The 57,671-nt window shown below is 45.7% G+C and carries 55 protein-coding genes and 1 pseudogene (1 of these 56 running past the window's edge); 24 read left to right on the top strand and 32 right to left on the bottom strand.

The genetic code is table 11. The features are described 5' to 3' along the window. From atpF to mioC, 9 genes are all read right to left on the bottom strand, one after another. Positions 1 to 5, bottom strand: the start of a protein-coding gene (gene atpF, locus Q4Q49_RS16795) for a F0F1 ATP synthase subunit B (RefSeq protein ID WP_006083841.1). The gene continues 466 nt to the left of window position 1, outside the view; 5 of the gene's 471 nt are visible here — the first part of the coding sequence; the start codon lies at positions 3 to 5; the stop codon falls past the left edge of the window. A gap of 37 nt (positions 6 to 42) precedes the next feature. Beyond that, positions 43 to 294, bottom strand: a complete 252-nt coding sequence (gene atpE / locus Q4Q49_RS16790; RefSeq protein ID WP_006083840.1) for a F0F1 ATP synthase subunit C — start codon at positions 292 to 294, stop codon at positions 43 to 45. A gap of 64 nt (positions 295 to 358) precedes the next feature. Then, positions 359 to 1,153, bottom strand: a complete 795-nt coding sequence (atpB, locus tag Q4Q49_RS16785) for a F0F1 ATP synthase subunit A (RefSeq protein WP_106648792.1) — start codon at positions 1,151 to 1,153, stop codon at positions 359 to 361. Between the two features lie 12 nt (positions 1,154 to 1,165). After that, entirely contained in the window at positions 1,166 to 1,549 is a 384-nt protein-coding gene (locus Q4Q49_RS16780) for an ATP synthase subunit I (RefSeq protein WP_105250794.1), read from the bottom strand. A gap of 225 nt (positions 1,550 to 1,774) precedes the next feature. Continuing rightward, complete coding sequence (locus Q4Q49_RS16775; RefSeq protein ID WP_259523910.1) at positions 1,775 to 2,653, bottom strand: ParB/RepB/Spo0J family partition protein; 879 nt, start codon at positions 2,651 to 2,653, stop codon at positions 1,775 to 1,777. A 9-nt stretch (positions 2,654 to 2,662) separates the two neighbouring features. Beyond that, positions 2,663 to 3,451, bottom strand: a complete 789-nt coding sequence (locus Q4Q49_RS16770) for a ParA family protein (RefSeq protein ID WP_006083836.1) — start codon at positions 3,449 to 3,451, stop codon at positions 2,663 to 2,665. Positions 3,452 to 3,524: 73 nt separating this feature from the next. Continuing rightward, positions 3,525 to 4,145 carry a 16S rRNA (guanine(527)-N(7))-methyltransferase RsmG gene (rsmG, locus tag Q4Q49_RS16765; protein ID WP_006083835.1) on the bottom strand — a complete coding sequence of 207 codons (621 nt, stop codon included), beginning with the start codon at positions 4,143 to 4,145 and terminating at the stop codon, positions 3,525 to 3,527. A 117-nt stretch (positions 4,146 to 4,262) separates the two neighbouring features. Next, on the bottom strand, positions 4,263 to 6,152 hold the full coding sequence (gene mnmG, locus Q4Q49_RS16760; RefSeq protein WP_311999905.1) for a tRNA uridine-5-carboxymethylaminomethyl(34) synthesis enzyme MnmG: 1,890 nt from the start codon (positions 6,150 to 6,152) through the stop codon (positions 4,263 to 4,265). A 439-nt stretch (positions 6,153 to 6,591) separates the two neighbouring features. Beyond that, positions 6,592 to 7,032: an FMN-binding protein MioC gene (gene mioC, locus Q4Q49_RS16755; RefSeq protein ID WP_261273093.1), complete on the bottom strand. Its 441-nt coding sequence runs from the start codon at positions 7,030 to 7,032 to the stop codon at positions 6,592 to 6,594. A gap of 250 nt (positions 7,033 to 7,282) precedes the next feature. Here mioC and Q4Q49_RS16750 point away from each other — a divergent pair, with 250 nt between their 5' ends. Continuing rightward, positions 7,283 to 8,836, top strand: a complete 1,554-nt coding sequence (locus Q4Q49_RS16750) for a POT family MFS transporter (protein WP_311989229.1) — start codon at positions 7,283 to 7,285, stop codon at positions 8,834 to 8,836. A gap of 81 nt (positions 8,837 to 8,917) precedes the next feature. On the opposite strand, the gene mnmE is transcribed toward Q4Q49_RS16750, so the two are convergent. From mnmE to rpmH, 5 genes are all read right to left on the bottom strand, one after another. After that, complete coding sequence (gene mnmE / locus Q4Q49_RS16745; RefSeq protein WP_311989228.1) at positions 8,918 to 10,279, bottom strand: tRNA uridine-5-carboxymethylaminomethyl(34) synthesis GTPase MnmE; 1,362 nt, start codon at positions 10,277 to 10,279, stop codon at positions 8,918 to 8,920. Between the two features lie 127 nt (positions 10,280 to 10,406). Beyond that, entirely contained in the window at positions 10,407 to 12,032 is a 1,626-nt protein-coding gene (yidC, locus tag Q4Q49_RS16740) for a membrane protein insertase YidC (RefSeq protein ID WP_311989227.1), read from the bottom strand. Between the two features lie 3 nt (positions 12,033 to 12,035). After that, positions 12,036 to 12,290: a membrane protein insertion efficiency factor YidD gene (yidD, locus tag Q4Q49_RS16735; RefSeq protein ID WP_006083829.1), complete on the bottom strand. Its 255-nt coding sequence runs from the start codon at positions 12,288 to 12,290 to the stop codon at positions 12,036 to 12,038. Then, positions 12,257 to 12,613, bottom strand: a complete 357-nt coding sequence (rnpA, locus tag Q4Q49_RS16730; protein ID WP_006083828.1) for a ribonuclease P protein component — start codon at positions 12,611 to 12,613, stop codon at positions 12,257 to 12,259. The genes yidD and rnpA overlap by 34 nt, the downstream gene beginning before the upstream one ends. A gap of 15 nt (positions 12,614 to 12,628) precedes the next feature. Beyond that, positions 12,629 to 12,766: a 50S ribosomal protein L34 gene (rpmH, locus tag Q4Q49_RS16725; RefSeq protein WP_006083827.1), complete on the bottom strand. Its 138-nt coding sequence runs from the start codon at positions 12,764 to 12,766 to the stop codon at positions 12,629 to 12,631. A 446-nt stretch (positions 12,767 to 13,212) separates the two neighbouring features. Between rpmH and dnaA the strand changes: the two genes are divergently transcribed. The 4 genes from dnaA (at position 13,213) to gyrB (ending at position 19,439) form a co-directional block, all read left to right on the top strand. Next, a complete protein-coding gene (dnaA, locus tag Q4Q49_RS16720; RefSeq protein WP_006083826.1) occupies positions 13,213 to 14,601 on the top strand; it encodes a chromosomal replication initiator protein DnaA in 1,389 nt (462 codons plus the stop codon). A 19-nt stretch (positions 14,602 to 14,620) separates the two neighbouring features. After that, positions 14,621 to 15,721, top strand: coding sequence for a DNA polymerase III subunit beta (gene dnaN, locus Q4Q49_RS16715; protein ID WP_006083825.1), 1,101 nt, complete (start codon positions 14,621 to 14,623; stop codon positions 15,719 to 15,721). Between the two features lie 201 nt (positions 15,722 to 15,922). Continuing rightward, positions 15,923 to 17,005, top strand: a complete 1,083-nt coding sequence (recF, locus tag Q4Q49_RS16710; protein WP_006083824.1) for a DNA replication/repair protein RecF — start codon at positions 15,923 to 15,925, stop codon at positions 17,003 to 17,005. Positions 17,006 to 17,021: 16 nt separating this feature from the next. Beyond that, positions 17,022 to 19,439: a DNA topoisomerase (ATP-hydrolyzing) subunit B gene (gyrB, locus tag Q4Q49_RS16705; RefSeq protein ID WP_113941413.1), complete on the top strand. Its 2,418-nt coding sequence runs from the start codon at positions 17,022 to 17,024 to the stop codon at positions 19,437 to 19,439. A 110-nt stretch (positions 19,440 to 19,549) separates the two neighbouring features. Here the strand turns inward: gyrB and Q4Q49_RS16700 are convergent, their stop codons facing one another. After that, on the bottom strand, positions 19,550 to 20,212 hold the full coding sequence (locus Q4Q49_RS16700) for a glutathione S-transferase family protein (protein ID WP_311999904.1): 663 nt from the start codon (positions 20,210 to 20,212) through the stop codon (positions 19,550 to 19,552). Between the two features lie 238 nt (positions 20,213 to 20,450). Between Q4Q49_RS16700 and Q4Q49_RS16695 the strand changes: the two genes are divergently transcribed. From Q4Q49_RS16695 to Q4Q49_RS16680, 4 genes are read left to right on the top strand one after another with little or no spacing between them, the layout of a single operon-like run. After that, entirely contained in the window at positions 20,451 to 20,753 is a 303-nt protein-coding gene (locus tag Q4Q49_RS16695; RefSeq protein ID WP_006083821.1) for a hypothetical protein, read from the top strand. A 1-nt stretch (position 20,754) separates the two neighbouring features. Further along, positions 20,755 to 21,981, top strand: a complete 1,227-nt coding sequence (locus tag Q4Q49_RS16690) for a sulfite oxidase (RefSeq protein ID WP_311999903.1) — start codon at positions 20,755 to 20,757, stop codon at positions 21,979 to 21,981. Next, complete coding sequence (locus tag Q4Q49_RS16685; RefSeq protein ID WP_311999902.1) at positions 21,981 to 22,364, top strand: cytochrome C; 384 nt, start codon at positions 21,981 to 21,983, stop codon at positions 22,362 to 22,364. The genes Q4Q49_RS16690 and Q4Q49_RS16685 overlap by 1 nt, the downstream gene beginning before the upstream one ends. After that, positions 22,361 to 22,696, top strand: a complete 336-nt coding sequence (locus tag Q4Q49_RS16680) for a c-type cytochrome (RefSeq protein WP_311999901.1) — start codon at positions 22,361 to 22,363, stop codon at positions 22,694 to 22,696. Before Q4Q49_RS16685 ends, Q4Q49_RS16680 begins: the two co-directional genes overlap by 4 nt. A 90-nt stretch (positions 22,697 to 22,786) precedes the next feature. On the opposite strand, the gene Q4Q49_RS16675 is transcribed toward Q4Q49_RS16680, so the two are convergent. Then, positions 22,787 to 23,707 carry a biotin-dependent carboxyltransferase family protein gene (locus Q4Q49_RS16675; protein ID WP_168827616.1) on the bottom strand — a complete coding sequence of 307 codons (921 nt, stop codon included), beginning with the start codon at positions 23,705 to 23,707 and terminating at the stop codon, positions 22,787 to 22,789. Between the two features lie 333 nt (positions 23,708 to 24,040). On the opposite strand from Q4Q49_RS16675, the gene Q4Q49_RS16670 reads away from it, so the two are divergent. After that, positions 24,041 to 25,081 carry an HDOD domain-containing protein gene (locus Q4Q49_RS16670; protein WP_311999900.1) on the top strand — a complete coding sequence of 347 codons (1,041 nt, stop codon included), beginning with the start codon at positions 24,041 to 24,043 and terminating at the stop codon, positions 25,079 to 25,081. Between the two features lie 102 nt (positions 25,082 to 25,183). On the opposite strand, the gene glyS is transcribed toward Q4Q49_RS16670, so the two are convergent. Both glyS and glyQ read right to left on the bottom strand, forming a co-directional pair. Next, positions 25,184 to 27,253 (bottom strand): glycine--tRNA ligase subunit beta, encoded by a 2,070-nt coding sequence (gene glyS, locus Q4Q49_RS16665; RefSeq protein ID WP_311999899.1) that lies wholly within the window; start codon positions 27,251 to 27,253, stop codon positions 25,184 to 25,186. A gap of 10 nt (positions 27,254 to 27,263) precedes the next feature. Next, positions 27,264 to 28,169 carry a glycine--tRNA ligase subunit alpha gene (glyQ, locus tag Q4Q49_RS16660; RefSeq protein ID WP_219235734.1) on the bottom strand — a complete coding sequence of 302 codons (906 nt, stop codon included), beginning with the start codon at positions 28,167 to 28,169 and terminating at the stop codon, positions 27,264 to 27,266. Between the two features lie 117 nt (positions 28,170 to 28,286). Here glyQ and Q4Q49_RS16655 point away from each other — a divergent pair, with 117 nt between their 5' ends. After that, a complete protein-coding gene (locus tag Q4Q49_RS16655; RefSeq protein WP_011918265.1) occupies positions 28,287 to 28,883 on the top strand; it encodes a DNA-3-methyladenine glycosylase I in 597 nt (198 codons plus the stop codon). A gap of 190 nt (positions 28,884 to 29,073) precedes the next feature. Here the strand turns inward: Q4Q49_RS16655 and Q4Q49_RS16650 are convergent, their stop codons facing one another. The 6 genes and pseudogenes from Q4Q49_RS16650 to fadB form a co-directional block, all read right to left on the bottom strand. Then, complete coding sequence (locus Q4Q49_RS16650; protein WP_311999898.1) at positions 29,074 to 32,262, bottom strand: amidohydrolase family protein; 3,189 nt, start codon at positions 32,260 to 32,262, stop codon at positions 29,074 to 29,076. Positions 32,263 to 32,526: 264 nt separating this feature from the next. Continuing rightward, complete coding sequence (locus Q4Q49_RS16645) at positions 32,527 to 32,973, bottom strand: MOSC domain-containing protein (protein WP_311999897.1); 447 nt, start codon at positions 32,971 to 32,973, stop codon at positions 32,527 to 32,529. 47 nt (positions 32,974 to 33,020) lie between these two features. After that, a complete protein-coding gene (gene tusA, locus Q4Q49_RS16640) occupies positions 33,021 to 33,266 on the bottom strand; it encodes a sulfurtransferase TusA (protein ID WP_006083810.1) in 246 nt (81 codons plus the stop codon). 170 nt (positions 33,267 to 33,436) lie between these two features. Then, positions 33,437 to 34,598 (bottom strand): annotated as a pseudogene (locus Q4Q49_RS22200) (diguanylate cyclase domain-containing protein). A gap of 242 nt (positions 34,599 to 34,840) precedes the next feature. Next, the gene (gene fadA, locus Q4Q49_RS16625; RefSeq protein ID WP_006083808.1) at positions 34,841 to 36,004 is read right to left on the bottom strand and encodes an acetyl-CoA C-acyltransferase FadA; all 1,164 of its coding nucleotides are present in this window, start codon (positions 36,002 to 36,004) and stop codon (positions 34,841 to 34,843) included. A gap of 22 nt (positions 36,005 to 36,026) precedes the next feature. Continuing rightward, complete coding sequence (gene fadB / locus Q4Q49_RS16620; protein WP_063883865.1) at positions 36,027 to 38,177, bottom strand: fatty acid oxidation complex subunit alpha FadB; 2,151 nt, start codon at positions 38,175 to 38,177, stop codon at positions 36,027 to 36,029. 490 nt (positions 38,178 to 38,667) lie between these two features. On the opposite strand from fadB, the gene pepQ reads away from it, so the two are divergent. The 4 genes from pepQ (at position 38,668) to hemG (Q4Q49_RS16600) (ending at position 42,694) form a co-directional block, all read left to right on the top strand. After that, on the top strand, positions 38,668 to 39,990 hold the full coding sequence (pepQ, locus tag Q4Q49_RS16615) for a Xaa-Pro dipeptidase (RefSeq protein ID WP_311999896.1): 1,323 nt from the start codon (positions 38,668 to 38,670) through the stop codon (positions 39,988 to 39,990). Positions 39,991 to 40,017: 27 nt separating this feature from the next. Continuing rightward, positions 40,018 to 40,632: a YigZ family protein gene (locus Q4Q49_RS16610; RefSeq protein ID WP_006083805.1), complete on the top strand. Its 615-nt coding sequence runs from the start codon at positions 40,018 to 40,020 to the stop codon at positions 40,630 to 40,632. Positions 40,633 to 40,709: 77 nt separating this feature from the next. Next, positions 40,710 to 42,167, top strand: coding sequence for a TrkH family potassium uptake protein (locus Q4Q49_RS16605; RefSeq protein ID WP_107946146.1), 1,458 nt, complete (start codon positions 40,710 to 40,712; stop codon positions 42,165 to 42,167). A gap of 2 nt (positions 42,168 to 42,169) precedes the next feature. Continuing rightward, positions 42,170 to 42,694, top strand: a complete 525-nt coding sequence (gene hemG / locus Q4Q49_RS16600; RefSeq protein ID WP_311999895.1) for a menaquinone-dependent protoporphyrinogen IX dehydrogenase — start codon at positions 42,170 to 42,172, stop codon at positions 42,692 to 42,694. 63 nt (positions 42,695 to 42,757) lie between these two features. On the opposite strand, the gene Q4Q49_RS16595 is transcribed toward hemG (Q4Q49_RS16600), so the two are convergent. Continuing rightward, a complete protein-coding gene (locus tag Q4Q49_RS16595; RefSeq protein WP_006083802.1) occupies positions 42,758 to 43,066 on the bottom strand; it encodes an ArsR/SmtB family transcription factor in 309 nt (102 codons plus the stop codon). 200 nt (positions 43,067 to 43,266) lie between these two features. On the opposite strand from Q4Q49_RS16595, the gene hemG (Q4Q49_RS16590) reads away from it, so the two are divergent. Beyond that, positions 43,267 to 43,818 carry a menaquinone-dependent protoporphyrinogen IX dehydrogenase gene (gene hemG / locus Q4Q49_RS16590; RefSeq protein WP_311999894.1) on the top strand — a complete coding sequence of 184 codons (552 nt, stop codon included), beginning with the start codon at positions 43,267 to 43,269 and terminating at the stop codon, positions 43,816 to 43,818. A 70-nt stretch (positions 43,819 to 43,888) separates the two neighbouring features. Here the strand turns inward: hemG (Q4Q49_RS16590) and Q4Q49_RS16585 are convergent, their stop codons facing one another. From Q4Q49_RS16585 to def, 5 genes are read right to left on the bottom strand one after another with little or no spacing between them, the layout of a single operon-like run. Next, complete coding sequence (locus Q4Q49_RS16585) at positions 43,889 to 45,331, bottom strand: TrkH family potassium uptake protein (protein ID WP_311999893.1); 1,443 nt, start codon at positions 45,329 to 45,331, stop codon at positions 43,889 to 43,891. Positions 45,332 to 45,351: 20 nt separating this feature from the next. Beyond that, complete coding sequence (gene trkA / locus Q4Q49_RS16580; protein ID WP_006083799.1) at positions 45,352 to 46,761, bottom strand: Trk system potassium transporter TrkA; 1,410 nt, start codon at positions 46,759 to 46,761, stop codon at positions 45,352 to 45,354. 15 nt (positions 46,762 to 46,776) lie between these two features. Beyond that, positions 46,777 to 48,063, bottom strand: coding sequence for a 16S rRNA (cytosine(967)-C(5))-methyltransferase RsmB (gene rsmB, locus Q4Q49_RS16575; RefSeq protein WP_311999892.1), 1,287 nt, complete (start codon positions 48,061 to 48,063; stop codon positions 46,777 to 46,779). 1 nt (position 48,064) lies between these two features. Next, complete coding sequence (fmt, locus tag Q4Q49_RS16570) at positions 48,065 to 49,021, bottom strand: methionyl-tRNA formyltransferase (protein WP_107403103.1); 957 nt, start codon at positions 49,019 to 49,021, stop codon at positions 48,065 to 48,067. A gap of 8 nt (positions 49,022 to 49,029) precedes the next feature. Continuing rightward, complete coding sequence (def, locus tag Q4Q49_RS16565; protein WP_311999891.1) at positions 49,030 to 49,542, bottom strand: peptide deformylase; 513 nt, start codon at positions 49,540 to 49,542, stop codon at positions 49,030 to 49,032. Positions 49,543 to 49,667: 125 nt separating this feature from the next. Between def and Q4Q49_RS16560 the strand changes: the two genes are divergently transcribed. The 6 genes from Q4Q49_RS16560 to hemF all read left to right on the top strand — a co-directional run bounded on the left by Q4Q49_RS16560 (position 49,668) and on the right by hemF (position 54,684). Further along, positions 49,668 to 50,798, top strand: a complete 1,131-nt coding sequence (locus tag Q4Q49_RS16560; protein WP_006084796.1) for a LysM peptidoglycan-binding domain-containing protein — start codon at positions 49,668 to 49,670, stop codon at positions 50,796 to 50,798. A gap of 83 nt (positions 50,799 to 50,881) precedes the next feature. Next, positions 50,882 to 51,898: a DNA-processing protein DprA gene (gene dprA, locus Q4Q49_RS16555; protein WP_311999890.1), complete on the top strand. Its 1,017-nt coding sequence runs from the start codon at positions 50,882 to 50,884 to the stop codon at positions 51,896 to 51,898. 2 nt (positions 51,899 to 51,900) lie between these two features. Continuing rightward, positions 51,901 to 52,374 carry a DUF494 family protein gene (locus Q4Q49_RS16550; protein WP_006083793.1) on the top strand — a complete coding sequence of 158 codons (474 nt, stop codon included), beginning with the start codon at positions 51,901 to 51,903 and terminating at the stop codon, positions 52,372 to 52,374. Between the two features lie 119 nt (positions 52,375 to 52,493). Continuing rightward, positions 52,494 to 53,057, top strand: a complete 564-nt coding sequence (locus tag Q4Q49_RS16545) for a type I DNA topoisomerase (RefSeq protein WP_006083792.1) — start codon at positions 52,494 to 52,496, stop codon at positions 53,055 to 53,057. 126 nt (positions 53,058 to 53,183) lie between these two features. After that, the gene (locus Q4Q49_RS16540; protein WP_006083791.1) at positions 53,184 to 53,750 is read left to right on the top strand and encodes an L-threonylcarbamoyladenylate synthase; all 567 of its coding nucleotides are present in this window, start codon (positions 53,184 to 53,186) and stop codon (positions 53,748 to 53,750) included. A 25-nt stretch (positions 53,751 to 53,775) separates the two neighbouring features. Further along, positions 53,776 to 54,684, top strand: coding sequence for an oxygen-dependent coproporphyrinogen oxidase (hemF, locus tag Q4Q49_RS16535; protein WP_226060051.1), 909 nt, complete (start codon positions 53,776 to 53,778; stop codon positions 54,682 to 54,684). A 34-nt stretch (positions 54,685 to 54,718) separates the two neighbouring features. Here hemF and Q4Q49_RS16530 read toward each other — a convergent pair whose 3' ends face one another. After that, a complete protein-coding gene (locus Q4Q49_RS16530; protein WP_311999889.1) occupies positions 54,719 to 55,156 on the bottom strand; it encodes a group II truncated hemoglobin in 438 nt (145 codons plus the stop codon). Positions 55,157 to 55,309: 153 nt separating this feature from the next. Here Q4Q49_RS16530 and aroE point away from each other — a divergent pair, with 153 nt between their 5' ends. Beyond that, positions 55,310 to 56,158 carry a shikimate dehydrogenase gene (aroE, locus tag Q4Q49_RS16525; RefSeq protein ID WP_311999907.1) on the top strand — a complete coding sequence of 283 codons (849 nt, stop codon included), beginning with the start codon at positions 55,310 to 55,312 and terminating at the stop codon, positions 56,156 to 56,158. A 5-nt stretch (positions 56,159 to 56,163) separates the two neighbouring features. Next, a complete protein-coding gene (locus Q4Q49_RS16520; RefSeq protein ID WP_006083787.1) occupies positions 56,164 to 56,439 on the top strand; it encodes a DUF1488 domain-containing protein in 276 nt (91 codons plus the stop codon). 119 nt (positions 56,440 to 56,558) lie between these two features. Here Q4Q49_RS16520 and Q4Q49_RS16515 read toward each other — a convergent pair whose 3' ends face one another. Then, positions 56,559 to 57,107 (bottom strand): gamma carbonic anhydrase family protein, encoded by a 549-nt coding sequence (locus Q4Q49_RS16515; protein ID WP_006083786.1) that lies wholly within the window; start codon positions 57,105 to 57,107, stop codon positions 56,559 to 56,561. Between the last annotated feature and the right edge of the window lie 564 nt (positions 57,108 to 57,671).

Here is a 57,671-nt window from a genome sequence, read left to right as displayed (position 1 = left end):
TTCACAACAGCCTCCTATTTAGAGTTAAGACAGAAGCGTTTTTTACAGCATTGCACCCAGTGGGTTGGTAAACAGCATGAATAATGCGATACCAACACCGATCATAGTTACGGCGTCAAGAAGACCCGCTACGATGAACATTTTAACTTGTAGCATAGGAGCCATTTCTGGTTGACGCGCAGCGCCTTCCAAGAACTTGCCGCCTAATAAGCCGAAACCGATTGCAGTACCAAGAGCACCCATACCAATCAGCAGAGCAACAGCGATAGCTGTCATGCCTAAAATCGTTTCCATCTGTATCTCCAGTATCTAAATCTGTATTAGTTGATGATTTAGTTTAAAATTTCTTCAGCAATCCTTAATGATCTTCATGCGCCATGCTTAAATAAACAATGGTCAACATCATGAAGATAAACGCTTGCAGTGTGATAACCAAAATGTGGAATATTAACCAACCCAGTTGCAGAGTCACACCTAGGGAAGATAATAACAAGTTGGTACCATACATCAGCGCAATAAGGATGAAGATCAACTCACCTGCGTACAAGTTACCAAAGAGTCGCAATGCCAATGAAATTGGTTTTGCTATCAAAGTAACAGTCTCTAATAGGAGGTTGACGGGTATCATTGCCTTATGGTTAAAGGGCTGTAGTGTCAGTTCTTTAACAAACCCAGACACACCTTTGACCTTAATGCTGTAGAAAATAATCAGCACGAACACACCAATAGCTAAGCTAAAGGTAATGTTAACGTCAGTCGTCGGAACCGCTTTAAGATATGGAATCCCCATTAAACTTGCTGCGTGAGGCAGCCAATCTACCGGGATCATATCCATGAAGTTCATCATGAATACCCATACAAAAATGGTCAGAGCTAAAGGTGCGATCAGAGCATTGCGACCATGAAAACTTTCTTTCACGCTGTTATTTACGAACTCAACGATCATCTCAACAAAACATTGCAGTTTGCCAGGAACACCGGAAGTCGCTTTTTTACCAACGCTGCGGAAAATCCACAGGAACAGAACACCAAGACCAACCGAAAAGAACAACGAATCAATGTGCCATGTCCAAAAGCCTTCACCAACACTTAAGTTGGTAAGGTGATGTTGGATATAGCCCTGCGGTGTTAACGCTTCACCAGTTGCAGCCATGATTCATCCCACTTAACTTTGCTTGAAGTATAAAGGAGCTGTCCAATGCACGATTAGCGTCAGCACATAACAAACAAAAAGCGGCATAAAAGCGACCTTAAGATTGATAAATACAAACGAAAACATTGCGATGGTTAACAGCAACTTTACCGCTTCCCCCCAGTAAAAAGTCTTTATGACTTTTGCAGCTGAACTTGCTCCCGTGTGGGAGAAAGCGAGGGTTGCGAATACAAAATTAGGGAGCACAGCGATTGAACCACCTGCTAACGCAGAATAGCCAAACTGAACTCCCCACACGGCGAAAAAGAGAATTGAAGCACCCCCAGCGACCGCCGCCTGCATCATCACCAATTTATAGGCTGACCACCGGCCACGACGCGCTAAAACCTTACTCAATTCATCCTCTCCGCATTCATACTTTTTGTTTCGATGACCGGATGACAAATACCCGTATTTATGTCGATGCACAAAAAGCTTGCGAAAGTATACCTTTTCACGCCTTCATTGCAACTTTGAGATAAGGAAAAACAACACTTTTAACGTGATCTAGCGCCAAACGAGTTAAAATGTAAGATTAGCATCTGTCACAAATTTACATTAAAAACTGTTAATCTACAGACATTAATGAATTTTACTAAGAATTCCGTCTAATTCAGCCAGATTCTGATAGTTAATTACAATTTTACCTGTGCCCTTACTGCTATGAGCGATAGAAACCTTGGCACCTAATCTTTCAATTAACTGCTGCTCTAAACGACAAACATCTTGATCTTTAGTCGTAGTTTCGGCTTGTTTAGGCGGATTTAAGGTTTGATTAATTAATCGTTCAGTTTCGCGAACGGTTAATTCCTTAGCGGCCACTAATCTCGCAAGATTTGTTTGTTCTTCTCCCTCAATTGCTAACAAAGCGCGAGCATGACCCATATCGATGTCGCCATACTCGAGTAGACGTTTTACTGGCTCATTTAAGCCGTTTAAACGTAACAAGTTAGATACACTCACTCTGGATTTTCCCACAACATCGGCAACCTGTTGGTGAGTCAGTTCAAATTCTTGCATTAAACGTTGTAATGCTATGGCTTCTTCCATGGCATTTAAATCTTCACGCTGGATGTTTTCAATCAAAGCGATAGCAACGGCGGCCTCATCGGGTACTTGTTTGACTATGCAGGGAATTTTATTTAAGCCAGCAAGTTGAGAAGCACGCCAGCGACGTTCGCCCGCAATGATTTCATACATGTCGTTTGCCACTTGTCTCACAACGATGGGCTGAATAATGCCTTGATTGCGGATAGAGTGTGCCAGTTCTTCCAACGCTTCGGGAGACATATCTTTACGAGGTTGATACTTACCCGGTTGTAATAAGTCTAAATCGAGATGGATAAGCTCTTCTTTTTTATCGACAACATTAGCTTCGTCAGTGTGTTTTTTACTGGCTGCATGGCTGTTACTCAGTAGGGCATCTAACCCTTTGCCTAATCCTCTTTTCTTTAACGTCATGGTGATCCTTTACGCTTGCTTAGCCTGAGTTTGTTGTTCTGAACGACGGATCATTTCACCCGCAAGCGCGAGATACGCCTTAGCGCCGGCACTCGATTTATCGTAATACATAGCAGGCGCACCAAAACTTGGCGCCTCAGCCAGCCTCACATTACGTGGGATCACAGTACGATATACCTTGTCACCAAAATGCTGTTTTAGCTGATCGGACACATCATTAGATAAACGATTACGCGGATCGTACATAGTACGTAAAATGCCTTCAATGCCAAGCCCTGGGTTAACCATAGCGGCAAGTTTAGTGATGGTATCAATCAGCGCCGTTAAGCCTTCTAGGGCATAGTATTCGCACTGCATAGGCACGAGCACAGAGTCAGCCGCTGACATAGCGTTCACAGTCAACATGTTCAATGAAGGAGGGCAGTCGATAAAGATATAATCATATTGATCTTTTATCGGTGCGAGCGCGTTACGCAAACGGATCTCACGCGCAAAAAACTCCATCAGTTTGATCTCTGCCGCTGTCACATCACCGTTACTGGCGATCAGATCATACTTACCCGCAGTGTTTTTAATGACGATCTCGTCGAAGGTTTTTTCTTCGACCAATAATTCGTAGGCCGTATTTTCGACCTCGTATTTATCGACACCACTACCCATAGTGGCATTACCTTGGGGATCGAGATCGATCAATAATACTTTACGTTTTGTTGCTGCTAACGAAGCGGCGAGGTTAACGCAAGTAGTTGTTTTTCCTACGCCACCTTTCTGGTTAGCCACGGCAATCACTTTACCCACAATATCACCCTGTATGTAAATGCTGGTTTATTGCCCTTACTTAAAAATGATTTATTCATCACTTTTAAGCCTGTTATTCTTTGATTATTTTCAATAAATGTCTTTGTTCATCGAGTTTAGGTACCTTAAGTTCGATGACTTCTTTCACTGCAAATCCACTTGGAATATGTTGCATTTCTTCATCATTTAACTGGCCTTTAAGCGCATAAAACTGCCCATGTTCGGCGGGTAAATGATGGCACCAAGTGAGCATATCTTGGATTGAAGCAAATGCACGACTTAATACGCCGTCGAATTTTTGCTCAGGTTGATAAGCTTCTACGCGGCTTTCAACTGAGCTGATGTTATGAATGCCTAATTCAAAGGACACTTGTTTTTGAAAACGAATGCGTTTACCTAAGCTGTCCAATAACACAAATTGTTTATCGGGATTCATAATAGCTAACGGGATCCCAGGTAAACCGGGTCCTGTGCCTACATCGATAAAACGTTCACCTTGTAGATGTTTTGAAACTACTAAGCTGTCCATGATATGGCGGATCAACATGGCTTCGGGATCTCTCACCGATGTCAGGTTATAGGCTTTATTCCATTTGTTGAGCATGCCAACAAAATCAATTAGTTGTTTTTTTTGCTCGGCGGTTGCGGGCAAATTAATTTCGGCTAAATAAGCCTCTAACTGGGCAGATAACACTGAGCAACCTCAACAAAGATACGATTATGAACGCGAAGGCTATTATGAAGCCCGAAAACGATGAAGGGAAGCCTGAATGCTTCCCTTCTATGACCTAAGCAGCGATTAAGCTAGCTTTTACGCACTCTTACGTAATAAGCCACGCTTTTTAAGGTGAACCAACAAAATTGAAATAGCCGCAGGGGTAATACCAGAGATCCGTGACGCTTGGCCTATAGTTTCTGGTTTGTGGTTATTTAACTTAGCAATCACTTCGTTCGACAAGCCCGGTACTTCTTTGTAATCGAGCGTCAAAGGTAAACCTGTGTTCTCATTACGCACGGCTTTGTTGATCTCTTCCTGCTGGCGTTGAATATAACCAGAGTACTTCACTTGGATCTGAACTTGTTCAGCTGCTTGTGGATCTTCAAGCCCAGGACCAAAACCTTCAATCTGCATTAACTTGCTGTAATCCATTTCTGGACGACGCAGTAACTCTTCAAATGACGCTTCGCGCGAGATCGGCGTATTCAAATGTGGATTCAACGCATGGATCAAAGGTGAATTTGGATGCACCCATTGGCCACGCAGTCTTTGCAGTTCAAGTTCAATGGATTCTAACTTCTCACTAAATGCTGCCCAGCGAGCGTCGTCGACTAAACCGAGTTCGCGACCTTTTGCCGTTAAGCGAATGTCGGCGTTATCTTCACGGAGTAACAAACGGTATTCGGCACGGCTAGTAAACATGCGGTACGGTTCTTTGGTACCCAGAGTCGACAGATCGTCAACCAGTACTCCAAGATACGCTTCATCGCGACGTGGACACCAAGCTTCTTTGCCTTGCACTTGCAAAGACGCATTCATGCCCGCTAATAAACCTTGAGCACCGGCTTCTTCATAACCTGTAGTACCGTTTATTTGGCCAGCAAAGAATAACCCGTTGATCGTTTTGGTTTCTAGTGAGTTTTTCAGATCCCTTGGATCGAAATAATCATATTCGATCGCATAACCTGGACGCACTATTTCGGCGTTTTCCATACCTTGGATCGAACGCACTAAATTCAACTGTACATCGAAAGGTAAACTAGTTGAGATCCCGTTAGGGTAGATCTCATTGGTATTTAAGCCTTCAGGTTCGATGAAGATCTGATGCGAAGATTTGTCCGCAAAGCGGTGGATCTTGTCTTCAATCGATGGGCAGTAACGTGGGCCTATACCCTCGATTACGCCAGAATACATTGGACTTCTATCTAAACCACCCCGAATAATTTCATGGGTTTTCTCATTGGTATGAGTAATCCAGCAAGAAATTTGCTTTGGATGGTGACTGACATCGCCCATAAACGACATCACAGGCAATGGAGAATCGCCTTTCTGTTCAGCCATTTGAGAAAAATCAATCGTGTTTGCATCGATACGTGGTGGGGTACCCGTTTTTAAACGGCCTACACGGATCGGTAATTCACGTAAACGATTGGCTAAAGCAATGGCTGGTGGATCGCCTGCACGGCCACCGCTGTAGTTCTCTAATCCTATGTGGATTTTGCCGCTTAAGAATGTACCAGTTGTTAATACAACTGCTGGAGATTCAAAAGCTAATCCCATTTGAGTCACTACGCCAACAACTTGATTATTTTCAACAATTAAGTCATTAACGGCTTGTTGGAAAATACGTAAATTAGGTTGGTTTTGTAATATGTTTTGGATCTTTTGACGATACAAGGCACGGTCAGCTTGTGCACGTGTTGCTCGTACGGCTGGGCCTTTGCTTGAATTCAAGGTTCTAAATTGGATCCCTGCATAATCGGTTGCGATCGCCATTGCACCACCTAAGGCGTCAATTTCTTTCACTAGGTGGCCTTTGCCTATGCCACCGATCGCTGGATTACATGACATTTGTCCTAACGTATCGATATTGTGCGTTAGTAATAATGTTTTTGATCCCATTCTTGCTGCAGCCAACGCGGCTTCAGTTCCGGCATGACCACCACCAACAACAATAACATCAAACCGTTCATGAAAATGCATGCCACTACCTTCAATTGCTAAGAGACTCAGTACGAGCCGAGTATTTTAGCATTTGCTTTGCGCTAGGTGAATGATCATTTTACCTTGATCGATCGAGATGATCCGGACTAATAGATATTAAGATCTTTATATAGATCTTCTTATTATGTTTACTATTAGGATCGCGTTTTTCTGTGTATAACCCAAATTAAGTATATAAATCATTAATTAGCGCGATCTTGATCCTGTGATCTGATCGCGATCTAACGCCATTAAACATGGGGATAGATCGCCTACTTATCCACAAGGTGGATCATTAAGCAGATCGGACTGTGAATAGTACAGAGGTTGATCAGATCTAAATAATACCTTATCCACATGTTTATACTTTAAATAAGTAAATTGTGGATAAATAGGATCTAAACTGTACATAGATCTCGACCTTATCCAATAAGCGATCTTAAATATCCTGTTGCCATTGTGCTAACCATGCAAGCGCTGGGTCTTCTGGCACAGGATCAAGTTGTACATCGATCTGGATCTTATCCACAAAGGCTTTTGCATCGCAGTCTTGAATCGCTGAAATGAGTTTTTCAGGGCCTTGGCAAAAGGTGTCATAACTTGAGTCGCCAATTGCACATAAGGCAAAGTTCACTTGGCTGAGATCCGGTTTTTGTTCGGTAATTTCGTTGAAAAAGGGCTGGATATTATCTGGAAGATCACCCGCGCCGTGGGTAGATGACACGATAATCCATAGTGCATGGGTGTCGATTTCGCACAGTGTTGGAGTTAAATGCACTTGAACTTGGTGCCCTTGATCCGTTAATTGCGCCATCATTTCGTCAGCAACATACTCTGCACTGCCCAATGTTGTGCCAACTATTACTTCAATCTTTGCCATTATGATTTCTCAGTGTGTTGTTGTTTTTAAAACAAATTTCAATTAAATAGATAGCTCAATGGCTATTATTATGTTCATCATAAAGGAAATGTGGATCGGACCACAGAAGCAATACGTGATTTTTGCAGTTTTTGCATCCTTTATATAATGTTGGTTTGGCTTACATGTTACCTTTAGCTTCTTGATACAAAATTAATATATTTACCAATTTAATTTCATTTTAAATCAAATAATTATAATAGGATGTTCTATGACAACACCCGTAAATGCGCCCCAGTGGCCACGGCAAATTCCTTACATCATCGCCAGTGAAGCTTGTGAACGTTTTAGCTTTTACGGTATGCGGAATATTCTTACCCCATTCTTGATGACAGCACTTTTGTTGTCTATTCCAGAAGAACTACGTGGAACTATGGCTAAGGATGTGTTCCATTCCTTTGTCATTGGAGTGTACTTTTTCCCATTACTCGGTGGTTGGATTGCTGATCGTTTTTTCGGTAAATACAATACTATCTTATGGTTAAGCTTAATTTACTGTGTTGGTCATGCGTTTCTCGCTATTTTTGAACACAGCATTCAAGGGTTTTATACGGGATTATTTTTAATTGCGCTCGGATCGGGTGGGATTAAGCCCTTGGTTTCTTCCTTTATGGGAGATCAATTTGATCAAACCAATAAAACATTGGCGCAGAAAGCGTTTGATCTGTTTTATTTTACGATTAATTTTGGCTCCTTCTTTGCCTCGTTATCTATGCCATTACTATTGAAATATTATGGTGCTGCGGTCGCATTTGGGATCCCTGGTGTCTTGATGTTTATTGCAACTGTGTTCTTCTGGTTAGGCCGCAAACGTTATGTGCATATGCCACCCGAACCGAAAAATCCCCATGGTTTTTTACCCGTTATTCGTACCGCATTGCTCACTAAAATCGCTGGCCAAGCCAACATAGGTTTAGTGTTAGCTTTAGTTGGGATCATTTCTGCAGCGTATGCCTTAGTCAATATTCCAACCTTAGGTATCGTTGCTGGTTTGTGCTGTGCGTTAGTGCTTGTGATGGGATTTGTTGGCGCAGGGGCTTCATTGCAACTCGAACGGGCTAGGGGGATCCATCCGGATATCGCCGTTGATGGTGTGCGTTCAGTTCTACGGATCTTAATCTTATTTGCGTTAGTGACTCCCTTTTGGTCTTTGTTCGATCAGAAAGCGTCCACTTGGATATTGCAAGCCAATGACATGTCAAAACCGGCATGGTTTGAACCTGCCATGATGCAAGCGTTAAACCCATTATTAGTTATGTTACTGATCCCATTTAATAACTTTGTGTTATATCCGGCGATTGAGCGCATGGGGGTAAAGTTAACTGCTTTGCGTAAAATGGGGGCTGGGATTGCCATCACGGGAGTGAGTTGGATAGTCGTTGGTAGCATTCAATTGGTGATGGATGGCGGCTCGGCATTATCAATATTTTGGCAGATTGTGCCCTATGCTTTGCTCACCTTTGGTGAAGTATTAGTTTCAGCCACAGGGCTAGAGTTTGCCTACAGTCAAGCGCCTAAAGCTATGAAAGGCACTATCATGAGTTTTTGGACCTTATCTGTGACCGTCGGTAACTTATGGGTGTTATTGGCGAACGTCAGTGTGAAAAGCCCTGCTGTGACCGAACAGATTGCCCAAACTGGGATCAGTATTACCGCATTTCAGATGTTTTTCTTCGCAGGTTTTGCCATCTTGGCAGCATTGATATTTGCGCTTTATGCAAGGTCCTATCAAATGCAAGATCATTACCGCCACGTCGAATCATAAAGATGGATGGAAATATTCGGTTGTAGATAGAAAATCAGCCCATATTGTATGGGCTGATTTATATGGAACTAATAAGGTTAGTTATTTCCCGATACAGAAAGAGCTGAAAATCTTGCCGAGTAAATCGTCAGAAGTGAAGCGGCCAGTGATCTCAGATAGTGCTAATTGGCACATACGTAGCTCTTCCGCTAGCAGCTCTCCGGCAAGGTAAACCTCTAACTGCTCTTTACCTAATAGCAGGTGTCCTGCGGCTAATTCAAGGGCTTCTAAGTGACGACGACGGGCGATAAAGCCACCTTCGAGATTACTCTGATAACCCATAAGTGACTTCAAGTGTTGCTTTAATTCTTCAACACCTAAGCCTGTTTTAGCCGAGATCCGGTAGACGCTATAACCTTGTTCTTCGGTCATCATTAAGTCTTCGCCCGTGAGATCGGCTTTATTACGGATCACTGTCACGCCTAAATTGGAGGGCAGGCGATCGACAAAGTCAGGCCAAATAGCATGGGGATCGACAGCGGCGGTTGTCGTGCCGTCCACCATAAATAGCACGCGATCGGCGCTATTTATTTCATTCCATGCGCGTTCAATACCAATTTGTTCTACCGTATCAGTGGTATCACGCAGGCCTGCGGTATCAATAATGTGCAGCGGCATACCATCTAAATGGATATGTTCACGTAATACGTCGCGTGTTGTTCCGGCAATTTCAGTCACAATGGCCGACTCTTTACCCGCTAACGCATTCAGTAAGCTTGATTTTCCGGCATTGGGACGACCGGCAATCACCACTTTCATCCCTTCACGAATGATAGAACCTTGCTTGGCACTGGCTTGCACTAGGTCGAGTTTGTCGATGATTCTATAGAGAGCATTGGCAATCTTGCCATCACTTAAAAAGTCGACTTCTTCATCGGGGAAATCAATTGCGGCTTCAACGTATAAACGCAGGTTAGTGACTTGGTCCACCAGCTCGTGGACTTCCTTAGAAAATTCACCTTGTAGTGATTGCAGCGCGCTTTTAGCGGCTTGCTCACTGGTGGCGTCGATAAGGTCGGCAATGGCTTCGGCTTGGGTTAAGTCGAGCTTATCGTTCATAAAGGCTTGTTCGCTGAACTCGCCTGGTTTTGCGATACGAATGCCACCGACTTCCATTACCCGTTTGATCAACATATCGAGGACGATTTGGCCGCCGTGGCCTTGAAGTTCCAGTACATCTTCGCCAGTAAAGGAATTAGGTCCTTTAAAGAATAGCGCTATGCCTTGGTCTATCACTTGGCCCGATGCACTTTTAAAATCGCAATAATCGGCATATCGGGTTTTAGGAAGATGACCTAATACGGCCATAGCGACATCACTGGCTTTGTCGCCTGAAATTCGAATGATGCCTACGCCGCCACGTCCGGGCGCGGTGGCTTGAGCCACAATAGTGTCAGTTGTCATGGAAATACCCACCAAACTAATATCTACTAAATCATGTAAAGGAAAAGGCGGCCAATTAAGCCGCCTTTTAGTGTCATGCGTTCACATTAATCTGTAACGATGCGCTAGAGTCTTGGAAATCTTAGGCTTATTTTAAGCCTTTTTTCTCAAGACCTGCATAAATAATCTTCTGCTGCGTGATAGCAACTATGTTACCCACTAACCAGTACAGTACTAGACCCGCTGGGAACCAGAGGAAGAATACGGTAAAGATCACTGGCATCCATTGCATCATTTTCACTTGCATAGGGTCCATAGTCGGTGCAATAGGTTGCATCTTCTGCATCACAAACATAGATACGCCCATCAGCAACGGTAATATGTAGTAAGGATCTTGTACCGATAAATCGTGGATCCACAACATAAATGGTGCGTGACGTAATTCGAAGCTTTCTAACAATACCCAGTACAAGGCAATGAAGATTGGCATCTGTAAAATAATAGGTAAACAGCCACCCATAGGGTTAACTTTTTCTTTCTTATACAGTTCCATCATGGCCTGACCCATCTTTTGACGGTCATCACCAAAGCGTTCTTTCAAGTCAGTCAGTTTAGGTTGCAGGTTACGCATTTTCGCCATTGAGGTGTACTGCGCTTTTGTCAGCGGGAACAGTAAACCACGAACGGTTAAGGTGATCAGAATAATCGCCACACCCCAGTTACCGACGAATGATTGATAGAACATCAATAACCAGTGGATTGGTACGGCTAACCACCATAGGAAGCCGTAATCGACCACTAGGTTTAAGGTATCAGAGATGGCTGACAGTGCTTTTTGATCCTTAGGACCGACATAGAACTGTGAGCTAATTTCTTGGGTCGCACCAGGTGCAATATCATGTACCGCGCCGCGGAAACCAATATTGGCTAAACCGCCCGCACTGACACTAGAGAAAATAGTGTTGCTGTCGGTAGCCGGTGGGATCCACGCCGAAACGAAGTAATGTTGTAGCATGGCAGCCCAACCACCCAACGTTGCTTGGTTCAGGTTGCTTTTCGCCATGTCATCAAATTTGTATTTCTCATAACGCACATCTTGCGTAGAGAATGCGCCGCCACGATAGGTAGGCATCATCATGCTGCTTTCAGACGGTTTAATCGTTTGTTTAATTTGACCGTACATTTGAACTTGCAGCGGAGCAGCTGAAGTATTGTTGATTTTATAGTCAACATCTACGTTGAACTTACCGCGATGGAATACAAACACTTTAGTGTATGTCACGCCATTATCGCCGACATAAGTTAACGGTACTTCTAAAGTGTCTTGACCTTCGGCTAAGGTATATTCAGTCGCTGCAGTGCTAAATGTGGCACGGCCTTTGGCGCTGCTGTCGATACCATCGCGACCTATAAGGCCGCTCTGGGCGATATAAGTGAAATCTTTCGTTTGCTCAAGCAACACGAAGGGTTGATCTTTATCCTGTTCCATCTTGTGCGAAACTAACGCAGCAAAAACGATGTCACCACCGATTGGATTAATTTGAACGTCCAATTGGTCTGTTTTCACTGTAATCAGTTTGCTGGTTGCTGTCACTGCTGCAGGAACACCTGTATCAGCTTCTGGAACATCGGCACTGTGTGAGTTTGCCGCGTTCGCCACTAAGGACGATTCGGTTGCAACGGGTTTAGGAGCTTTGTCTGCTTGCCACTGTTGCCACAGCAAAAAGCTGACAAACAGTAGTCCTATGAGCAATATATTGCGTTGAGATTCCATAGCCTATTTATTACACCTGTCATTTTTAGGGGGGACGGGATCACTACCGCCGGGATGTAAAGGGTGACATTTTAATATGCGTTTCAATGCAAACCAACAACCTTTCGCGGTTCCATGCACTTTTATTGCTTCAATAGCGTAGTGAGAGCAGGTGGGATTGAAACGGCATCGAGGGCCCAGTATAGGGCTTATGAATACTTGATAGCCACGAATTAACGTGGTCGCTAGCCATTGTAGCGGCGACTGAGTTTGCGCCATAGCTTTTCTATCAATTTGTTGATTTCAGCGTTTTCCATTTCCATCACGCCATTTCTGACAAGCACAACAATATCAAGATGAGGAATGTCGTGTTGATTTAAGCGAAAACTATCTCTGATCACACGCTTAATACGGTTACGTTGATTGGCGCGTTTTACAAAGCGTTTGGCAACAGTAAGGCCCATACGCGGATGTTGTTCCGTGTTAGGAATAGCGAGCAAGGTAATTTCAGCAGAAGATGCTTTGATGGGATTGGAAAATACAGATTTAAATTGCGCGGGAGTTAACAAACGTAACTCCCGCGAAAAGGTATAGCTAGTCAACTAGTTACCCACTTATTAAGCAGATAAACGAGCGCGACCTTTCGCACGACGACGTGCAAGCACCTTACGGCCGCCTACAGTAGCCATACGAGCGCGGAAGCCGTGAGAACGCTTGCGCTTCAGGTTGCTAGGTTGAAAAGTACGTTTACTCATGATGGCAATCCGTCTTTGTTAATTAGTGAACATATCCTTATCTCTAGGATAGAGGTAAGGGCAAAAAAGAGGCCGAATTGTAATCACAATACTTAGTCACGTCAACAACGAAAGTAAGTAAGTGCTTTATTTCTGCCAGCGTATCCTTTGATCAATCCCCTGAATACACCATAAGATGTGGATAACTCTGTGTACGGACACTACATATAGTAGTGCAGGGGATCTTCGAGCCGATCGAAGGGGCGCCATTATAGATCAATGTGGATCGCTTAATAAAGCAGGATTTGCGGATAGTGCAGAATAAAAGGATCGTTTTGGATCTTTGATGATCGAGGATATCCACACAGAATGATCTCGCTGGGGATAAATATTTTTTAAGGATAGCGATCCTTGAGATCTCGCTATAGAATACACCTCTTTTTTGATGATCTTTTGGGGATAACTAAGTGGCTGTTTCACTTTGGCAACAATGTATCGGACGATTGCAAGATGAGCTTTCTGCTCAGCAGTTCAGTATGTGGATCAGACCGTTACAAGCCGAAATGGATGGAGATACTCTGGTGCTTTATGCGCCCAACCGCTTCGTGCTTGATTGGGTCAGAGATAAGTACATCAATATCATTAATCAGTTCTTTACTGAGCAGATGGGCAGCGATGCACCTAAATTGCGTTTCGATATTGGTAGTCGTCCTTCGGCGAAAAAGCCAAGTGTGCCAGCACCTATAGCGCCAACTCGTGTAGCTAATACCCAAACTAAAGCGACAGTAGGCACGACGTTTAACGTCCAAGCCGAGCCGATGGCGAACGCGAATCACCGCAGTAACATCAATCCTAGCTACCAGTTTGATAACTTCGTAGAAGGTAAGTCGAACCAATTAGGTAAGGCTGCGGCGTTGCAAGTTGCTGAAAATCCAGGTGGTGCTTATAACCCATTATTCTTATATGGCGGAACAGGTCTAGGTAAGACTCACTTGTTGCACGCTGTCGGTAACGGGATCATTAAAAATAATCCGAATGCCAAAGTGGTTTACATGCATTCCGAGCGTTTTGTCCAAGACATGGTTAAAGCGCTGCAAAACAATGCGATCGAAGAATTTAAACGTTACTACCGTAGCGTCGATGCTTTGTTTATCGATGATATTCAATTTTTTGCCAATAAAGACAGATCCCAAGAGGAATTCTTCCATACCTTCAATGCCTTGCTTGAGGGGAATCACCAAATAATTTTGACTTCAGATCGTTATCCAAAAGAGATCGACGGTGTTGAAGACAGATTGAAATCTCGTTTTGGTTGGGGTTTAACCGTGGCGATTGAGCCACCAGAGTTAGAAACCCGCGTGGCGATTTTGATGCGTAAAGCCCAAGAGAGTGGCATTAACTTGCCCGATGAAGTGGCCTTCTTTATTGCTAAACGTTTACGTTCAAACGTGCGCGAGCTAGAAGGGGCGTTAAACCGCGTTATCGCCAATGCTAACTTTACTGGTCGACCAATTACCATTGATTTTGTTCGTGAAGCCTTACGTGACCTCTTGGCACTTCAAGAAAAATTAGTCACTATAGACAATATTCAGAAGACCGTAGCTGAATACTACAAGATCAAGATGGCTGATATGTTGTCTAAGCGCCGTTCACGCAGCGTTGCGCGGCCAAGACAAGTGGCAATGGCGTTATCCAAAGAATTAACTAACCAAAGCTTGCCGGAAATTGGTGATGCTTTTGGTGGTAGAGATCACACCACAGTGTTGCATGCCTGTCGTAAGATTGCTCAGCTACGGGAAGAGAGCCACGACATTAAAGAAGATTATGCTAATTTGATTAGAACCTTATCTTCTTAAAACAAGGAATTTGGACACTATGAAATTCTCAATTGATAGGGATGCCCTATTAAAGCCGTTGCAATTGGTGTGTGGTGCGGTAGAAAGACGCCATAATTTGCCCATTTTGTCTAACCTCCTTGTAGAAGTAAGTGGTCACTCACTTAAGTTGACCGGAACAGATTTAGAAGTCGAACTCGTGGGCCAAGTTGTGGTTCACGGTGATATCGAAGAAGGTCGTACTACGGTTCCGGCTAAAAAGCTGCTCGATATTGTTAAGTCTTTGCCAGAACAAAGCGAGCTGAAAGTCGAGCAACAAGATAATAAATGGTTGCTGCGTTCAGGCCGTAGCCGTTTTTCTTTAGCGACCTTGCCCGCAGAAGAATATCCCAACGTTGAAGCCTTCCAAGCTGAGATTGAATTTAGCTTGAAGCAGGGCGTATTGAAGTCGATTATCGACTCAACGCAATTTTCTATGGCTAACCAAGATGTGCGTTATTACCTCAACGGTTTATTGTTTGAAACTGAAGGTAATGTGTTGCGCGCGATTGCGACCGACGGCCACCGTTTGGCCTTAAGCCATCGGACAATTGAAGCACAATTACCTGAAAAACAAGTCATTGTTCCACGCAAAGGCGTAATGGAAATGGCGCGTTTATTGGAGTCGGACGATCTCGATATCGCGATTGCCATTGGTGATAATGCCATTCGTGCCACTACGGCTAACACTGTATTTACCAGTAAATTAGTCGATGGCCGCTTCCCTGATTATCGCCGTGTATTGCCAAAGGGCGGTGATAAAATTGTGATTGCGAGTCGTAATCACCTGAAGCAAGCGCTGACCCGCGCATCGATTTTATCGAACGAAAAATTCCGTGGTGTGCGTATTCAACTCGAAAATGGTCTGCTCAAGATCACCGCTAACAATCCTGAACAGGAAGAAGCGGAAGAGATCATCGATGTGGAATACAATAACCAAGCCTTAGAAATTGGTTTTAACGTCAGTTATTTACTCGACGTGCTCAACAACCTTAAGTCCGATGATGTGCGTATCACGCTCATTGATGGTAACTCCAGCGCCTTAATCGAAAACCATTTGGAAGAAGATTCCATGTATGTGGTTATGCCGATGCGCTTATAAACCATCGATTTTTACGTTACCCGTGTTTGTACCTCTGTCTCCGATAGCTATGCCGCTTAACGGCGGCACAGTGTTTAATGCGCAGCATTGGCCATTCCTTCACTCATTTACCGATAGCCTTAGCCTGTGGCAGCGATTGAGTTGCCTGTTAAGTGTTATGAATCCTTGCCTTCGCCGTTTACGCGGCTTAATGAGTAATGCATGAGCCTGACCCGTCTCAATATCGAAGCATTTCGCAACATTCAGTCCGCACAGTTAATCCCTGCACCTGGGATTAACTTGATTTATGGCCAAAATGGCAGCGGTAAAACCAGTATTCTTGAGGCTATTTATTTCCTCGGTATGGGGCGTTCGTTTCGTAGCCATTTATCCCAACGAGTGATTAATAACGACGACGATAAGTTAACGCTCTTTGCTACCTTAAATTTAGCGCGCGGTGACAGCAAAATCGGTTTGCGCCGATTTCGTAGTGGTGAGACCGAAGTGAGAATCGACGGCGAAAAAGTCAAACGTCTGTCGACATTAGCCGAAACCTTACCTATTCAAGTGATCACGCCTGAAAGCTTTTCTTTACTGTTTGAAGGCCCAAAATCCCGTCGACAATTTATCGATTGGGGCGCATTTCATGCTGACCCACAGTTTTATGGCGCTTGGACGAATGTTCGCCGCGTTCTTAAGCAAAGAAATCAATTGCTTAGAAATGGCTCGTCCTATAGTAATATTCAATTTTGGGACCAAGAGTTTGTGCGTTATGCCGAGCAGGTTACTGAAATACGAAACCATTATGTAGACTCGTTAAATGAGCTACTTAAGGGTATAATCGGGGAGTTTTTACCGAGTGTAGATGTGAAGGTTTCATTTACGCGCGGCTGGGATAGTAAAACGGATTTTGCAGAACTACTCGAAAACCAATATTCCAGAGATTTGGCCACAGGTCATACCGTCAGCGGTCCCCATAAAGCTGACCTTAGACTTCGTGTAGGCACTTTGCCGGCGCAGGATGCCCTGTCCCGTGGTCAATTAAAATTATTAGTCTGTGCACTGCGTATTGCACAGGGAAAGTTGCTCAAACAACAAATAGATAAACACAGTATTTATCTTGTGGATGATCTTCCGTCCGAGTTGGATGCACAGCATAGGCAGCTATTGCTTAAGCAGTTAACGGATACCGGAGCACAAGTTTTTGTGACCGCCATCGATCCTGCTGCAATAGTCGATTCGTTACACACGCCTCCCAGTAGGATGTTTCATGTGGAACAGGGACGTGTAACGGTAATTGAATAACCATTGAGAGAATAATATGTCAGAGAATAGTTACGATTCTTCGAGTATTAAGGTCCTTAAGGGCCTTGATGCAGTACGTAAGAGACCTGGGATGTATATTGGTGACACCGACGACGGTACGGGTCTACATCATATGGTGTTCGAAGTAGTCGATAACTCTATCGATGAAGCCTTAGCCGGCCACTGCAGCGATATTACCATTACTATCCATGTCGATGGTTCGGTTTCTGTTAAGGATGACGGCCGTGGTATTCCGGTCTCTATCCATGAGGAAGAAGGCGTATCGGCAGCAGAAGTTATCATGACGGTATTGCATGCCGGCGGTAAGTTCGACGATAACTCTTATAAAGTGTCTGGCGGTCTCCACGGTGTGGGTGTATCGGTTGTAAACGCTTTATCTAAAAAGCTGCAAATGACTATTCGTCGTGCAGGCAAAGTGTACGAGCAGTTTTATACTCACGGTGTGCCTGATGCGCCAATCAAAGAGATTGGTGATGCGACTAAAACCGGTACCGAAATCCGTTTTTGGCCAAGTGAAGATACCTTTAGCGATGTCGAGTTTCACTTTGAAATTTTGGCAAAGCGCGTGCGCGAACTGTCATTCCTTAACTCAGGCGTAGGTATTCGTCTGGTTGATGAACGTGACAACAAGAATGAATTCTTTAAATACGAAGGCGGTATTAGCGCATTCGTCGATTATTTGAACCGTAATAAAACCCCCGTCAACAAAGACGTATTCCACTTTATGCAAGAGCGTGAAGATGGCATTACCGTTGAAGTGGCTATGCAGTGGAATGACGGTTATCAAGAAAATATTTTCTGTTTTACCAACAACATTCCACAGCGTGATGGTGGTACTCACTTAGTCGGTTTCCGTAGTGCGTTGACACGTAACCTCAACAGCTACATGGAAAACGAAGGCTATAACAAGAAAGGTAAAACTAGCGCGACTGGCGATGATGCCCGTGAAGGTTTGACTGCCGTTATCTCTGTTAAAGTGCCTGATCCTAAGTTCAGCTCGCAAACCAAAGACAAACTGGTTTCTAGTGAAGTGAAAACCGCGGTTGAACAAACCATGGGTGAGAAGCTGAACGATTATCTGCTGGAAAACCCAGCTGATGCGAAGTTGATCGTCGGTAAGATTGTCGATGCGGCCCGTGCCCGTGAAGCGGCGCGTAAAGCTCGTGAAATGACCCGTCGTAAAGGCGCACTCGATTTAGGTGGTTTGCCAGGTAAGCTGGCCGATTGCCAAGAAAAAGATCCTGGTCTTTCAGAAATTTACATAGTGGAAGGTGACTCTGCTGGCGGTAGCGCTAAGCAGGGACGTAACCGTAAGAACCAAGCGATTTTGCCACTGAAAGGTAAAATTCTAAACGTTGAGAAGGCCCGCTTCGATAAGATGTTGTCTTCTCAAGAAGTGGCCACACTGATCACGGCGCTTGGCTGTGGTATTGGTCGCGACGAATATAACCCAGATAAAACCCGTTATCACAACATCATCATCATGACGGATGCTGACGTCGACGGCTCGCACATTCGTACTTTGCTGTTGACCTTCTTCTTCCGTCAAATGCCTGAATTGATTGAACGTGGTTATGTGTATATTGCTCAACCGCCTTTATTTAAAGTGAAAAAGGGCAAGCAAGAACAGTATTTGAAAGATGAGCCAGCATTGACTCAATACCTCACGACTCAAGCATTGGATGGCACTGTTGTGTATCCAACGCAAGGTGCGATTGGTATGTCAGGTGAGCCGTTAGAGCGTTTAGTGACTCAGTATCGTGAAGTGGAAGCCATTGTTGCTCGTTTAGAGCAGCGCTATCCAACGCACATTACTAACCGTATGCTTTACCATCCAATGATCACCAACGAGATGTTGGCCGATGAAGGCAAGATGAAAGAGTGGATCGATGCCTTTATCCATGAGCTGGTGGAAATGGAAAACAGCGGTGTACTGTATTCTGCTGAGCCGATTCTCGATCCTGAGCGTAAAGTGTATCTGCCTAAGATCACCATTCGTAAACACGGTATCGATACTAACTATCTGTTTACTTATGACTTCTTCCAATCAAGCGATTATCAACGTATCGGTAAGTTAGGTGCGGCGTTAGATGGCATGATTGAAGAAGGCGGCTATGTACAACGCGGCGATCGTGTTAAAGAAGTCGGCAGCTTCCTTGAAGCGCTAGATTGGACGATTTCTGAAGCCAAACGCGGCTTATACATTCAACGTTATAAAGGATTGGGTGAGATGAACCCTGAGCAATTGTGGGAAACTACAATGGATCCTGAATCACGCCGTATGTTGCAAGTCACGATTGATGATGCCGTGGGTGCCGATCAGTTGTTCACTTGTTTGATGGGTGATCAAGTTGAACCTCGTCGTGAATTCATCGAAGCGAACGCATTGAACGTGGCTAACTTAGACGTTTAATGCTAGATGTATAATATTAGACGTGTAATGCGTGTTAAGACTCGCGTTAGTACTTGAATGATTAAGGGAAAGCCAAGGCTTTCCCTTTTTTATCTCTATGATTTATCTCTTTATCGATCAATACCCGCTTCATCCGCTGCAACAATTTCAGTCTCTGCTTTAGCCGCATTAATCCACGCCTGCATTTCCGGACAGCTGATCACATGCTGCATATAGGCACGGCTTGCCTGCGAGACTTCAATATCGTAGGTAAGAAAACGCATAACCACAGGGGCAAACATCATGTCGGCAATCGACCATTGGCCAAATAACCAAGTACCTTCGGCATGTGATGGGGCAAACTCGGCCATCTGTGCAGACCAAATCGCATCGATGCGCTCAATGTCTTTGCGGACCGCATCAGTGAGCTCAACATAGCGCCTCGCGCGTATGTTCATTGGTAGAGCGTTACGCACGGCATTAAAGCCTGAATGCATTTCACTGGCAATCGATCTAGCCTTGGCTTTTTGTTTAGGATCTTGCGGCCATGCGCTACCCGCAAGATAGGTGTCGTTGAGGTATTCACAAATTGATAGTGAATCCCATACCGTAATGCCGCCATCGACTAATGTCGGTACTTTTAACGTCGGCGAAATGGCTTTGAGTTGCTGATAGAAGCTGTTGGTATCGAGTTGCAGTAATACTTCGTTGAACGGTACGCCAGATTTTGCGGCCATAAACCAAGCCCGCAGTGACCAGCTAGAGTAATTTTTATTGCCGATATAAAGATCCATTGTTTGTCCTTGAGTGAAATGCAGTGTTTCTGCAAAGCTACTATATGGACTCATTTCACCTATGACTAATGAATATTTTACCCTTTCTACATCCGCTAATACGCATCATTTCTCTTGAGCTTACGAGTCACTTTTATTGAATTTAAACGACCCACAGCATTGAGATAATTTAACCATATCTTAATTACTTTGTTCGATGGATTCTGTCGAGATGAAGGCTAATTGGCGAGATAAATGGATGTGGCAGCGAGTGATTTACCCCGTAAGTGCACTGATTTTTATGCTATCGGCGGTGGCAAACGCCGATGAGGCAAATAAGTTATTGAATATGTGTAAGGCTTGTCATGGCGAGTCCGGTGTGAGTCGTTTTGAGCATATTCCTAATATCGGATGGCAAAACTCAGAATACCTATTGAAGCAACTGCGAGCCTTTAAGGCGGGGAATCGCCAAGATCCCACTATGACTAAAGTCGCCCAACTCTTGACTGAGGCTGATATGCAGCTGATGGCGGATTACTTTTACCTCGGAAAGGATAAATAACATGGATCTTAATCGTCGGGTTTTTATTAAAGGGGTGGTAGCGACTTCTGTTTTATCTGCCTTACCCGTTAAGTGGGTATTTGCCGATCAGCTTCCCGCAGAGGTCATTCCTCTGGATATATCAGCATTAACTTGGACTAAGGGTGAGGACTTGCCGAGTTATTTCAAAGTGTTAAACACTCATCCACTGAATGCGTTTCCGCCGGAGCATAAGCTCGCTCCTGCTGTGACGCCTGCCGATGCCTCGTTTATCCGTTGGAATGGCATAGTGCCTGACTTTAAGGCGTTAGATGCTAAAACTTGGACTTTTCAAGTGGATGGTGAGTCTGTTATCACCCCAAAAACCTACACAATTGATGAACTTAAGCGTCGCTTTAAGCATTACACATTGCAGTTGCTGATTGAATGTGGCGGCAATAGTCGCTCTGGCTTTTTTCCTAGTACTAAGGGTAATCAGTGGAATAATGCTGGCGTATTTTGCTCCGAGTGGACAGGTGTTTTAGTGAGTGATGTGCTTAAGGATTGCGGTATTAAATCTGATGCTGTTTACACAGGCCACCACGGTGTTGATCGGCATTTGAGCGGTAAAGGTGAGGCGATTTCACGCGGCGTACCAATAAAGGCGGCGCTCGAAGAGCTTGGGCTTATTGCATGGTCGATGAATGGTGAGGACATTCCTTATCTACATGGATATCCCTTACGTATTGTGTTTGGTGGACGGCCAGGATCCGTTTCGCAAAAAGCGGCGACGGGGATCAGTGTGCGTAATAAAGTCCATGATGGACATAAAATGGAAGCACCAGCGTATCAACTCCCTAAATATCCCATAGCGCCAGGTGAGTCCGTTGATGATAAAGACTATAAAATCATTGAAGAAATGATAGTGAAGTCATTGATCACTCAACCTCAATCTGGAACCGAATTAGCTGTGGGTCAAAAGATGACTATCGCAGGCCATGCTTGGGCGGGATTGCGGGAAGTGGTTAAAGTGGAAGTCAGCTACGATTATGGCACCCGTTGGTTTACCGTTGAATTAGAAAAACCTAAAAACATAACAGCATGGCAGCAATGGAAGATTGAATTGCAATTACCGTCGCAGGGCTATTATGAAATCTGGGCCAAAGCGACCGATAGTGAAGGTGATAGTCAGCCTGTCGTACAACCGCAATGGAATCCTAAGGGATATATGTTTAACGGCTGCCACCGTATTGCCGTTAGGGTAATGTGATGAAATCACATATCAATAAACTGATATTGCTTGGGTTAGTGGCATCCAGTATTTCGCTAGCTGCTGAGTATCCAGTGGACCCTAAATCGGGTTTGATCATGGCTCCTGGTTGGGAGCTGGTTAATTATCAATGCAATGCCTGTCACACCAGCATGATTGTTACCCAAAATCGCGGTGATAAAGCCTTTTGGAAAGAGACTTTGCAGTGGATGGTAGATACTCAGGGTTTATGGGACTTGTCGGATACTTGGGAGCCCACCTTGAGTTATCTAAGCACTCATTATGGGCAGGCTGAAATGGATATGACGATCTTCAGACGTCTACCTTTAGAACCGAACCTGCAGCCTGTGCTAGTTAACCCTTTCCTTAAGGAACCAAAATGAAAGCGATTATCATAAGTTTGATTGCGCTATGTGGCTTATCCACAGAGGTTAATGGAGAGGTTTATCAAGCAGATATAGAGCGAGGTCAGGCATTGGCTACAGCACAGTGTGAGTCATGCCATGGCACTGCGGTGATCGCTATGGCCAAGCAATTCCCAAACTTAAAGGGACAAAAATTAGCTTATCTTAATAAACAGCTCGTCGATTTTAAAACCGGAGTACGACTCGATCCTTTGATGCAATCACAAGTCAGCGCGTTAAGTTCTGAGCAATTACAAGATGTAGCGCTGTTTTATAGCCAGCAAGTTACACCGAACCTAAGTGCGAATTAGCGTTATTGTGGGGACTATTTGAATGAAGTCGAATGTAGCTTGCTAGGAATGCGGGGTGATGTTTCTTGGGCGCGATGATTAAGCGGCCTGTTAACCTAGACTGCGTTGTAAGCGATAGAAGTAGTCATGCCATTCCGCTTGCGCCGTTGCTGCTTGTTCATCGTCAACCAATTCGAATTTAACTGTCTGCCCTGGGCGAGTTTGCGCGAGTTTCCACAGATCGGCTTCAATAATCACGGCGATTTGAGGATGATTGCTGGTGGTCTTAGCATCGGCAAGTAACACTAAAGGTTGCCCTGAAGCTGACACTTGAATGACTCCGGGCTTGACTGTATGGGATTGAACGGGAAATGGTTTTGCTAAGGTCAATATTTCCCCGTTGAGTATTGCACTTGCACGATTGCTTTCTGCCGAAAGTTGCCACTGTGTTTGCCAGAATGTTTGCTGCGATTTCAACGAGAAGGCTTGGGTGTGCTTTGTTGCGAGTGCGCGAATATGCCCATTCCAACTTTTTTGAATTGCGCCAACTTGCCTTCTTAGTGGATGAGCGGAACCTAAGGTCAGGCTATCGCCAGCTTCTAATGCGCGGCCATGAAATCCACCGATACCTGAGGTTAAATCAGTTGCAGCAGAATCCATCACTAACGGCACTTTAACGCCGCCGTCAACCGCAACATAGGCACGCATGCCTTTATTCCCCCCTCTAAGACTGAGTTTTTGTCCTGCCTTAATAGAGTAACGCCAGCCGCAAACTATGGGTTTATTATCTATGCGCGCATCGAAATCGGCACCCGTTAAGGCAATCCAAGCATCACGTTTAAACAAAAAAATCGATTGTCCGAAGGTTAATTCCAGTACGGGTGTATTGTCTGGATTTGAGAGTAGGCGGTTTGCTAAACACAGTGCAGGTCTATCTAAGGCACCAGCTTGGGTTACGCCTAAATGTCGATATCCCATGCGTCCGATATCTTGAACTGTGGTTAGTGCACCCGCTTTTATTACCTCGATCATCAAATTTTCCGTTGTTAGCTCGCGAGTAGATTGTTAATCCCTTAAAGGGAGACAAAATACGTATCCCTTTATAAATGGTAGGCATATTGTCAGTTAAATGATGCTGAAATGTAAGTTTTTTGAGGTTTCAACTTGTAACCAAGATTGTCTTTGTAAAAGCAGTAATGGTGGGATAGAAGAAGTCCGAAATGAATTGAATATGTTACACTTAAGCTAAGTATTAGCCTGTCTACAATGTCTTAATACATGGCTTGAGCTGATCAAAATGGATTTATGATGGGCAATATTTAACTGACTTTTTAACAATTATTTATAATGACAGGTTGATGCTTCTTGATTAAATCACTTTTTAATAAACTCTTTAATATTCGCGATACGACGACCGTTGAGAGACCCAAAAGTTTTTCAACGACGGACTTAGGTAAGCCGCTTGAACCTGCACTAAAGCCAGCTAAACCTCTCGAAGACATTAGCGTGGTATCTGTCGATTTATCTGCACTCTTTTATAGTTTGTTATTTCCGACACGGGTTAAGGACACTGGCGGTGTAGCGAATAATCTTGAACGTAGAGTCATGGCGGAGATAGAGCAGGCCTTAGCGTCGCCACAAGTCATCGCCGAAAAAGTGTTAAAGCTGCCGTCAAAGGTATTGGAGTTAGATCGTAAATTGTCCGACCCACAATTTGATATTAAGGATCTATTAGCGCTTATCGAGCGAGATCCTTTATTGAGTGTGGAGGTGCTTAAGCTGTGTAATTCTCCCGCGTTTAAACGTAGCGATAGGGATATCACCAGTTTACAGCAGGCTTTGGTACAGCTTGGCCGCGAACAGTTGAGAAAATTTGTCACCACTTGTTTAGTGCGTGAAATGTTGGATATCAAACCAATCTATTTTCGTCGTTTTGGGGCTGAAATTTGGCGCCATTCGATGCAGGTTGCTTTTCTTGCCAGTGAGTTAAGCGATGAAGATCAAGATACGGCTTTTTTATTGGGCTTATTGCATGATGTCGGCAAGCTGGCCATTTTCAAAATGCTCCTCGATGCGTTTGTGCTGGCGGAGCCGGGAGAGCAGCCTAATTCTGGATTATTTAGACAAGTGATGACGACGAAATCGTTAACCTTAAGTTCATTGCTCGCTAAGCATTGGCAGTTACCCAATACCTTTGAAACAGAATTAGACAAGCTCGCCAGTGTAAACTCGCGTCCGCAAGCTGGGCTCGCCGCTGTGGTATGGCGGGCGAATGTGATCAGTGAGATTTCTATGCTGCATCAAGCAGGGCAATTGTCCCCTGAGATACTGGCGAATTTACTGCAGCAAGTTAACTTAGATCAAACTCAATTTGATGGCTTATATCAAAAACTGACGCAGTTTTGATTGGGCAATTTAATACGTTTGGTATAAGAAATCAGGACAATAAAAAACGCGCTATGAAGCGCGTTTTTTTATAAAGCGATAATTTTATAAACCTTAGTATCGTTATTGCAGTAGTGATATATCCGCGACGTGCAGGAACTGCTCGCGTAGGTTATTCAACAATGCTAAACGATTGTTTTTCAAAGCTTCATCATCCGCCATAACCATTACATCTTCGAAAAACTGATCCACGCTTTCACGCAGGCCAGCTAACAAAGTTAAGGCTTGTTGGTAATCTGCATTGGCAAATAAAGGTGCCAACTGTGGTTGTAGCTCGTTCAACTTGGCCGCTAATGCTTGCTCTGCGGCTTCGGTCAACAAACTTGCATTGATCCTTGTCGGTAAAGCGCCTTCAACCTTAGCCAGAATGTTGGATACACGTTTGTTCGCTGCTGCAAGTGCGCCAGAAGCTTCTAGGCTTCTAAAGTGTGATACCGCATTGATACGACTATCAAAATCAGCTGGGCGTGTTGGGCGACGTGCTAGCACTGCTAAGATCACATCAACACCAATACCTTTATCTTGATACCAAGCGCGGAAGCGTGCCATTAAGAATTCAAGTACTTCCTCTGCAGCGTTTGCGTTGCTTAAGTTAGTACCGTGGAGCTCCTGAGCTTTAGCTATCAGCGTTACTAAGTCCAGTGGCAGTTTGTTCTCAACGATAATACGCAGCACACCGATGGCGGCACGGCGTAGGGCAAAGGGATCGGCAGCGCCTTTTGGTGCTTGGCCAATACCAAAGATGCCGACTAAGGTGTCGAGCTTATCTGCTAATGCGACAGCGCAAGATACGCCAGCACTAGGCACTGTATCGCCAGAGAACTTAGGCTTGTATTGCTCTTCCATTGCAACCGCAACGGCTTCGGTTTCACCATCGAGGCGGGCGTAGTGCATGCCCATAGTGCCTTGAGTGTCGGTAAACTCCATCACCATATTGGTCATCAAATCGGTTTTAGATAACAAACCTGCACGAGCTGCATCAACCGCATTCGCGCCAGTTTGCTCGGCAATAAAGGCGGCTAGGGCAGAAATACGATTCACTTTGTCTTTTAAGGTACCGAGCTGCTGTTGGAACAGGACGGTTTCTAAGCTAGGTAAACGTGATTCCAGCGTGTGTTTTTTATCGGTATTAAAAAAGAACTCAGCATCAGCCAAACGTGGGCGAACGACTTTCTCGTTACCTGAGATAATTTGCGCGGGATCTTTAGATTCGATATTGGCCACAAAGATAAAGTTTGGCAGTAACTTGCCTGCATTATCAAAGACTGGGAAGTATTTTTGGTCGCCTTTCATGGTATAGACCAAAGCTTCAGACGGTACACTTAAGAATTTTTCTTCGAAGCTGGCGGTCAATACTACTGGCCATTCAACCAAAGAGGTGACCTCTTCCAGCAGGCTATCTTCGATATCGGCTGTGCCACCAATCTTAGCGGCGGCTTTTTCGGCATCGGCTTTGATTAATGCTTTACGGCTTTCGTAATCGGCGATGACTTTGCCTTTTTCTTTTAGGTCGGCAAGGTAATGATCAGCGTGTGCTAATTCAAACTGCTTGAGCCCCATAAAGCGGTGACCGCGAACAGTGCGTGCCGATTTGATACCCAGCAATTCACCTTCAATCAACTCACTGCCTAACAACATAGTTGCTGTGTGCACAGGGCGAATAAATTGGGTTTTATTATTGCCCCAACGCATTGGCTTAGGAATGGGCAATTTATCGAGTGCACGTTGAGCCATAGCAGCGATCAAACTTTTGGTTTCGACGCCCTCAACTTTGGCGTTATGGACTAACCATTCGCCTTTATCTGTAACTAAACGTTCGGCTTGCTCAACGGTAATGCCATTACCACGTGCCCAACCTTCAGCGGCTTTAGTCGGTTTGCCTTCAGCATCGAATGCTGAACTCACAGCTGGGCCGCGTTTTTCAACGACTTTGTCAGCTTGTGCAAGGGCAAGTTCAGTGACGTTAATTGCTAGACGACGTGGCGCTGCGTACCAAACGGCTGAGCTGAACGCTAAATCGGCTTTGGTGAGTTCTTCAGTAAAGTTAGCTAAAAAGGATTCAGCCAGTTTACGCAGTGACTTAGGGGGTAATTCTTCCGTACCTAACTCTATGAGTAAGTTTTCAAAATTCATGTTTTTACCTCTACTTACACATTGGGAAGCCAAGCGCTTCGCGTGCCTGATAATAAGATTCAGCGACCGCTTTCGCCATAGTACGAACGCGTAAGATGTAGCGTTGGCGCTCAGTAACTGAAATGGCATGGCGGGCATCGAGCAGGTTGAAGGCGTGTGAGGCTTTCATCACTTGCTCGTAGGCGGGCAGAGGTAAAGGTTTTTCTAGCGACAATAAATGCTGACACATTTTTTCGCACTGATCGAACAGGGTGAACATAAAGTCCACATCGGCGTGCTCGAAGTTATAGGTCGATTGCTCGACTTCGTTTTGATGGAACACATCGCCATAGGTGATTCGGCCCAGTGGACCATCGGTCCATACGAGATCATAAACGCTATCAACGCCTTGGATATACATGGCCAGACGCTCTAGGCCATAGGTGATTTCACCTGTGACTGGGCTGCATTCGATACCGCCGACCTGTTGGAAGTAAGTAAACTGAGTCACTTCCATACCGTTAAGCCAGACTTCCCAGCCTAAGCCCCAAGCACCTAATGTTGGTGATTCCCAGTTATCTTCTACAAAGCGGATATCGTGGATTTGAGTATCAATACCCAGTGCTTGCAGTGAGCCTAAATATAGCTCTTGAATATTGTCAGGTGAAGGCTTCAACACGACTTGGAACTGGTAGTAGTGCTGCAGACGGTTAGGGTTTTCACCGTAACGACCATCTGTAGGGCGGCGCGATGGCTGCACATAGGCACTGCTCATAGGTTCAGGTCCTAAAGAACGTAGGAAAGTTTGTGGGTGGAATGTACCCGCACCGACTTCCATATCTAGAGGTTGAACGATTGCACAGCCTTGCTGTGCCCAATATTCCTGCAGGGTGAGAATGAAACCCTGAAATGTTTTTACGTCGTGTTTTGTCGTCATGTCTACTTGTCTACTGCCGTCAGCCTGAATAGAAAATGGGTTCGATTATACCTTGTAGATATCTGCTTATGTAGGTTATTTTTTACCTTCTTAATTAAAACGATAAGGTTATATGTCATGGAAGAGATCCGCTGTGGCTGGGTAAGTGATGATCCCTTGTATCGTGAGTATCACGACAAAGTGTGGGGGCGACCTGTTTATGATCCAAAGGAGCTGTTTGCTAAGTTGTGTTTAGATGGTCAACAGGCCGGATTATCTTGGATAACTATCCTGAAGAAGCAACAAAACTATGAACAGGCCTTTGCTAATTTTGAACCTGAGATTATTGCGACTTTTGATGAGGCGAAAGTTGAGGAGCTCATGTTGAATCCCGGTATAGTGCGCAATCGCTTGAAGGTGAACTCTATCATCAAGAATGCTAAAGGTTATTTAGCCTATACTGCCGATGGGAAGGATTTCTCTGCATTTTTATGGAGCTTTGTGGGCGGAAAACCCATAGTTAATCAGATTACGGCAATGTCGCAGGTTCCTGCACAAACACCAGAATCTGAAGCTATGTCAAAAGCGTTGAAGAAACTCGGATTCAATTTTGTCGGCCCAACCATTTGTTATGCCTTTATGCAGGCTGTGGGTATGGTGAACGATCACCTTGTCGAGTGTATTGCTTATCAGGCCTGTGTCGATTCTTGTGCCGGACTGCATAACCACGAGTAACATTAATCGCAGAGCTTGCCTATGTTGAAGTAGGGGTTGGGACTTGTCGTGGTATTAGAAGCCTAGCGATAAAAAAGCATGTTCCATGTGGAACATGCTTTTTGTTATTCGCAGGAGTTAGTCATCCCTCTTATAAAGTCTAAATGGCCTTATAGAAAAGCGACAATTTCATTTTGCCTTGAGGTCGAACTTAGATTTTCTCAAAGAAAAACGGCTTACGCTGTGCTTTATCCCCATTTAGTTCATTCATAGTCTCTGCATCAAATAACTTACCATTGACCATAGTATGAGTGACTTTGTCGGTGACTCGAATGTCGGCTAATGGATCACCATCAATAACGATCAAGTCTGCGAGCTTACCTTCTTTGATAGAACCGAGTTGCAGCTCCATGCCAAAGGTCGTCGCTGGATTAATGGTGGCCGTTTTCAACACTTCCATATTGCTCATGCCGCCTTGGGCAAACATCCACATTTCCCAGTGTGCCGCTAAACCCTCACGTTGGCCGTGGGCGCCGATATTAGGATGAACACCTAACTTATTGAGCTCGTTAGCCACCTTAGCAACATTGAAATGATTGTAGTGGCTATCTGGAGCATGGGGGCGTCGCATTGATCTTGCTTGTAAAATATCGGCTGGTACATACATGGATAGGCGTGGATGGGCCCATACATCGGTTTTATCATACCAGTAGTTTTCACCAGAAATACCACCATAGGCGACCACTAAGGTTGGCGTGTAACCAACTTGAGTCTGGCTCCAAAACTGTTTGATATCGTTATAGATTGAACTAACGGGGAGCGAGTGCTCAATCGTAGTATGTCCATCGGCGACCATGCTTAAATTATGTTGCAGCAAACTGCCACCTTCAGGCACGACCATCATTTCAAGTTCACGTGCGGCAGCGATGACTTGCTGCCTCTGATTTCGGCGCGGTTGGTTGTAGCTTTTTACGCTAAACGCCCCGACTTTTTTCAGACGTTCAAGATGAAACTTGGCATCATCGAGGGAGTCTATGTGCGATGTGTAGCCAGGCGCATTGGCACCATACAATATGGTACCAGTAGAGAAAATACGTGGGCCAACTATGTGTCCTGCTTTTTGTTGTTCGGAAGCTGCAAAAATCTCAGTCGTGTCATTCGAGGGATCGTGAATAGTGGTGACACCCAAAGATAAACCGGAATACAGCGCCCAGTTCTGTTGTGGCACAATTTCATCATCTGCTTGCGGTCCATGGGCGTGGGCATCGAATAGCCCTGGCATGATCGATTTTCCTTTGATGTCGATGATCTGTGCATCTTTTGGAATCGCGATATTGGCATCACCAACGGCGACAATATGATTGTCTTTGACTATGACCACGCCATTATTGATGACTTGGTCATTTTCCATTGTAATCACTTTGCCACCGATGAAGGCGATTGTTCCACGTGGAACATCGGCCCTTTCGGTAAAGCCTAAATTGATAATACTTGGTTGAGCTTTTTCATCTTTATTGAGATATTGAGTATCAACCTTGGCTTGATAAAGTTCGGGACCAAGCGTCCAATACAGTTGGTTGCTTTTACTGTTCCAACTGATACTTTCACCCGCACGGACACTCAATTGGCTTACGGGTAGATTGTTGGCATTGGGTCCAATCTCAACTGTTTCACCGTGTTTAGCAAAAGGCGTCACCCAAACCTTAAAGCGTTCAGCGAAGGCAAGTTGCTCACCATCGGGTGAAACCCTAAACTCAGTCGCATGCTTACTGCTGTAATGAACCCGTTTATCGAAGCCATCTAAGTTGATAGATGATAACTGTGGCGTTTCATCTTCGCTGCTATTCATAAAAAAGACGCGATCGGCATTGGCACCGAATTGAGCTTGGTAGCCATCGGCACTGATTTTCTTATTTTGTTTGCCTTTGATATCGACTTTATATAGTCCAGGCTCCTGCGACCAAGTTCTTGGTGTGAGGTTACCGCCTTGGGTTTTACGATACACCACAAGTTCACCATCGGGTGAAAAGGTGGGTTCTACGTACTTTCCTGGCTCAGATGTTAGCGGCTTAGGTTTGCCACCTTTGGCACTAATGACTTGCACTGTTCCTTGTTCTTGGTCATTCCAAGTAGTGAAAACAATATTTTTGCCATCGCGGGACCATTGTGGAAACAGTTCTTCAATTCCATTATTGAGTTCAGTTAAGCGCGACATTTTTCCATCGGGTAATGATTTTAACCAAATCTTACCCAGCGCTTCGAAGGCCACTTTACTGCCATCGGGAGAGACCTGCGCCATACGTAGCATTTTGACATCGAAAACATCTTTATCTATATCTTGCTTAAAGCGCACTGAGGGTTGTACTGCTAACTCAGTTTTTACGCTAAAGGGGATATCTGTGAGTGTTTTGCTGGCAACATTCAGGCGGTTAATCTTTCCCTTCGCCCAGAAGAATATATCCTTGTTATCTTGAGTCCATGCCATTGTTGGATAGACGCCATGAATCGCCCAAGTCTCTTGCATATCACGGTCTAGTTCGCCAAACAGTTTAGTGGTTTCACCAGACTTGAGGTCGAGTAGGTAGAGTGATGAATTAAAATCATCGCGCTTTATATAGGCGAGCTTAGTGCCATCAGGACTCGGGGTTGGTCGAATTGCGCCACCGGTACCTTCAATTAAAATTTCAATGTCACCGGTTTGGGTATCATAACGTTTGATTTTGTAGATACCGTTAACTGAGTCCTTTGAATAATGGAATGTTTTGCCTGGCGTATCATCTTGGCTAAAGTAGATATAACGGCCATCGGGCGAGTACGCGGGTTCGCCTAAATCTTTCTGATCATTTGGGCGTTCAGTTAGTTTTACGCCTTCGCCGCCAGCTACGTGGTATAGCCACACTTCACCCGCACCTAAACTGCGGCTGGCGGTAAAATGCTTACGTGCAACAAGATACTGAGAGTCAGGGCTCCAAGCGGGACTGTTTAGCAGCCTGAATGTTTCTTGGGTGACAGTTCGTGGATTGCTGCCATCAGCATCCATGATCCAAATGTTATCGCCACCATCGCCATCCGAGGTAAATGCGATGTGTTTGCCATCTGGGCTATAGACGGGCTGCATCTGCCAAGCAATACCTTGGGCTAATGGCTTAGCTTCACCGCCTGATACTGGGATTTGATAAATGTCGCCGAGTAAGTCGAAGACGATATGCTTGCCATCTGGACTGACACTAAGGTTCATCCAAGTGCCTTCATTAACGTCAATTTTGACTTGCTCTAAGGGGGCATTCGCTGGAGCGTTAACATTCCATTCGGCCTCCTTAGTTTCTGCTGCGTTAACGGCGAGGGTATTCATCCCTAGAGCGAGGGCGATATAAAGCGGGGTAAGTTTAGATTTCAACATGTCACTTCCTGTTATCGTTCTTATGGACTGCTTGAGTGGTATTAATTTTAAGATGAACTTTTGTTAATACTTAGTCTAGTTATCGCATAAATAGGGAAGAAGGAACACGTAAATACTGTTTCAATTGATGACCGAGGGAATGGAAAAGTAACGGCGATATAGATAAGAAAGCGGGCATAGCAGAAGTAGAACCAAGTCAATTGGTTCTATTTACTGAGGAGTATGGAGATTTAACTAAGAGTGGCTGACTCGCTGGGAATAAAATTAGCTTGGATTCACCAGAGTGATCTCATCGCCTAAGTGGATCATGGCATCATTCAATACTCGGCAGGTTACACCACCTCGCCAATCTGGCCTGAGCGCGGCCTCTAAACCGATATGCGCTATTTCCATCTTTTTACAGGGATCGGTTTCACCCGTTATTTCAAGTCGCAACTCGCCGATCTGTAAATGTTTACCAACATCGGCACTACTAAATACGAGATCATCAACCAGCAGATTTGCTCTGCGAGTCGTCCATGGTAAATCTGCCTCGATACTATTACAGGCCTGTTGCCACTGAAGTTTGGAAAGCACAGTGACTTGGCGTTTGCCTGGGCGACCAAACACATCTTTCTCTACGCCACTGAGTTGGGTGACATTGGCACAGAGAACTTCATTCATTGGGCCGCGTTTTACAGTTTTATAGGCAATCGCCAGCAGTTTTGGCATAGTTTCTCATATCCTTTGTTTTATGAGTAAGTCGTTAACGATACGACTTAAAGTCCTTTTTTGATCAAATATTGATATGGCGTTTGCGTGGTTTCACTGGCAATTAAGGTGTGATCCATAAACTCACAAAAGCTCGGAATATCGCGCGTCGTCGCAGGGTCATCGGCAATGATCAGCAGTGTCTCGCCGGCAGCCATTTGTCTTACGGTTTTACGCACCATCATTACAGGCTCTGGGCAGCGTAAACCAAGAGCATCGAGTCTATGCTGTGCGGTTGAGAAAGCGTCGTTCATATTACCTCTACTGAACGGTTAAGCAGAATTAGCTAATGTTACTCCAGCCCCCATGATAAACCAAGTTGGCGGTTTTAATTTGTGATCTGGTTTTATTGATGTGTTCTATCAATACGAATGTTAGATATAGAATGTTCCACGTGGAACATGATGACGAATGGGTTTAAAAATTACTCGACGGCTTTATCAACGCTTTGAGATTGAGAGATTGAATGGACATCAGCTGTACTATTCTCAGGTGCTAAATCATTTGCTGCCGCCATAGTTTGTTGCTGCTGTTTGGACGCACGTTTGTAGCTATACATTCGCTGATCGGCTTTATGAATTAAGCTATTGGCTTCTTCATATTCGTAGGGCCCTGTATCAATAATGCCAAAGCTTAAGGAAATATTGTTTAAACTGAGTTTTATTTTTTGATTGAATCGAGTGATGAAATTATCCCGAGCTTGTTCTTCACGGCAGTTAGGCATAATGATACAGAACTCATCTCCACCATATCGAAAGCAATGATCCTCGGCACGAGTGATTTCTTTAATCGCTTTTGCTACAGCGCGCAGTACTTCATCCCCAGATCTATGGCCTTGGGTGTCGTTGAATGACTTAAAATCATCTACGTCTAAGTAGATCACGCTGACGGGTTCGGCACGCCTTTGGGCGGCCCTGAGTATGCGCGTTGCCGTTTCTTGTAAATGCCTAACGTTGAGCAGGCCTGTTAAGGGATCGGTTTGCGACAGTTCTTCAAGCTGCTGCGTCCGCTCTTTGACTTTGCTTTCCATGCTTTGGGCATATTTTTCGGCTTTATCCTTAGCGTTCTCAATTTCGGATACTAAGCTGCGAATATAAGTATCGAATACTAACGTGACATCAAACAGCACCAGTTTATCAATCGCGACACGGATACATTCGCCTTGATGTGTATCTTGCACTGAACAGTTGATCACGGCGTAGATAAGCTCTTTTAGTGTGTGTACCGCAGACAGGTAAAGCTTAGGCTCAACACCAATGCGTTTATGGACTAACCCAATCCGCAGGCGATTGTTTACGTACTCAAGATCATAAACACCATTAAATAAATCAAGCACATACCTTCTCTGTGCGGCGTAAGCGGGCAAGGGTGTCTGAGTCTCCGATCAGCAGCGCAATTTCTGACACGCTGGTTTGTAAGCCATAAAAGTCATCGACGATTTTATCGATGTTTTCTTCAATGATGGGCTTAAAGGATTGCAGGGCCTTTACGTCCGCCTCAGTAAAAGAGAAGAGCGCCTTACGAGACTCGATCTCCAGCTCAGTGATCCGCATTTGTTCGAAAAGGGTCTGTTCCGTTTGTAGCATCAGGCATTCCTCTTGTAAAACAACGAATTGCATCCTTGCACTACACTGCCTAGATTTGGCTGATGATTGCTTGCCTGTTGTCGTCCACAATAGCCAGTGATGCCCTTGTAGTTAAGTTGATAACGGACTGATTTTCAAATGAACAGCAGAAGATATGAGAAATATTAATATTTACGCTGGCAGAAAATTTGGTATAAAAAAGCCGGAACAAGTTCCGGCTTTGAAATTATTCGAGTAACGAATTAAACGCGTTCGAATACAGTGGCGATACCTTGGCCTAAACCAATACACATGGTCGCTAACCCTAAGGTCGCGTCTTTGTCTTCCATTAAGTTGATCAGCGTCGTAGAGATACGAGCGCCTGAACAACCCAGTGGGTGACCTAGTGCAATTGCGCCGCCGTTGAGGTTGATTTTGTCATCAACCACATCTGCTAAACCTAAATCTTTCACACAAGGTAAAGACTGAGCAGCAAACGCTTCGTTAAGTTCAATCACATCTAAATCGGCAACTGTGATACCAGCGCGAGCCAGTGCTTTTTGCGTGGCTGGCACTGGGCCGTAACCCATAATAGCCGCGTCACAACCTGCAACCGCCATAGAGCGAATGCGTGCACGAATTGGTAAGCCAAGTGCACGCGCTTTAGATTCTTCCATGATCAACATGGCTGAGGCGCCATCAGACAGTGCAGAAGAAGTACCAGCAGTCACAGTACCGTTTACTGGATCAAACACGGGGCGCAGTGCAGCCAAAGATTCCATTGTGGTTTCTGGGCGGATCACTTCGTCTTGCAGGACTTTAATTAAGGCGCCGTTAGCATCGTGACCTTCAATGCCATAGATTTCCTTAGCAAAGCGGCCTTCAACCGTTGCAGCATAAGCGCGTTGGTGTGAACGTACCGCAAAAGCATCTTGCTGTTCACGGGTAATGCCGTGCAGTTTACCCAGCATTTCAGCCGTTAAACCCATCATGCCAGAGGCTTTTGCCACGTTGTTAGCAAGACCTGGGTGGAAGTCGACACCATGGCTCATAGGTACATGGCCCATGTGCTCTACGCCACCAATAATAAAAGTGTCGCCCATGCCAGTCATAATTGCACGTGCAGCTTGGTGGATAGCATCCATTGATGAACCACATAGGCGGTTAACCGTCACAGCGCCAGCAGTCTTTGGAATGCCCGCTAATAGCGAAGCGTTACGGGCGATGTTGAAGCCTTGCTCTAGGGTTTGTTGCACACAACCCCAAATCACGTCTTCAATCAGGTTTGGGTCGAGTTGTGGGTTACGCAGCAACAGACCTTTCATTAATTCGGCAGACAGAGTTTCTGCACGCACATTACGAAATACGCCAGCCTTTGAGCGGCCCATCGGAGTACGGATGCAGTCTACGATAACAGCTTGTTTCATGATTAAATTCCTTTCCCGCTAATTAGGCTTGGTAGTAGCTACCGTTATTGGCTGCTAATGTGCGCATCGCATCTGTGACTTGATACAGACCGCCCAAGTGAGCGTATTTGTCTGCTAAGGCCACAAAATTTGCGACACCCATGGTATCCAAGTAACGGAACACGCCGCCTCTGAATGGCGGGAAACCTAAGCCATAAACTAGGCCCATATCCGCTTCGGCAGGCGATGCGACAATACCTTCTTCTAAACAGCGCACGGTTTCGATGATCATAGGGATCATAGTACGGGCAATAATGTCATCGGCTTCAAAGGCTTTTAACTCGCCAAAGGCATCTTTCAATAGGCCGTAGCTCGTTGGATCGACATCTTTCTTCGGCTTGCCACGGCTATCGACTGAATAGACATAGAAACCTTTACCATTTTTCTGGCCAAGACGTTTGTTCTCAAACATCACATCAATCGCGTCAGTGCCTGATTTACCCATGCGATCAGGGAAACCTTCAGCCATAACAGCTTGGGCGTGATGACCTGTGTCTAAACCGACTACGTCGAGCAGGTAAGCTGGACCCATTGGCCAACCGAATTGTTTTTCCATCACTTTATCGATTGCGGCAAAGTCGCCACCTTCGGCAAGTAAGCCGTTAAAGCCTGCAAAGTAAGGGAAGAGTACGCGGTTAACGAAGAAGCCTGGGCAATCATTAACAACGATTGGGGTCTTGCCCATTTTGCTGGCATAAGCCACAACAGAGGCGATGGTTTCTTCGGAGCTGTGCTCGCCACGGATAACTTCAACCAACGGCATTTTGTGCACAGGGTTAAAGAAATGCATACCGCAGAAACGCTCAGGTTTCTTCATGCTCTTAGCAAGCAAGTTGATTGAAATCGTTGAAGTGTTTGACGCGATAATTGCATCTTCACTCACATAGCCTTCAACTTCGGCTAAAACCTGTGCTTTGATTTTTGGATGTTCAACAACGGCTTCAACGACAACATCACTGTGTTTAATCGCGGCATAATCTAACGAAGGCGTGATGTTGTTCAGCACTTTGGCCATTTTTTCTGGCGTTGAACGGCCACGGGCGACTTGGGCAGACAGCAGTTTAGCGGCTTCATTGAGGCCTAAATCTAATGCTGGCTGGGCAATGTCTTTCATGACAATCGGTGTGCCTTTGCTGGCGCTTTGGTAAGCGATGCCGCCGCCCATAATGCCTGCGCCTAATACGGCCGCGTTGTTGACTTCTTTTGCTAACTTGCCAGCTTTCTTCGCTTTACCTTTAACAAATTGATCATTAAGGAAAATACCGATAAGTGCTTTAGCTACGTCAGTTTTAGCCAGCTTGATAAAGGCTTGATGTTCGATTTGTAATGCTTCAGCACGACCTTTAGTAGATGCTTGCTCAATTACGCTTACAGCAGCCATTGGTGCAGGGTAGTGTTTACCCGCAACTGCAAACACCATGCCTTTGGCTGTGGTGAATGACATCATAGCTTCAAGTTTTGGCAGTGTTAGCGCAGACAGTTTACGGTTACGACGTGCTTGCCAATCCAGCTTTTCAGCTACAGCATCTTTCAGCATTTGAATCGCAGCAGCTTCTAACGCTTGTGGTGCAACCACGGCATCAACAGCGCCGACTTTCAGTGCATCTTCAGCGCGTTGGTCTTTACCTGTGGTGATCCACTCAAGTGCGTTATCTGCACCAATCACACGTGGCAGGCGAACTGTGCCGCCAAAACCTGGGATGATGCCGAGTTTAGTTTCAGGTAAACCGATTTTGGCTGTGGTATCTGCGATACGGAAATCGGTTGCCAGAATGGTTTCACAGCCGCCACCTAAGGCAAAGCCTTTGATTGCTGATGCGGTTGGGAAAGGCAAGTCTTCGAGTTTGTTGAAGACTGCGTTGGCTTGTTCAACCCAAGAGAGCAATACGGCGTCATCTTGTGCGAACAGGCCTAAAAATTCGGTAATGTCGGCGCCCACAATAAAGGTATCTTTACTTGAGGTCAGCACTAACGCTTTGATATTGGAATCTTGCTTGATGCTGTCTAATGCCGCATCGAGCGAGGCGAGGGTTTCTCTGTCGAATTTGTTCACCGAACCGGGTGCGTTAAAGCACAGCTTGGCAATATTATCCTCGAGTAACTCAACCTGAATTGTAGGACTTTGGTAGATCATTGCTTGCTTCCTTTTGGCTTAAAAGTGATACCCACCATTATGTGTTGGTGCTAGTACGACTCTCTATCTCACAGCAGCTTCGGCCATCATTTGACCAGTTGTGTGCCAGTGTGCTTCGAAATTCGATAAATTACAACACCCAATTTAAACGACTGTTTAATTTCTTGTCGGCTAGAGTGATTTTTCACCTTTGTGATACACTGCACAGAGTGTAGAACACCTAGAATGCGTTAAATCACTTTGCGGATAAATAGGTCTTTGTGGCTGTTTACCTTAGACGTTTAAACGCTGCGGCCATGCTAGGGTTGAACGTAACTATTAAAGATAATCATGACGTTATCGCTTTAATGTTCTTTGTTCAGCGGCCATGTATTTTAGATTGAGTGACAGTTTAGTGTTTTGATTGAATCTGTTGTTCATGATCAGATTAAGAATATGTGAGCAAATTCGGCTCATATTATTAACTTTTATTCATTGCAGGAGATGACAAATGGATCAGTTGGCTCATCACTATCGTGCCCATATTGCCGAGTTAAACCGTCGAGTCGCAGAGATTTTGTCTCGAGAAGCCTTGTCTGGTTTAGTGATCCATTCGGGTCAGCCGCATCGGATGTTTTTGGATGATATCAATTATCCCTTTAAGGCAAACCCGCACTTCAAGGCATGGTTGCCAGTGCTAGATAATCCGAATTGCTGGTTAGTGGTTAACGGCCGTGATAAGCCGCAGCTGATTTTTTATCGTCCTGTGGATTTTTGGCACAAAGTGTCTGATGTGCCTGATATGTTTTGGACTGAGTATTTCGATATTAAGCTGCTGACCAAGGCTGATAAGGTCGCTGAGTTTTTACCGACAGATATCGCCAATTGGGCCTATTTAGGTGAGCATTTAGATGTGGCCGAAGTGCTGGGTTTTACCAGTCGTAATCCCGATGCTGTGATGAGTTATTTGCATTACCACAGAACCACTAAAACCGAATATGAGCTGGAATGCATGCGCCGCGCGAATCAAATTGCGGTGCAGGGACATTTGGCGGCTAAAAATGCCTTTTATAATGGTGCGAGCGAGTTCGAAATCCAGCAGCACTATTTATCTGCAGTTGGCCAGAGCGAGAATGAGGTGCCCTATGGCAATATCATCGCCCTTAACCAAAATGCGGCGATTTTGCATTACACCGCACTTGAACACCAAAGCCCTGCGAAACGTTTGTCATTTCTTATCGATGCCGGCGCGAGTTACTTTGGCTATGCCTCTGATATCACCAGAACCTATGCATTCGAGAAGAATCGTTTCGATGAATTGATCACTGCGATGAACAAGGCACAGCTAGAGCTTATCGACATGATGCGTCCAGGCGTGCGTTATCCCGATTTACACTTGGCCACCCATGCTAAAGTCGCGCAAATGCTATTGGATTTTAATTTAGCCACAGGTGATGCCCAAGGTTTGGTCGATCAAGGCATAACCAGTGCTTTCTTTCCCCATGGCTTAGGTCACATGTTAGGTCTACAAGTGCATGATGTTGGTGGCTTCTCCCACGATGAACGCGGTACTCATATTGCAGCGCCAGAGGCCCATCCATTCCTACGTTGCACCCGCATTTTAGCGCCAAACCAAGTGCTGACCATGGAACCTGGGTTATACATTATCGATACTCTGCTTAATGAGCTTAAACAAGATAGTCGTCGCCAACAGATCAACTGGCAAACGGTTGATGAGTTAAGGCCTTTTGGCGGTATTCGTATCGAAGATAACGTCATAGTGCATCAAGATAGAAACGAGAACATGACCCGTGAACTCGGTTTGACCGATTGATCATAGGGTAAAGATTAGGGCGGATGTGTGCTCGAAAGTTATAGCGTTCCCTGTGCAGATATCGTGATTGAAGAAGAGATAAAGCATAGCCGCTTTATCTCTTTTCTGTTTCATTGCGATAGCTTTGAAAAATTTAAGTTAGTACTCACTGACATAAAGCGTGACTATCCCGGCGCAAGCCATTATTGCTCTGCTTTTGTGGCTGGCGCACCGGATGATAGCGTCTTGATTGGTTCGAGTGATGACGGCGAACCTGCCGGCAGTGCTGGTCGCCCTATGTTAGCTGTGTTGCAAGGGGCGAATATCGGCGAAGTGGGTGCTGTTGTGGTGCGTTATTATGGCGGAACTAAGCTAGGCGTAGGTGGACTGGTTCGGGCTTATACGTCGGGCTTGCGGCAAGGTTTGGTTCAATTACCGACGCGACTAAAACAGTTACGTTATCCCGCCAAGTTGCATTGTGATTATGCGCAGCTGCGCGATGTTGAGCATCTATTACAGCAAGTCGATGCCGTGATAATCGATAAGCAATTTGCCGAAGCGGTCGATATTGTGTTCGAGATAGGCAGGCAGCAACAGGCATTACTGTGTGAGTCGCTGGCGACGCTCAGTCAGGGAAGTTTGAGGCCTGAGTTTGAGCTGTGATGCCTGCGTAAATTATGCCAAAATAGCCCAAATGCTGAAAATACCTTTGCAGCCAATGGAATGATTGAACTCGCTTAATGCAATATAAAACCATAATACGAATCATAGGCCTGCTGATTGGTTTATTTTCAATCACTATGCTGCCACCAGCACTGATCGCAGTTTGGTATAACGATGGCGGCGGTACGGCGTTTATGCAGGCATTTTTTGTCAGCCTATTTATTGGTTTCTGGCTCTGGTATCCCAATCGCCACTGTAAAGAAGAATTGCGTACCCGAGAGGGTTTCTTGATTGTGGTCCTGTTCTGGACCGTACTGGGTTCTATCGGTGCTTTACCGTTTATCTTCTCGAGTCAACCCGACCTCAGCTGGACCGATAGTTTCTTCGAATCTTTCTCTGCGTTAACCACCACCGGAGCCACAGTGATTGTCGGGCTCGACTTCTTACCTAAAGCCATTCTGTTTTATCGCCATATGCTGCAATGGCTCGGCGGTATGGGGATTATTGTGCTCGCCGTGGCGATTTTACCTGTGCTTGGCGTAGGGGGAATGCAGCTCTATCGCGCTGAAATTCCGGGCCCAGTGAAAGACAGTAAGATGACCCCGCGGATCGCCGAAACCGCTAAGGCACTGTGGTATATCTATTTATTGCTAACTATTTCCTGTGCGACCGCTTATTGGCTGGCGGGCATGAGTGTGTTCGATGCGGTTTGCCATTCATTTTCAACTATCGCTATTGGCGGTTTTTCGACCCACGATGCTAGCATGGGGTATTTCGATAGTTCAGTGATTAACCTTATTTGTGTATTCTTTTTAATCGTTTCTGCGGTTAACTTTAGTGTGCATTTTGCGGCATTTTCGCGGCGAGGAATTAACGTTAGAGTGTATTTTAAAGATGCCGAATTTAAGATGCTGGTGGCGATTCAACTCATTCTTACCGCGATTTGTTTCCTCACGCTTTATCATTCGGGCATTTATGATTCGCCGGAAGAAACCTTAGATCATGCCTTATTTCAGGCGGTTTCCGTGGCCACTACCGCAGGGTTTGGTACTGAAAGCTTCCACATGTGGCCGCTGTTTTTACCTATTCTATTGATATTTTCAAGCTTTATCGGTGGCTGTGGTGGCTCAACTGCGGGTGGGATTAAGGTGATTCGGGTTATTTTGCTGCTGTTACAGGGCTCGCGTGAATTAAAGCGACTGGTTCATCCTAAGGCGATGTTCTCTATCCGTATCGGTTCTAAAGCCTTGCCCGATCGCGTTGTCGATGCCGTGTGGGGATTCTTCTCTGCCTATGCGCTGGTGTTTGTGATCTGTATGCTTGCACTCATGGCGATGGGATTAGATGATATTACCGCCTTTAGTGCTACCGCGGCTTGCTTAAACAACTTAGGCCCAGGCTTAGGTGCGGTAGCCAGTAACTACGCCAGTATTGGCGATGGCGCCAAATGGGTATTGGTCGTGGCTATGCTGTTTGGTCGCCTCGAAGTATTTACCTTACTGATTTTGTTTACGCCAACTTTTTGGAAGAATTAATCATGCAGACGTTAATAATCTATTCGACGATTGATGGCCAAACATTGGCAATTTGCCAAAAAATGAAGATGATTGCTGAGCAGGCGGGAGAGCAGGTTTCGCTGGTCACATTAGCGCAGGCTGATGCTTTGAGCTTAGCTGATTTTGATAAAGTGCTGATCGGCGCGAGTATTCGCTATGGTAAACATAGACCTGAACTTTACCAGTTTGTGAACCGCCACCATGCGGTGCTCGATACTAAGATTAATGGCTTTTTTACCGTTAATGTCGTGGCGCGCAAACCCTTAAAGAATACGCCTGAAACCAATCCTTATATGCAAAAGTTTCTGCAGCTTTCACTATGGCAGCCACAGTTGCTTGAAGTGTTTGCGGGCAAGATTGATTATCCTAAATACGGTTTCTTCGATCGCACTATGATACGTTTCATCATGTGGATGACTAAAGGACCAACCGATATCACAGGCACCTTTGAGTTTACCGATTGGGAAAAAGTCGACGCCTTCGGTAACCGCTTTAGCCAGCACTAAAAACCATTAAGCCCCAATCACTTGCAAGCGATTAGGGCTTAAATTTAAGCTAGCTTTACCGTGTTACACTGCGCAGTAGCGGCTATGCAGAATCGAAATCACTTGGGTGACTTGTTCGTTCTTGAGCTTGTAGTAAACAATTTGCGAGCTCTTACGGGTATCCACCAGATCTTCAGCGCGTAATACGGCTAAATGCTGGGATAGTGCCGACTGGCTTAATGGCACAGTGGCATTGAGTTCAGTTACGCTCAACTCTTTGTCTAGTAATAGGCATAAAATCATTAGGCGATAAGGGTTCGCTATGGCCTTAAGCCATTTAGCCGCACTTTCCGCATTAGTTACCATTGCAGCTACATCTATGTCATTTTGCATAAGGTCACTCACTTCATCGCTTTTGATTAGATAATTCTAATTGAACACCTGTGTTTACGCAATCATACTGCTCAGCCATGCAGATCTCAATTTTTGCATCTCAGAATATGAGATACGGCTGATTTGTGATCCTATCAGAGGTTTATTTAACCTAATCTTGCCACAATGGTGACATTAACTCAGTGGATCGGTAATTCCCTATGACACGCGTTCTCGTACTTTATTTTACCCGTGGTGGCCACACGGCCAAGATTGCCAATGCAATTGCCGACCAATTAACCTTTCGTGGCGCTAAGGTCGACCTCGTTGATATCAATAGTGCTGCCGCGACTTATATCAATTGGCCCGATTACGAGGTCGTCGCCTTAGGTGCCTGCGTACTCTATGGCACCTATGATAAGAGTGTGTTCAAGTTTATCGAGCAGAATGCAGAGGCTTTGGGGGCATTGCCAAACAGTTTCTTCTGCGTCAACGTGGTGGCGAGAAATCCAGAAAAACGTATTCCTGAGAATAATAAATATCTGCAAAAGTTCATCGCCTTATCGCCGTGGACGCCAGCCGATCTTAAAATTATTGCGGGGAAAGTGGATTATCCTTCATGGCCTTGGTACGACAGGTGGATGATCCAGTTGATTATGAAGATGACCAAAGGCCCAACCGATCCTAAGTCGGTTATCGATTACACCGACTGGGCTGATGTGAAGGTCTATGCCGATCATCTGCTTGAATTAGTCGACGTTACCGCTATTTAGGACGAGTCAGGCTTAATAGAAAAGGCGCTTAACAAGTTAAGCGCCTTTTTAGTATCCAAGCTCTACTGGATTAATACTTCCAGAAACTCGGGTGGAATAACACTGCTACGGTTAGAATTTCTAAACGACCGAGGAGCATGCCGAGTGACAACGCCCATTTCGCCACATCGGGCAGGGTTGAGAAGTTACCCGCAGGGCCAATAATCGGCCCTAAGCCAGGACCTACGTTCGTGACAGCCGTGATAGCGCCAGTGAAACTGGTCATAGGGTCGAGCCCTGTGAGCACTAAAATTACCGACAAGCCAACAATCACCATTACAAACAACAGCACGAAAGTGATCAGCGAGCGCACGATATCTTCACTGATGATGCGATTGTTGTAGCGTTCCCTAAAGATACCGTTTGGATGACATTGCTGTTTCAATTGCTCGCGCATAATGGCGCCAGCGATTTGAAAGCGAAAGATTTTAATCCCGCCCGAGGTTGAGCCAGAGCAGCTACCGACAAACATTAAAAACAGGAAAGCGATGTTGGCAAAGGCGCCCCAAGCACCGTAATCCGTTAAGCCATAACCTGTAGTGGTCACCACAGAAACCACGTTAAAGCTGGATAAACGCAGCGCATCGAGGAGTTCAATGTCGCGGGTTTGCCACAGCCAAAAGCCAATAAAACAGGACACAAAGGTCAGGAAAAATAAGAAGCCTTTGACCTGAGCATCGTTCCAAATCCGCAGATCCCTTTGCTGTATGGTTTGTACAAACATGAGTAGTGGCAAACCACCTGCAGCCATAAAGAACACGCCAACCCAATGGGCCGAGTTAGAGAACGCGGCCATAGAGCTATCGGAGGTGGAATAACCACCGGTTGATAGGGTGGTCATGGCATGATTGACTGCTTGAAACCACGTCATCCCCGCCAGGTGATAGGCAACGCAACAAGCAGTTGTTAGCAAAATATAAATAAAGAATAAGTATTTAGCCATACTTTGGGTGCGTGGTACGGCTTTATCGCTCCAATCCGAAGATTCAGTGCGGAACAGCCGCATACCACCAACGTTTAAGAAGGGCAGAATGGCCACCGCCATCACGATAAAGCCAATTCCGCCTAGCCACTGCAATAAAGAGCGCCAGATTAAGATACTGTGATCCATGGTATCCAACCCCGAGAGCACGGTAGAACCTGTGGTCGTGATGCCGGACATAGTTTCAAAGAAGGCGTCGGTATAACCAATCCCGTGATACAAGGTAAAGGGCATGGCTGCAAACAAGCTAACGATCAACCACGTCAAGCTGGTCAGCAGGAACATATCGCGGATATTAAGGTTAATGGCTTTGCTCTGGCCATTGTGTAAACACAAGCTGGCACTAATACCTGTCACTAACGCCGACAGCATGAAAGAGCCCACGGTTTCCTCGGCATTGAATACGGCGAGGAGCAGTGGTATCAACATGAAGGCTGTCAGCATGGACAAAAACAGCCCTAAAATAAACAATAGTGGTCTAAAGTTCAGCATAAGTTGGCTTACTTAGGTTCTTAGAAGAAGAAAGCACTTGGTTGGAAAAGCTTCTCGACTTCGCCGACAAACTTTTTATTCACTAGGAATAAGATCACGTGATCCCCTTGTTCTATCACGGTTTTGTCGTGAGCCATTAATACTTCGTCGTTGCGGACAATAGCACCAATGGTGGTTCCCGGTGGCAACTTAATATCGCCAATGGCTTTGCCAACCACTTTAGACGTGCTGGCATCCCCGTGGGCAATCGCTTCAATTGCCTCGGCGGCGCCGCGACGTAGGGAGTAAACGTTACAGATATCACCCTGACGTATATGGGTTAACAGTGCCGAAATGGTGGCTTGTTGGGGTGAGATAGCAATATCGATGTTAGCTTCTTGGACGATATCGACATAGGCTTCGCGCTGGATCAGCACCATGACCTTTTTCGCGCCCATACGTTTTGCCAGTAATGCCGACATAATGTTGGCTTCATCGTCATTGGTGACCGCAATAAATACGTCGGTTTGATCTATGTGTTCTTCGAGCAGTAATTCTTGATCTGAAGCGTCACCGCAGAACACGGTAGTATTTTCCAGTTGCTCCGATAGGGCTTCAGCCCGTTCATACTTATGCTCAATCAGTTTAACTGAGTGGGTACGCTCAAGGCGTTTGGCTAAACCTAAGCCTATGTTACCGCCACCGGCGATCATAATGTTGCGGTAGGAGTTATCGAGCTTCTGCATTTCGCTCATCACAGCGCGAATGTGGCGACTGTCGGCGACGAAGAAGACTTCATCATCGGCTTCGATAATCGTGGTACCGCGAGGCATGATAGGGCGGCCTTGGCGGAAAATCGCCGCAACCCGGGTATCAATATTCGGCATGTGTTCGCGCAGTGCCGCTAACGCATTACCCACCAGTGGACCACCATAATAGGCACGAACGGCCACTAGGCTTAGCCGTCCTTCGGCAAATTCGAGTACTTGCAGTGCACCGGGATATTCAACAAGTCGCTGAATGTAAGCGGTCACTAACTGTTCAGGGGCGATTAATTCATCGATCACGAAGCCACCACGGGGGCGACCGTCGCTATTTTTGGTTTCACTGTCGATAAAGAGTTTATCGCGCATCGCCAGATAGGGTTCTGAGCGAATACGGGCAATTTTTGTTGGCGTGCCGAAAAGGGTATAAGCAATCTGGCAGGCGGCCATGTTGCATTCATCGCTATTGGTTACCGCGATCAGCATGTCGGCATCTTCTGCGCCCGCTTCTCTGAGCACATCGGGGTGGGCTGCATGGCCCGCCACAACGCGAAGGTCATATTTATCTTGCAGGGCGCGTAGTCTGGATTTGTCATGATCGACTATGGTGATGTCATTATTCTCACCTACCAAATTCTCGGCCAAGGTTCCCCCGACTTGACCCGCACCTAATATGATAATTTTCATGGCCTTGCTTACTTCCTAATCGGTCGCTTTTAATAAACGGGCGTAATAGAACCCATCCATATTGTCTTGTCCTGGCGTGATTTGCCAACCTATATCCTGTGGCGAATTTTGCTGGGAGAGTGTGTCTAGCTTAGCATCTGCCGTTCTCTCTAAAAACGCACTGATCTGGTCGCGGTTTTCCTGCGGTAAAATCGAGCAAGTAGCATAAAGAAGCGTGCCACCGGGTTTGAGCCACTTCCAGCAATGATCGAGAATTTGCTGTTGTAGTTCAGCCAGTTCTTCGATGTCATGGTTTTTACGTAACCATTTAATATCGGGATGGCGGCGGATCACTCCTGTGGCCGAGCATGGCGCGTCCAGTAAGATACGATCAAATTGTCCACCTTGCCACCATGAGTCAATATTGGCCGCATCGCCATGGATAAGCTCCGCTTTTAATGACAAGCGGTCAAGGTTCTGTTGCACGCGCTCGAGGCGTTTGGCATCAAAGTCGACGGCAACCAGTTTAATGCTTGGTTCAAGTTCGAGTAGATGACAGCTTTTGCCACCGGGCGCCGCGCAGGCATCGAGGATTAACTCATTCGCTTGTGGCGCCAGTAATGTCGCCGCCCATTGCGCCGCGCCATCTTGCACAGAGGCTGCACCTTCATGAAAGCGTGGCAGTGTGGCGACATCCTTTGGATGCGCCAAGAGAATGGCATCGGCACTGCTGCCTTCGCTCGCTTCAATCTCGAGTTCGGCTAAGGCGGCGAGGTATTCGGCACGGCTCTGGGATAAGCGATTATTACGCAGCCACATAGGTGGGCGTTCATGGCTTTGTTGAATGATGTCTTGCCACTGCTCGGGATAGGCTTCTTTCAAGCGCTTAATCAACCAAGCGGGCGTGTTGTAGCTTAAGGTATCTGACTCAGTGCTTAGCGGCGAAAGCTGGCGCTGAATGTTGCGCAGTACGCCATTAACGACCTTAACCATGCCTTCAAATTTTAACTGGCGACAGGCTTCGGCGGTTTCTGAAATCGCGGCGTGGCTTGGAATGCGAGTGAAGTAAAGTTGATAGCAACCTATGATCAGCAGCTGGTGGATAATCCTTTGCTTACCTTTGAGTGGTTTCGCTAGGCATTCACTGATGCGTTTCTCTATTTGCGGCAGAGTGCGCATCACGCCGTAACAGAGCTCGGCGAGTAGGGCTTTATCTTTGCCGCTGGAAAGGTGCTTTTGCTGATCGGGCAATGCCACTGAGAGTGACACGCCTTTTTCTAATACTTCGAAGATGGCTTTCGCAGCCAGTGCGCGCAAGTTCATACTATTGTGCCTCGTTTGCGAGGCGAGTATTCGGGCTAAACCATTCACCTCGTGCATTGAGTATATCGGCAACATTGAGCGGCTTTTTCCCCGGCAGCTGCATACTCAGCAGGGTTAATACGCCGTCGGCGGTGGCGACTTCTATGCCTTTTTTGCTGGCGCTGATAATAGTGCCCGGAGCGGCTGTGCTGGTGGTTTCGCTAACTTGGGTCTGCCACACTTTAATGGTATTGCCTTGGTGCTCAAAGTAACTCACTGGCCAAGGATTAAAGGCACGGACTTCTTGCCAGAGTTGTTTGGCAGATTTATTCCAATCGAGTCTGGCTTCTTCTTTACTGAGTTTTTCTGCGTAGTTCGCTAAGGCTTCATCTTGTTTTTCAGCGGCTAAGGTGCCGTTTGCTAGACCTTCGAGGGCTTGCAATAGGGCAACAGGACCTTGTTCTGCCAATTTCTCGTAAAGGCTGGCTGAGGTGTCGCTATCTTCAATCGGCAGAGTGGTTTTCAGTAGCATATCGCCGGTATCTAAACCCACATCCATCTGCATAACGGTCACGCCGGTTTCTTTGTCGCCGGCCCAAAGTGCGCGTTGGATCGGTGCGGCACCGCGCCAGCGTGGCAAAATAGAACCGTGAACGTTAATACAACCTAAACGTGGCGTATCTAATACGACTTTTGGCAGGATAAGGCCGTAGGCAACTACCACCATAATATCGGCATTCAGCGCGGCAAGTTCTTGTTGCGCGGGTTCTTTACGTAATGAACCAGGTTGATACACAGGAATATTGTTGGCGACGGCGAGTTCTTTTACTGGGCTGGCGGTCAGCTTCTTGCCGCGGCCAGCGGGTCTATCGGGCTGAGTGTAAACGCCAATCACATTGTGGTGTGAGTTCAACAGTGCTTGTAAGTGGCGAGCGGCAAAATCCGGTGTTCCGGCAAAGATGATGTTGAGTGGTTTCAAATCTGATCCTATGCTTCTTTGGCGTCCAATCGGGCCGCTTTTTCAAGTTTTTGTTTGATCCGCTGACGTTTTAGCGGCGACAGATAATCGACAAACAATTTGCCTTTGAGGTGATCCATTTCGTGTTGAATACAGATAGCAAAAAGCTCATCGGCCTCAACAATAAATTCGTTGCCGTGCCTGTCTAAGGCTTTTACCGTAACAAATTCGGCGCGATCGACTTTGGCATAAATGCCCGGCACCGACAGGCAACCTTCTTCATTGCAGAAGTCGCCGCGGCTGGCGATAATTTCGGGATTAATAAACACTTTCGGTCGTTCGACTTCATCTTGTAAGTCCATGACAATAAGTCGTTTATGGTAATCCACTTGGGTCGCGGCCAGACCGATACCTTTTTCTTGGTACATGGTTTCGAACATATCATCAATTTGAGTTTGCAGCTCGGCATTAAACACTGTGATGGGTGTGGCTTGTGTCCGCAATCTTTCGTCAGGAAATTGTAATACTTTTAATTGTGCCATACATAAACTCTTAACAAGTCTGTCAAATCTCTGCCAGTTAGTTATACTGACTGATGCTAATGGGTTAATTTTAATCTTTAGTGCCTATCAATAACAGTAAAAGCTCAAACTAAGAGCCAAACAACATGGAAATACCCATGAAACGGTTAATTTTACTCGCGTTAATGACATTCAATTGCACGTTTGTTGCCGCCGATACCCTTACGCTGAAAGCGGGGCATCCTGAGTCATATGTGGTGAAAAAGGGCGATACTCTTTGGGATATCTCCGCAGCGTTTCTAAATGATCCATGGAAATGGCCACGTCTTTGGGATGTAAACCCACAGATTGCCAATCCCCATCTTATTTATCCTGGCGATCAACTCACGCTCGTGTTTGTCGATGGTCAGCCTCGGCTTGTGCGCAACGGCGACATGGTCGACAGTGCTAAACCCCATGTGAAGAAGAGTCCTGAAGGACGGATTATTGCCAAGAGCAATGCCATTCCTGCCGTCGACTTGGCTTTGATTGAACAGTATTTAGTGCAGAATCGCGTTGTCGCAACCGACTGGCTTGCCGAGCAACCTATGGTATTGGCAGGCGAAAGCCCATCGCGTCACCATATTGTGGGTGATGTGATTTATATCGATGCTGAACTGCCGATGAATCAAAAGTACGGTGTTTACGAACGTGGTCGCGAGTTTTTCAATAAAGCGTCTGGCGAAGCGATAGGACAAGAGGCCATTTTAGCATCAACTGGGCAAGTGGTTGAGTCTGGTAAGGTTTCAAAAATTAAGTTGTTAACCAGCTTTCGTGAAACTAAAGCGGGTTTCAGAGTCATGCCGATGGAAAGTGATTCCTTGATGTCAGCTTACTTTACGCCAAAACCGGCAGAGTTAAAGACGCCAGCCGTCGTGCTTGCTATCGAATCAAAGATGCGTGAAGCGGGTAAGTTGGATGTGGTGTATTTAGATAAAGGCACCCAGGATGGGGTTGAGCCCGGAGTCGTGTTCTCTATTTACCGTGATGGCGAAGTCATCGTCATCAACAATGATGGTATGCCAGTGCCTGCCACTGAGCGCACCGCCTACGATAACTTAATGGCATCTGTCTCATCGGATCGCGCTATTCAAATGCCAGATATCTATCATGGCAAACTGTTGGTGTTCAAAGTATTCGACAAAGCGAGCTTAGGTTTGATTGTCTCCACTGAGCGGCCTGTGCGTGTCGACGATAAGTTAATTGCCCCTGAGTCTTTAGCCTTAAGAGGTCAGTAATATCTGAACATTTGGTCGATTGGTTAGTTGTTTGCGCTGTATCTGGGCTGGGACCCGCTCGGATCCAACAATTATTAACGCACATGGAAGTGGACGACCTCAGGCAAAGGTTAGAGCACGAGAGAGAAGCGCTACCTTTATCTGACCATCTGCTCCATAGTCTCGCTATTGATTATCAAAAAGTCGATGTCGCCCTCGAATGGCAGCAGCAAGCCGCTGACAATCATCTTGTTTGTTTCTCCGAACCGCTTTATCCGCCGTTATTAAAACAACTCTCAGATCCGCCCGCGGTCCTGTTCGTTAAAGGTTGTTTGGAGGCGTTAGCCCTTCCTTATCTTGCAATTGTCGGCAGTCGTAATGCTTCACCTGGCGGATTGCAGGTCGCTTATCAACTGGCTGCGGAGATGTCCTCAATGGGATTTGGTATCTGCAGCGGTATGGCTATGGGGATTGATGGCGCTGCCCATAAAGCCTGTGTTGAACATCAAGGGAGAACTGTTGCTGTGCTCGGGACTGGCATTGAGACTGTTTATCCACGAAAACATCGGCAGCTTTATCATGATATTCAGCAGCAAGGCTGTATACTTAGCGAGTTTTGGCCAGATGTCGGTCCCTTTGCGGGGAATTTCCCGAAACGAAATCGGATTATTAGCGGTCTTTCTTTAGGGACACTTGTGGTTGAAGCCTGTCGTAAAAGCGGTTCTTTAATCACAGCGAGGTTGGCGATGGAGCAAGGGCGTGAGGTGTTTGCCGTTCCGGGCTCAATCTTGGGTGGTTACCATCAAGGCTGTCATGATTTATTACGTGATGGGGCAAAACTTGTGGAAACAGCCGCCGATATAGTGGAGGAGTTGGCAAGTTTAACCGCTTACCACCTTGAAGAATTGAAGTTATGCCACCATATACAGCAAGGCGAGATTTGTAATTTGCCATTTTCGTCTCTGTTAGCTAGTGTAGGTTATGAAACTACATCCATTGATGCAGTAGTTGAACATAGTGGGAAAACGATAGATCTGGTGTTAGAACAAATGCTTGAACTTGAGTTGCAAGGTTGGGTGATTGCAGTACCCGGTGGTTACGTCAGAGTAAAGAGGAGCTAGCCATGTTTGATATCCTCATGTATCTATTTGAAAACTATGTTCACAGTGAAGTTGAACTACTAGTTGATGAAGACGAGTTAACCAAGGAACTCACTCGTGCCGGATTTCATCAATCCGAGATTTTAAAAGCGTTAACTTGGTTAGAGCGCTTAGCAGAATTACAAGAAGGGGATAAACCTTATCTTTGTAATCACGATCAGCATTCGTTTCGTATCTATACAAAGGACGAAATGGACAAGCTGGATGTGGAATCCCGCGGTTTCTTGCTGTTTTTAGAGCAAGTTAAAGTGCTGAATGTCGAAACCCGTGAAATGGTGATCGATAGAGTCATGGAGTTGGATGAGCCAACTCTGATTTTAGAAGATCTCAAATGGGTTATCTTAATGGTGTTGTTTAACGCTCCTGGTCATGAGTCCGCTTATGAGCAAATGGAAGATTTAATCTTCGAACAGCCCGAAGGCCGACTACATTCTTAATCGTTGTGAAAGATGAATTATGAGAGAAAGGAGGCTAAGACCTCCTTTTTTGATGCCATAAATTCCTTGATGGCACTGCGCTTGATATCCTAATGCGCTACGACAGGTGGTGAATGATTATGTCTAAGATTGATGAACAATTATTTAGTGCCCACGAACACGCACTGGAAAAAGAATACGAACTTTGCCCTGAATGTGGCAGCGAGTTATCGGTCAAACACAGTAAGCACGGCGGTTTTATTGGCTGTAATAATTACCCTAGCTGTAATTACACTCGTCCCTTAGTGCAGCACGAATCCATTGAAACTCAAGTTATTGAAGGTTCTGTATGTCCTGAATGCGGCCACGAACTGGCGGTAAAGTCTGGTCGATTTGGGATCTTTATCGGTTGCACTCAATACCCTAGCTGCACGCATATTGAAAAACAGGATCAAGCGAGCGACAAGCCTGATATCCCTTGCCCAGAATGTAAAACGGGTAAACTGGAGCACAGAACGAGCCGCTTCGGAAAGAGTTTTTATGCCTGTAGTGCTTACCCTAAGTGCAAGTTTATTGTGAATTATCCTCCGGTTGCTGAAGATTGCCCAAGTTGTGGTTTTGGGATCTTAGTCGAGCGTAAAGGTGCGGCGGGGATGCGTTTAGAATGTCCGCAAAAAACCTGCAAGTACAAGCGCCCCTTGTAGCGAGGCCATTGCATAATATTTGTTGCCTTAGTGCGGCTTGAGTATAATCCCCAACCGACCGTTAGATGGGGCGGCGAAGATTCGGGTAATGACAAAAACTGACAAGACGCATAAGGTGATTTGATAATGTTGCAGCTACACCCATCCGATATAAAAGACATCATTCTTCAAGGTGGCGTTATCGCTTATCCAACCGAGGCGGTTTATGGCCTAGGTTGCGACCCTGATAACGACACTGCTATCCAAAAGTTATTGGCGGTAAAACAGCGCCCATGGCAGAAAGGACTGATCTTAGTCGCCAGTGATTTTCAGCAGCTTTTAGCTTATGTTGATGAATCGCAATTGACAGCTGAGCAGCTTGAATTTGCATTTTCCAAGTGGCCTGGGCCTTTTACCTTTGTCATGCCAATCAAAGCGCATGTTTCAAAATACCTCTGTGGCGAATTTGATTCTATTGCAGTGCGAGTGTCGGCCCATGCTGGGGTACAAACCCTGTGCCGCGCGCTTAATAAACCTTTAGTGTCGACCAGTGCTAACCTTGCGGGTGAAGATCCCGCATTAACTGCCGCTGAAATCCTCGCCGATTTTACCGGTAAAATCGATGCACTGGTATTAGGCGAACTCGGCGAACAACGTCAACCCTCGACTATCATAGATGCGCGAAGCGGCAAAATTTTACGAAATGGACAATGAGCAAACCAATAATAAGGATAACAAGATGAGTGTGCCTGATGCTGCAGTGGTAAAAGCGTTTTTACTCGATTTACAAAACCGAATTTGTGCCGGTTTACAGGCTCTGGATGGCCAAGCAACGTTTGCCGCCGATTCATGGACCCGCGCCGAAGGCGGTGGTGGCACGAGCCGAGTATTAACCCAAGGTGCAGTATTCGAGCAAGCTGGAGTTAACTTTTCCCATGTGACTGGCGCCGCTATGCCGGCGTCGGCAACGGCGCATCGCCCAGAACTGGCGGGTCGCAGTTTTGAGGCTATGGGTGTGTCTTTAGTGATCCATCCTAACAATCCGTATATCCCGACGACTCACGCCAATGTGCGCTTCTTTATCGCCCAAAAAGAGGGTGCCGATCCTGTGTGGTGGTTTGGCGGTGGTTTTGACTTAACGCCTTATTATCCATTTGAGGAAGATGTGCGTGAATGGCATCAAACGTCTAAGGATATTTGTGCGCCTTTCGGGGATGAGGTTTATCCCAAATATAAGAAATGGTGCGATGAGTATTTCTTCCTGCCGCATCGTAATGAAACCCGCGGCGTGGGCGGACTGTTTTTCGATGACTTGAATCAAGCAGGATTCGATCAAAGCTTTAGCTTTATGCAAGCCGTGGGCAATGGCTTCTTAACGGCCTATGCGCCGATTGTTGAGCGTCGTAAGGATACTGAGTTCGGTGAGCGTGAGCGTCAGTTCCAACTCTATCGCCGTGGTCGTTATGTTGAGTTCAACTTAGTCTACGACAGAGGCACGCTGTTTGGTCTGCAGACAGGTGGACGTACCGAGTCTATCTTAATGTCGATGCCGCCATTAGTGCGTTGGCAATATGCTTATACGCCAGAGGCGGGAAGCCCAGAGGCAGATTTGTACGATAACTACCTCAAACCACGCGACTGGGTTTAGCCGTTAATCTTAAAAAGTGGATGCCATATCCACTTTATTGATTACGCATATGATTGGCCAGAGTTGAAATCGCCTCAAAGATGGCGGCTCGATGCTCTGGCTTTTTAATATTCTCTTCAATCGCAAACTTCATACAAAACAGCCATTGATCGCGCATTGCCTCATCAATATCGACATGCATGTGTCGTGCTCGCAATGCGGGATGACCATATTTTTGCTGATAAAGCTGCGGTCCGCCGAGCCAACCACTTAAAAATTCGAATAGCTTCTGCTCAGACTCCGCAATGGGCGCCCTATGAATGGCAAGCAGTGTTGTCGTTTCTGCCGAACTTGCCATCTTCTGATAAAAACATTTAGTTATAGCGCGGATCACCTTCTCGCCGCCGATTAAGTCATAGGCGTTAGATTGACTCGGATCGCGATCATCCTGCGGCGGAGTGTGTTTACTAAAAATCTTTTTAAGCCAGTTCATTGGAATAGTCGTTCACTAAAGTAGAGTGTTTGGAGCCGATGGCGCATTATAGCGTGAAACCTAGCGTGAAATTTAGTTGAGCATAATTCGTCTTGCGTGGGCTCAAAAGCGCGGTAGACTGCAAAGCCATTGAACCTAAAATTTCATATCGCTATGACAGACAGATACGCAGTGTTTGGCAATCCAATTAGCCACAGTAAATCGCCGTTCATCCATGGACAATTTGCCGCGCCCACCCAAGAGTCATTAACCTATGAAGCTATTCTTGCTCCGGTCGATGGTTTTGAAGCCTCATTGACGGCGTTTTTCAATGCGGGCGGCAAGGGCGCAAATGTGACCGTGCCTTTTAAGGAGCAAGCTTTTGCGCTGTGTGACAGTATCAGCCCCGAAGCCAAACTCGCTGGCGCAGTCAATACCTTAAGTTTATTGGCCGATGGCACTATTCGCGGTGATAACACCGACGGCTTAGGGCTGGTGGCCGATCTCATCGCTAACTTAGGCAGCTTGCAAGATAAGTGCGTGTTACTCATTGGCGCTGGTGGCGCGGCGCGCGGTTGTATTCTGCCATTACTAAATGCGGGAATTGCGCAGCTGACCATCAGCAATCGCACCCACACTAAGGCGCAGCTTTTAGTCGATATCTTTACTTCTGTGGATAACGGCGCTTACGCGAGTAAAGTCACCGCCGTAGAAATGAGTGAGCTTGCGGGCGAGTTCGATATCATTATTAATTCAACCTCTGCTAGCCTTGCGGGCGAGTTGCCACCTTTGCCAGCACATATCATCACCACCCAAACCGTTTGTTATGACATGATGTATGGCGCCTCGGTCACCGCGTTTAACCAATGGGCACTCTCCCAAGGTGCAGCAAAAGTCATTGATGGGCTAGGTATGTTAGTCGGACAAGCGGCCAAGAGTTTTACCTTATGGCGAGGTATTGAGCCCGACACCCAAGTGGTGTTGACGCTTTTGCGGGACAACCTAATGGCAGAGCCTAAGTAGGAAGCATGAATCAAAGTATTCTTTTCCCCGATCTGCAATATTGGGACGATGCCCAAGGGCAAATCTGTTTTATGGCGCAGTCGCAGGGGATGAACATCAAGTGCTATATCAGTGCCGCCAAATTACGTGAGCTGAATGATTTTTCTGAACAGCCGAGTACCGATGAAGCTGCTGCTATGCTGGCATTATTTGATGCGGTGAGATTTGACGCCGAAGAAATGGCAGAAGACTTAATTGAAGCCGAAGAGTTTGATGAGTTTGGCGCAGTACGCCTAGGCTAGCTTGATAGCGAGTTTCAGTGGATAGATTTTGAATCAATAAATAGCAAAAGGCGGCAGAGACTGAATGAGTCTCTGCCGCCTTTCTTTTATAGCGATACTAAGCGACTAACGCTAACTGACTAGATGTTTTGTAACTCAACTAAGTACTCGTTTTTCAGTCTGACATAGTTGTCGGCAGATTCTGGCAAAAAGGCCATTTCGGCAGGTGTTAATGGACGAGCCTGCTTAGCTGGGCTGCCTACATATAAATAGCCGCTCTGTAATACCTTGCCCGGTGGCACTAAAGAGCCCGCACCTAAGATCACATCATCTTCTAAAATCGCACCGTCGAGAATAATTGCACCCATACCCACTAATACTCGATTACCGACTTTGCAACCATGAAGCATCGCCTTGTGACCAATAGTCACATCATCACCAATAATCAGTGGATGACCATCGGGACGAGCAGCTGACTTACGCGTTACATGCAATATGCTACCGTCTTGCACGTTCGAGCGCTTACCAATACGAATATGGTTAACATCACCACGCGCCGCCACCATAGGCCAAATACTGGCATCAGTATCTAGTGCAATATCACCAACAAGCACCGAAGCTTCATCTACATACACATTATTGCCTAATTGAGGATGAATACCTTGGTAAGTTCTGAGTGGCCCTGACATAGAAAAGTCCCTAATTGAGTGGTTTTTTGCATTATAAAGGTTAAAAACTAGCTGGTCAGGTCAAATATCCAACGAACAGTGAGAAAATGACAATTATCTTAAAAATAGGGGTTGCGCACTTTCTCAATCTCCCTATAATGCGCATCCACTGACACGGCAGACAGCGAAAGCAAGCTGACGAGTTAGATAGAAATTGAATGGCTTACTCTCTGTTGAGAATGGCACTTAATTCAATCGCAGCAAGAAGTTGAAAAAACTCCTTGACGCGAAACGGGAAATGCGTAGAATACGCAGCCCTAGCCAACTGGAAGCGTTCGACGCTCAGTGTGGTACTCATCTTCTCTTACGAGGTTGAGTTGCTCTTTAACAAGATAAAACAAGAAATCTGTGTGGACACTCACAGGTGTTGAGTTAATCGAAATTACTTTACTTTCGAGTGAGTAATCAAAGAATTAAATCAATGAATGAGTGTTCATAGCAATATGTACATAATTTTGGTTTCGCTTTTTTAAAAGCGGAAACAAATGACAGAATTCATTGAGCCGCTGAAGTCGCAAGACGGAA

Origin of the sequence: Shewanella sp. SP1S1-7 (assembly GCF_031932105.1) — a bacterium.
Taxonomy (GTDB): Bacteria; Pseudomonadota; Gammaproteobacteria; order Enterobacterales; family Shewanellaceae; genus Shewanella; species Shewanella baltica.
The sequence above is the reverse complement of the archived record's forward strand: the minus strand, read 5'-3'. Positions and strand labels throughout refer to the sequence as shown.

Coding starts and splice junctions, on each gene's coding strand:
- pepQ (WP_311999896.1), top strand. CDS start 38,668: ATGGATCAGTTGGCTCATCACTATCGTGCCCATATTGCCGAGTTAAAC.
- hemG (WP_311999895.1), top strand. CDS start 42,170: ATGCAGACGTTAATAATCTATTCGACGATTGATGGCCAAACATTGGCA.
- Q4Q49_RS16520 (WP_006083787.1), top strand. CDS start 56,164: ATGAATCAAAGTATTCTTTTCCCCGATCTGCAATATTGGGACGATGCC.
- Q4Q49_RS16515 (WP_006083786.1), bottom strand. CDS start 57,107: ATGTCAGGGCCACTCAGAACTTACCAAGGTATTCATCCTCAATTAGGC.
- Q4Q49_RS16645 (WP_311999897.1), bottom strand. CDS start 32,973: ATGCCAAAACTGCTGGCGATTGCCTATAAAACTGTAAAACGCGGCCCA.
- fadA (WP_006083808.1), bottom strand. CDS start 36,004: ATGAAACAAGCTGTTATCGTAGACTGCATCCGTACTCCGATGGGCCGC.
- Q4Q49_RS16560 (WP_006084796.1), top strand. CDS start 49,668: ATGGAAATACCCATGAAACGGTTAATTTTACTCGCGTTAATGACATTC.
- Q4Q49_RS16690 (WP_311999903.1), top strand. CDS start 20,755: ATGGATCTTAATCGTCGGGTTTTTATTAAAGGGGTGGTAGCGACTTCT.
- aroE (WP_311999907.1), top strand. CDS start 55,310: ATGACAGACAGATACGCAGTGTTTGGCAATCCAATTAGCCACAGTAAA.
- trkA (WP_006083799.1), bottom strand. CDS start 46,761: ATGAAAATTATCATATTAGGTGCGGGTCAAGTCGGGGGAACCTTGGCC.
- dprA (WP_311999890.1), top strand. CDS start 50,882: ATGGAAGTGGACGACCTCAGGCAAAGGTTAGAGCACGAGAGAGAAGCG.
- Q4Q49_RS16775 (WP_259523910.1), bottom strand. CDS start 2,653: ATGACGTTAAAGAAAAGAGGATTAGGCAAAGGGTTAGATGCCCTACTG.
- Q4Q49_RS16550 (WP_006083793.1), top strand. CDS start 51,901: ATGTTTGATATCCTCATGTATCTATTTGAAAACTATGTTCACAGTGAA.
- Q4Q49_RS16700 (WP_311999904.1), bottom strand. CDS start 20,212: ATGGATCTTTATATCGGCAATAAAAATTACTCTAGCTGGTCACTGCGG.
- mioC (WP_261273093.1), bottom strand. CDS start 7,032: ATGGCAAAGATTGAAGTAATAGTTGGCACAACATTGGGCAGTGCAGAG.
- Q4Q49_RS16605 (WP_107946146.1), top strand. CDS start 40,710: ATGCAATATAAAACCATAATACGAATCATAGGCCTGCTGATTGGTTTA.
- mnmE (WP_311989228.1), bottom strand. CDS start 10,279: ATGACAACTGACACTATTGTGGCTCAAGCCACCGCGCCCGGACGTGGC.
- mnmG (WP_311999905.1), bottom strand. CDS start 6,152: ATGCATTTTCATGAACGGTTTGATGTTATTGTTGTTGGTGGTGGTCAT.
- rpmH (WP_006083827.1), bottom strand. CDS start 12,766: ATGAGTAAACGTACTTTTCAACCTAGCAACCTGAAGCGCAAGCGTTCT.
- glyQ (WP_219235734.1), bottom strand. CDS start 28,169: ATGACGACAAAACACGACGTAAAAACATTTCAGGGTTTCATTCTCACC.
- glyS (WP_311999899.1), bottom strand. CDS start 27,253: ATGAATTTTGAAAACTTACTCATAGAGTTAGGTACGGAAGAATTACCC.
- yidC (WP_311989227.1), bottom strand. CDS start 12,032: ATGGAATCTCAACGCAATATATTGCTCATAGGACTACTGTTTGTCAGC.
- Q4Q49_RS16540 (WP_006083791.1), top strand. CDS start 53,184: ATGTTGCAGCTACACCCATCCGATATAAAAGACATCATTCTTCAAGGT.
- def (WP_311999891.1), bottom strand. CDS start 49,542: ATGGCACAATTAAAAGTATTACAATTTCCTGACGAAAGATTGCGGACA.
- atpB (WP_106648792.1), bottom strand. CDS start 1,153: ATGGCTGCAACTGGTGAAGCGTTAACACCGCAGGGCTATATCCAACAT.
- Q4Q49_RS16750 (WP_311989229.1), top strand. CDS start 7,283: ATGACAACACCCGTAAATGCGCCCCAGTGGCCACGGCAAATTCCTTAC.
- atpE (WP_006083840.1), bottom strand. CDS start 294: ATGGAAACGATTTTAGGCATGACAGCTATCGCTGTTGCTCTGCTGATT.
- Q4Q49_RS16695 (WP_006083821.1), top strand. CDS start 20,451: ATGTGGCAGCGAGTGATTTACCCCGTAAGTGCACTGATTTTTATGCTA.
- yidD (WP_006083829.1), bottom strand. CDS start 12,290: ATGGCGCAAACTCAGTCGCCGCTACAATGGCTAGCGACCACGTTAATT.
- recF (WP_006083824.1), top strand. CDS start 15,923: ATGAGCCTGACCCGTCTCAATATCGAAGCATTTCGCAACATTCAGTCC.
- Q4Q49_RS16530 (WP_311999889.1), bottom strand. CDS start 55,156: ATGAACTGGCTTAAAAAGATTTTTAGTAAACACACTCCGCCGCAGGAT.
- Q4Q49_RS16595 (WP_006083802.1), bottom strand. CDS start 43,066: ATGCAAAATGACATAGATGTAGCTGCAATGGTAACTAATGCGGAAAGT.
- Q4Q49_RS16585 (WP_311999893.1), bottom strand. CDS start 45,331: ATGCTGAACTTTAGACCACTATTGTTTATTTTAGGGCTGTTTTTGTCC.
- rsmB (WP_311999892.1), bottom strand. CDS start 48,063: ATGAACTTGCGCGCACTGGCTGCGAAAGCCATCTTCGAAGTATTAGAA.
- gyrB (WP_113941413.1), top strand. CDS start 17,022: ATGTCAGAGAATAGTTACGATTCTTCGAGTATTAAGGTCCTTAAGGGC.
- Q4Q49_RS16680 (WP_311999901.1), top strand. CDS start 22,361: ATGAAAGCGATTATCATAAGTTTGATTGCGCTATGTGGCTTATCCACA.
- Q4Q49_RS16650 (WP_311999898.1), bottom strand. CDS start 32,262: ATGTTGAAATCTAAACTTACCCCGCTTTATATCGCCCTCGCTCTAGGG.
- Q4Q49_RS16655 (WP_011918265.1), top strand. CDS start 28,287: ATGGAAGAGATCCGCTGTGGCTGGGTAAGTGATGATCCCTTGTATCGT.
- hemF (WP_226060051.1), top strand. CDS start 53,776: ATGAGTGTGCCTGATGCTGCAGTGGTAAAAGCGTTTTTACTCGATTTA.
- Q4Q49_RS16675 (WP_168827616.1), bottom strand. CDS start 23,707: ATGATCGAGGTAATAAAAGCGGGTGCACTAACCACAGTTCAAGATATC.
- hemG (WP_311999894.1), top strand. CDS start 43,267: ATGACACGCGTTCTCGTACTTTATTTTACCCGTGGTGGCCACACGGCC.
- Q4Q49_RS16685 (WP_311999902.1), top strand. CDS start 21,981: ATGAAATCACATATCAATAAACTGATATTGCTTGGGTTAGTGGCATCC.
- fadB (WP_063883865.1), bottom strand. CDS start 38,177: ATGATCTACCAAAGTCCTACAATTCAGGTTGAGTTACTCGAGGATAAT.
- dnaN (WP_006083825.1), top strand. CDS start 14,621: ATGAAATTCTCAATTGATAGGGATGCCCTATTAAAGCCGTTGCAATTG.
- Q4Q49_RS16545 (WP_006083792.1), top strand. CDS start 52,494: ATGTCTAAGATTGATGAACAATTATTTAGTGCCCACGAACACGCACTG.
- tusA (WP_006083810.1), bottom strand. CDS start 33,266: ATGAACGACGCTTTCTCAACCGCACAGCATAGACTCGATGCTCTTGGT.